We start from the raw sequence: 55,805 nt of genomic DNA on the forward strand, positions 1-55,805 counted from the left end.
TACTCGGTGCTGACCATGTCTTTCGGCCGCCTTACTCACGTGGGGGTAGGTCCGGCTGGGAGCGTACGACGCCGGGAGCGGCCGCGGCACGGGAAAGCGACGGTTGCACCAGGACCGGGGTAATTCCGGGACAACCATGTGGCAGTGTCGCGATACGGTCCCCTGTCCGTCTCGGAAGGGGCGGGGCGCCGGTGCGGCCGGTCTCAGGCCGACAGCGGCTCGTCGTCCGCCGCCGCCGCGACGTCGGGGTAGACGTCGAACAGCCGCCGTACGCCGAGCGCGCCGAGGACCCGGTTGACGTGCGAGCCGTCGACGGCGCCATGGGCCGGGAGGATCAGCCGCAGCCGGCCCTGGCAGGAGCGGATCAGACGGCGGGCGGCGATGAGCACGCCGACGCCGCTGGAGTCGCAGAAGAAGACGTCCGAGAGGTCGAGGACCAGGCTGTGGTGCCCCTCGGCCACCACGTCGTGCACCCGCTGGCGCAGCACCGGCGAGGTCATCAGGTCCAGTTCGCCCGATACCCCGAGCACGGCCCACTCACCTCGTTCGACGCCGGTCACCTTGAATGCCACGGCATGCCCTCCGCTCACCGGATCTCCCGGAACCGCCCGGAGCCGCCTGGACCCACCAGAAACGGAAGCAGTTCCTACGCTTCTTTTGGCGCGGCTGCCCACCGGCCGTTCCCGGAAACCCCGAGCGTCAAACGGCAGACGGTCCCCAAAGGACTTGTTTCGGTCACCTTCGATCCTGTTCGATCGGAGGTGGTCAGAGGTGCTCGGCGTGTGTCCACCACGTGGAGGTCGCATGAGGTACGGCGAAGGTCCACTACCACCTGCGGGCCCTCGGGGGGCACACATTGGCACAAAGGGGCGTGCAACGTCCCACGTGCCGACTACATTCGAGGTCACGGTGGAACCAGGCTGGGCACGGGCACAGGGAGGAGAAGGACACCGGATGGCCGACAAGGACGCGCCACTGCGCTGGGACCGCACGACGCAGCAGCGGCTCGCCCGCGGGGAGGCGGCCGCCCTCGGCGAGCTCTACGACCGGTTCGCGACCCTCGTGCACGGCCTCGCCCACCGCGTCCTCGGTGACGAACGGGCCGCCGACCGCATCACCCGCGAGGTCTTCGTCCACGTCTGGGAACACCCCGACACCTACGACCCCCGGCAGGGCCCCCTGCGGACCTGGGTGGCCGCACTGACCCACCGGCTCGCCGTGCAGCGGCTGCGCGCCACCGAGACCGCCGCGCTCACCCGGGACGGGACCGGCTCCCCGGAAGACTTCGCGGAGCAGCTGGAACGCACGGTGCGCCGCGCCTCGGCGGCCGCCCGCGCCGACTACATCGTCCACTCCATGCCCGCCCCGCTGCGCGCCGCCCTGGAACTGGCCTACGTCCAGCGCCGCGACTACCGGCAGACCGCCGTCGACCTCGGCGTCACCGAGGACGAGGCCCGCCGCCGGCTCCGCCTCGGCCTGCAACTGCTCTCCACCGCCCATGACGCGGTGCCGCCCGGCGCACCGCCCGGCCCCGGAGGTGCGGCGTGACGGGCTTCGAGGACCACGACGGCACCGGTGACGGCGAGGACGGCACGGGACCCGGCCGCGCCCCCGCTCCCCCGCCCCGCATACCGCTGCCCCGCGTCTCCGTCGAGGACAGCGGGCTGCCGCTGCCCGAACCGGACGAACTCCCGCCCCCGCCGCTGGAGCTGCCGCACGACGTCCTGAAGTCACTGCTCGGGGCGTGGGCGCTGGCCGCCTGCTCGGCCGCGGAGACGGCGGCCGTCGAGGCACACCTGGGCGAGTGCGGCCCGTGCGCGGAGGAGGCGCTGCGGCTGCGCGGGGCGGTGGGCCTGCTGCACCGGCCCGAGAGCCTCGACCTGGACCCCGGGCTGCGCACCCGCGTCCTGCGGAGCTGTCTGGACCGGCGTCCCCCGCTCGTCCCGGTACCGGACTGGGCGGCACCGTACGACGCCGAGACCGCGCGCCTGGACGCGCTGCTGCAGGACTTCGGGGACGCGGAGTGGCACGCCCCGGTACGGCTGCGGTGGTTCGCGCGGGACGCGGCGACGAGCCGCCGCACCACCGTCGCCGGGGTCATCGCGCACCTGCTGTCCGTCGACGGACTGGTGGCGGCGGCACTGGGCCTTCAGGACCCGCTGGCCGAGGCGGGCACCGCCGTGGACGCCGCCGCGGGCACCGCCGCGGGCACCGGGAGGCCGGCCGGGCCCGCCGCCCGCACCGAGACCTTCTGGCGCGCCTCCCGTTTCCCGCCCACCCGGGCCGTGCGGGCGCCGTGGCGCGAGCAGAGCCACCACCTGGTGCGGACGGTCTCCTTCACCGGCGGCGGTACCGGGGAACGCCCGGTGCCCTACGGCGACTTCACGCTGCCGCTGCACGACGCGATGCTGGACCGGGCCTTCGAGTGCTGGGTGCACGCCGAGGACATCGCGGAGGCCGTGGACTACCCCTACGGGCCGCCCGCGCCCCGCCATCTGCACGCCATGATCGACCTGGCGGCCCGCACGCTGCCCACCGTCCTGGCCGCCCGGCGCCGCGCGGGCCTGGCCGCCCCCGCCGCCACCCGGCACCTGGTCACGGCGGGCACACCGGGCCGCAGCCTGCGCCTGGAGATCGAGGGCTCGGGCGGCGGCGAGTGGCTGATCCCACTGGACTCCCCCGCCGCGCCGGTCTCCGCCGACCACGAGGTCGCCCATGTCGCCCTCGACGGCGTCGAGTTCTGCCGCCTCGCAGCGGGCCACGTGTCTCCGACGGAGGCGGCGGCGGGTCAGCTCGGCGACCGGGACGCCATCAGGGACGTCCTGTTCGCCGCGGCGTCATTGAGCCGGATGTAGCCGGGGGCCGCAAGGACGACGGGAATGGTCAGACAGGCCCTAGGCGAACACCACCGTGCGCCGCCCGTTCAGCAGGATCCGCCGCTCCGCATGCCACTTGACGGCCCGCGCCAGCGCCTGGCACTCCACGTCCCGGCCTACGGCGACGAGCTGGTCCGGTGTCACGTCGTGCCCGACGCGCTCGACCTCCTGCTCGATGATCGGTCCCTCGTCGAGGTCGGCGGTGACGTAGTGCGCGGTCGCCCCGATCAGCTTCACACCCCGGGCGTGCGCCTGGTGGTACGGCTTCGCGCCCTTGAAGCTCGGCAGGAAGGAGTGGTGGATGTTGATGATCCGCCCGCTGAGCGCCTTGCACAGGTCGTCGGAGAGGACCTGCATGTAGCGGGCCAGCACCACCAGTTCGACCTTCTCCTCGCGCACGATCTCCAGCAGCCGTGCCTCGGCCTCCGGCTTGGTGTCCTTCGTCACGGGGATGTGGTGGAAGGGGACGTGGTAGGACCCCACCAGCTCTTCGAAGTCGGTGTGGTTGGACACCACCGCCGCGATCTCCACCGGCAGCGCCCCGGTCCGCGCCCGGAAGAGCAGGTCGTTCAGGCAGTGCCCGAACCTGCTGACCATGAGGACGATGCGCATCTTCTCGTCGGCCCGGTTGATCTGCCATTCCATGTGGAAGGAGTCACCGATCGCCGTGAAGCTCGCCCGCAGCTTGTCCACCGTCACCGGGGCCTCCGCCGCGAAGTGGACCCGCATGAAGAACAGTCCCGTGTCGCGGTCGCCGAACTGCTGGCTGTCCTCGATGTTGCAGCCGGTCATGAACAGGTAGCTCGACACGGCGTGCACGATGCCCTGCTTGTCCGGGCAGGAGAGCGTGAGGACGTACTGGTCGGCGGGGGCCGCCACGGCTCGGGTGGACTGCTCGTTCATGCCCCACAGGGTCCCATACCCGCCCCGTCCGGCGGACGGCCGTCCGCCCACCGGACCCCGGTTACGCGGTCCTCGTCATGATCCGCAGCACCTCGAGGGTGCGCGGCGGCGCGTCCGGGTCCTCCCCGTCGCTCGCCGCCATCCGGACGTGCGCGTCCCGCGCCGCCCGCACGGCCTCCGGCCACCCGTGGTGGTCGAGATAGGCGGCCACCGGGGCGTCCGGTCCCACCTGGTGCATGATCCGCAGCACCCGCAGCACGGCCGTGTCGACCAGCGCCGCCTCCTGCGAGTCCCGGAAGATCGTCCCGACGTACTTCTCGGCCGACCAGTTGTCCAGCCAGGTGTCCTCGACCAGCCGGTACACGGCGTCGGTGACGTCGCCGTACCCGTCGACACCCGCCAGCCAGACGTCCCGCTGGAACACCGGATCGGAGAGCATGTGCAGCGCCGAGCGCACGTTGCTGCGCCAGCGCCACCACGGCATGTCGTTCAGGGGCATGCCGCCCATGGTGGACGAGCGGCGGCCGCGACGGGAAGTGTTCTCCGAACCTTGCACGGTCATCGATCGTACGTTCCCAGTCCACGTGTTCCCACCGGCCCCCGCAATTCACCCGCGCGTCACCGCCCGTTGACCGACGGTCACTTCCAGGTTAGCGCTGTGCCGGAATCGTGCGTGTCCATGACCGGCAGGCGACGCACCCGCAGCACCTTCCTCCGCTTCCTCCACCGGCCCGTGAGAGGCGCCGCGCTCTCCACCGGCGCACTGGCCGCGTGCGTGTCGCTGACCGCCGGATGCGGGGTCGTCCCCGGCGTCACGGGGGACTCCGGGGACGGCCCGGTCACGGTCATGACCTGGGCGCCGGACGGCACCGACGCCACCAACAAGCCGGGCATGCCCGCCATGGCCCGTGCCTACGCCCGCTGGATCAACGCGCGCGGCGGCATCGGCGGCCGCAAGCTGAAGGTCCTGACCTGCAACGACCACAACGACTCCATAGGCGCCGCGCGGTGCGCCCGGCGGGCGGCCAAGGAGGACGTGGTGGCGGTCGTCGGCTCCTACAGCCAGTTCGGCGACTCCTACTTCGCCCCGCTGGAGGGCGCCGGAATCCCCTACATCGGCGGCTACGGCGCGACGAACGAGGAGCTCACCCGCGCCTACTCCTACCCCGTCAACGGCGGCCAGCCTGCGCTGCTGGCCGGTCTCGGCAAGGCACTCGCCGGGAACTGCGGTCCGGTCGCCCTGGTCCGCCCCGACAGCATCGCCGGCGACGAACTGCCGGCCGTCCTGGACGCGGGCCTGAAGGCCGGCGGCCACGCGGAGGCGGACGACCTGCTCGCGGCCGAGGACGCCACCGAGTACGGCACCATGTCGGACCGGGCCCTGAAGGCGGCGACCGCCGACCCGGCGAAGAAGGGCTGCGTGGTGCCCGCGCTCGGCGACCGCAACGACACCTTCATGGACTCCTTCCGGCGCGCCCGCGAGGACCACCCGGCGGTGCGGACCGCGACCGTCATGGGCAGCGTCGACCAGACGACGATCAACGCGACGGGCGGCGCGTCGGGGCCGTACGAGGGGGCGTACATCACGGGCTGGTACCCGGTGGCCTCCGACCCGCGCTGGGACCGGATGAAGAAGGTGATCAACGAGGAGGCCTTCGGCGACAACCGCATCGACCCCGCGGACGCCGGGGTGCAGACCACCTGGATCGCCTACACCGTCCTGAAGGCCGTCCTGGAGCGGATCGGCACCGGCTCCGTCACCGCCGACACCGTGCGGCGCACCCTCGACCACGGCATCGCGGTGGGCACGGGCGGCCTCACGCCCACCCTGGAGTGGCCCCGGTCCGGCAAGCTCGCCGCCATCGGTCTGACCCGGCTGGTCAACGCCGACGTGACCCTCCAGGTGGTCCGGGACGGCCGGCTGGTCACGGCGGGCCGGAGCGGGACCGTCGACGTCACCGGGACGCTGGAGAAGGCGGACATCGGCTGACGCCCGCCCCCCCGGCGGGTCAGAGCTGGGTCGGCTGGCGCTGGGTGAGGCCGTACTTCTTCGCGATCGCGTTCCACAGCCCCGCGGCCTTGACCTTCTGCGCGCTGGCGGTGGTGCTGTCCCGGTTGCCCGCCAGGGTCTCGCCGGTGCCGCGGGCCTGGCCCCTCTTGCAGCCCTTGCGGCCCGAGACCTGGTCGGCCCACGCCGCGTAGTGGTTGTCGGCCGACGCCGAGGCCTGCCAGGCCTTGGTGAGCGCGCTCGTCAGCTCGGCGTTGCCCGGCAGTTGGTCCACGGACAGCTTCGACAGACGGGTGACCAGGCCGGTGCGCTGCTTGGCGGCGTCCCGCAGGTCGGAGGCGGCCTCGTCCAGGTTCTTGCAGGCCCGCACGTCGCCCACCGCGTTGATCACCGAGGCACGGCTGTCGCCGCTGTCGGCGAGCAGTTTGTCGAGGGCGACGGCCTGCCCGCGGGCGGGGTCACCGGCGGCGGACGAGGAGCCCCCGGTGGCGGGTGCCGACGCGGCGACGGTCTTGCCGTCGTCGTTGCCGCCACCGCCGCCGCCCCCGCCGAGCAGGGCACCCGCGCCGATGCCGAGCACGGCGATGCCGACGCCGACGGCCGCGATCAGCGGCACCTTCGACCGGCTACGGCCTCCCCGGCCGCCCTCGTCGCCCCCGCCCCCGGTCCCGCGGCGCCCGCCGCCCGGGCCCTGCGGGGTGTAGGCGGGCTGCGGTTCCTGGATGCGCGGCATCTGCTGCGTGGCCCCGGCGGGGCCGTCGCCGCCCGCGTCGCCGCGGAAGAGGTTGTCGAACTCGGCGGGCGGCTGCCGGTCCCCGCCGGGCGCGCCGGTGTACGGCGGGATGTACTGCGTGGCCTCGGCGTCCGGGTGCGGCGCGGCGGGCTGCGGTCGTGCCGCCCGGCCCAGGTACCGCGTCTCCTCGGCTCCCGTCTCGGGCGGCAGCGCGCCCTGGGCCACGGGCGGTATGTACTGGGTCGCGCCCTCGTCCACCGGCACCGGCGCGGATCCGGGGACGACCGGGGGCAGGTACTGGGTGGCGCCCTCGTCGGCCGGCGCGGATCCCGGGGCGACCGGCGGGAGGTACTGGGTGGCGCCCTCCGCGGCGTGGGGCACCGGGGCGCCCTGCCCGGCGGAGCCGTACCCCTCGCCGTACCCCTGGTGATGCGGTGCCTGGCCCCCGTAGGAGGGCGCGGGGGCGCCCTCCGGGGGAAGCGGGCCCACGCCCGCGGTGTCCGGGGCCTGGTGGGCCCACGCGGCGGGCTGCTCCGGTGGCGGCCACTCCTGGGCGGGCGCCTGGGGCCAGGGCCGGTCCTGCTGGGACGGCTGCTGCGGCTGCGGCTGCTGGAAGTGCTGCTGCTGGGGGTGCTGCTGCTGGGGGTGCTGCTGCTCGGGGCCCCACGGCCCGCCCCAGGACTGACCGGCCGGGGGCTGCGCCGCCGGGGCGGCCGGGTGCGGGACGGGCCCGCCCGTCATGCCCGGCAGCAGGGGTTCGCCACCGTCCGAGGGCAGCACGATGCCTTCGCGCGCGGGCCGCGCCGAGGGCTCCTCGCCCTGTCCACTCTGCGTCACCGGGACTCCTACGTTTGGGGGACCTTCGCAACGTCGGCTCACGCTACCGGGTCCCCTGAGCCTGGTGCCACGCAGCTCAGGGCCTGACCTGCCGCCCTGTGACGGCGGTAACAAACCCGCCCCGCGGCGCGCGGTCGCTGTGATCTCTCCCACGCGACCGGCCAGTTGGCCGGGCGTTCACGCGCCCGCGGGGTCTGCGTTCACGCGGCCTGCTGCAACTCCAGCCGCGCGCCGAACTCCCGCACCACCGCCTCCTCCCGGTACGGCTCCAGGCGCTGCTGGAAGTCCTCCAGGTACTCCGCGCCGCGGTTGGAGCGGAGCGTCTCCAGGAGTTCGACCGCCTTCATACCGGTGCTGCAGGCCTGTTCGACCTCACGCTGCTGCACCTGGGCCGTGGCGAGCAGCACATAGCCGATCGCCCGCCGCCGCGCCCGCGTCTCGGGGTGCCCGGCGAGGGACTCCTCGGCGTACCGGGCCGCCGCCTCGGCCTGTCCCAGGTCGCGGTGACAGTGCGCCAGTTCGTCGGCGAGGTAGGCCTCGTCGAAGTGCGCGATCCACGCCGGGTCGTCCCCGGAGTCGGCGTCGGCCCGGTCCATGGCCGCCACCGCCCGCCCGGACGCCTGCTGGGCGGCGCGCGCATCGCCCAGCAGGGCGTGCCCGCGTGCCTCCGCCGCGTGGAACATGGCCTCCGCGCGTGGAGTCACGCGACCGCGCGCCCCTTCCTGCGCCGCCCTCGCCAGCTGCGCGATCTCCCTCGGGTTCCCGAGCTGCGCGGCGAGGTGGCTCATGGAGGCCGCGAGGACGTAGCCGCCGTAGCCGCGGTCGCCCGCCGCCTGCGCCAGCCGCAGGGACTGGATGTAGTAGCGCTGGGCCAGCCCCGGCTGCCCGGTGTCCACCGCCATGTACCCGGCGAGTTCGGTCAGCCGGGCCACCGCGGCGAACAGGTCGCGGCCGACGGCCTCCCGGTAGGAGCCGGCGAGCAGCCCGGAGACGACGCTGTTGAGGTAGTGCACGACCACCGGGCGCACGTGCCCGCTGCCGTACTGGTGGTCCAGGTCGGTCAGCGCCTGGGTCATCGCGCCGACCGCCGCCACGTCGGACTGTCCCACCCGCGGACCCGCCGAGCGCGCCACCTGCGCGTCCGGCGCCGAGATCAGCCAGTCCCGACTGGGCTCGACCAGCGCGGAGGCGGCGACCGAGGAACCGGAGAGGAAGTCCCGGCGGCCCACGTCGCTGCGCCACAGCTCGCAGACCTGCTCGATGGCCCCCAGTACCGTCGGCGAGAACTGGAGGCCCACGCCGGAGGCGAGGTTCTTGCCGTTGGCCATGCCGATCTCGTCGATCGTGACCGTACGGCCGAGTTTGCGTCCGAGAGCCTCGGCGATGATGGCGGGCGCGCGTCCGCGCGGCTGCTGTCCGCGCAGCCAGCGGGCCACGGACGTCTTGTCGTACCGCAGGTCGAGGCCGTGCTCGGCGCCGCACATGTTGACCCGGCGGGCGAGCCCGGCGTTCGAGCACCCGGCTTCCTGGATGAGCGCCTGCAACCGTTCGTTCGGCTGCCGCGCGACGAGTGGCCTGGCGGCCATGGATACCCCCTGGCGAAGCGAAAAGATCCGGCCGAGAAGATCAATGCCCAGCGGAGATGACGAAAATGCGAGGCATGCGAGGATTGCCGGGGCGTTCGGGCAGCTGCGGCCCCATCCCTGGCTACCCACCCCAAGCCCCGCTTCCTCCCGCGCGCCCCCGCACATGCACCCATGCGCCCCAGCAGCGGAATCGGTGCTCCTCCCCCGCGCGCGGTCCGAGGACGGGGCCCGCCCGTAACCACAGGTGGGTGCGGGAGTTGAGTGGGGCGTGGAAGAAACGATCGCGGGTGCCCAAGCCAGTCCGACTGCCGGTCAGATTCCCCAGCAGCGCGGGGAATCACTGCTGGAGACCGCCGTTCGCTACGTCGAGGAGCGCCACTGGGAAGTGTTCCCCGGCTCCTGGCTGGAAGCCGTCGACGGGGGGCAGCGCTGCTCCTGCGGCGAGGCCGCCTGCCCTGCGCCCGGGGCGCATCCCGCACGGCCGGACTGGGTGACGCAGGCGACCGGGAGCGCGACCGTCGCGCGCCGGATGTGGCAGAAGCAGCCGACGGCGTCGATCCTGCTGCCGACCGGGCGGACGTTCGACACGCTGTCCGTCCCGGAGACCGCCGGGTTCCTCGCCCTCGCCCGGATGGAACGGATGGAGCTCACCCTCGGGCCGGTGGCCCACGCCCCCGACCGGCGGATGCACTTCTTCGTGCTCCCGGGGGCCCTGGTGAAGGTGCCGGAGCTGGTGCGCAGGCTCGGCTGGGCGCCGGGGGCGCTGGACCTGGTCGCGCTCGGCGAGGGGGGCTACGTCGCCGCGCCCCCGACCCGCTTCGGCTCGCGCGGCGCGGTCCAGTGGGCGCGCCGGCCCACCCACGCCAACCGGTGGCTGCCCGACGCGGAGCAGTTGATCTCGCCCCTGGCCTACGCCTGCGGACGCGACCGCTGACGCCGCACCCCCGTAGTGTTCTTGTAGGGCCGATGATGCAGAGGCAGGTGCGGTCGCCGTCCGTTTGCGGGGGCTGTGGAAGTGGTTCGGACAGCAGGTCGCCGTGGGCGGGATCGACCTGGAGCTGCCCGCGGGGCAGTTCATCGGACTGGTCGGGCCCAACGGGGCGGGGAAGACCACCACGCGCTCCATGGTGACCGGACTGCTGCGGCCCGACGAGGGGTCAGTGGAGGTCGTCGGGCACGACGTGTGGCGGGACCCGGTCGCCGTGAAGGCCCGGATCGGGGTGCTGCCCGAGGGCCTGCGGCTGTTCGAGCGGCTGTCGGGAGGGGAACTGCTCGGGTACGCGGGGCGGCTGCGGGGACTGCCGGGGGCCGAGGTGGACCGGCGGGCGGAGCAGTTGCTGGACGTGCCCGACCTGGCGGGCGCCCGGCACAGACTCGTCGTCGACTGCTCCACCGGCATGCGCGAGAAGATCGGGCTCGCCGCGGCGCTCCTCCACGACCCGGAAGTGCATCTCGATCTTCGGCGGCATGGTCGGCGCGGCCCTGCTGTGCGCGCCGGTCGTCGCGGTGACGATCTGGCTGAACGTCACCGCGCGCGGCGACGCGTGGACCCGGCTCCTGCTGCCGCTGGGCACCGCCTACGGCACGGGGATCACCTGGGCGGGCCTGCGCCTGGCGGCCCCCCGCACCGCGGCGAGGCTCCCGGAGATCCTCACCGCGGTGAGCAAGGGCTGACGGCAGCCCTCCGGCACGCGGTGCCCGCGCCCGCGTCCCGGGGGCGCGGGCGCTCAGGCCCCGAGCACACCGTCGAGGAACGGCTCGACAGCGCCCCGCCAGGCCTCCGGCTGGTCATGGTGGACGAGGTGACCCGCGTCCGCGACCTCCGCGTACCGCCCGCGCGGCAGCACACGGACCATCTCCTGCGCCTCCGCACGCCCCAGCTCCCCGTCGACCCCGCGCACGACCAGTGCGGGGCACCCGACCTGCGCGAGCTCCTCCCAGTGGGCGTCGTACACCCAGGCCTCGCGGGACGTGAGCATGTGGTCGAGCTCGAAGACGGGGCGCCAGCCGTCCGGCGTCTCGTGCATGACCTCCGCGTAGAACGCCCCGCGGCGCGGGTTCGGCCGCTCCACCCAGGGGTCGTCCTCACCGAACCACTTGCGTACGTCGGCGAGCGTGGCGAAGGGCACGGGCCAGGAGCTGAACCAGTCGGCCCACTCGCGCTGCGAGGCCCCGCCGAGCGCGGAGGCCCGCATGTCGCAGATGATCAGACCGCGCACCAGATCGGGGCGCTTGGCGGCGAGCTGCCAGGCGGTCAGCGCGCCCATGGCATGGCCGATGAGGACGGCGGGCGCGAGCCCGAGCTGCTCGACGGCGGCCTCGGCGTCCTCGGTGTACGCGTCGCGGGTGTAGGCGGCCGGTGAGGGCTTGTCGCTCTGGCCGTGGCCGCGCTGGTCCAGCGCGACGGCGCGATGCCGCTCGGAGAGCCAGCGGGCGGTGGAGGCCCAGTGCGAGGCGCGGCCCATCAGGCCGTGCAGTAACAGCACGCCGGGCCGCGTCCGGTCGGACTCCGCGGCGGCCGGGTCGCCCTTGGGAGGGTCCGCGAACTCCCAGGCGGCGAGCCGTACGCCGCCCGCTCCCGTCACATCGATGCGCCGTGCCATGGGTCTGGCCCCCCTAGCTCCGCTCGGACACCCGCACACTATCGAATAGCTATTCGAAAATTCCGTCCCGGCGGTCAACACCCCTCTAACGAGTGACACCTCGCAAGGAATGATCGCCGCCGCCCAGGGGATCTTCTTCTGCGGGGGGCGGACCGCTCGGGGAAACCGGTCCGCGGGGAATGACCCTGAGAGCTCGGGGCTCCGGGTCAGCACAGGGGAGGACAGGCCCCGGCGCGAGACAGCGCCGGGGCCATCCCCTTGTCCGCGGCCGCATCCTCCCCGCCCCCTCAGGTCATATGCCTCGCGGCACAGCCTGGCACGCGAAAGGTCCGCGCGCTGCCATTCGGCCCAGACCGCCTCGGCACCACCCGCCGGACCCGCCGCTTCCGGACGGACCGGCGCTCACCGGAGAACCGCCGCCCCCCGGCGAAGGACCACCGCGGATCAGCGCTTCGCCACGAACACGTGGGAGGCCACGTCCGCCTCCAGCTCGGCCGCCTCACCACCGCTGCCGACCAGCACCCCACCCGCCGCCTGGGTGACGCTCACCACCGAACCGGGCTGCACACCGGCCCGGCGCAGCGTGTACATCAGCTGCGCGTCCGTCTGGATGGGCTCGCCGATCCGCCGCACCACGACCGTCTTGCCGTCAGCGCCCGGCTCGAGGTCGGCCAGCGACACCATGCCCTCGTCCAGGAACGGATCGGCACCGTCCTTCTCCCCCAGCTCCTCCAGGCCCGGGATCGGGTTGCCGTACGGCGACTCCGTCGGGTGACGCAGCAGCTCCAGCACGCGGCGCTCCACGGCCTCGCTCATCACGTGCTCCCAGCGGCACGCCTCCGCGTGCACCTGCTCCCACTCCAGCCCGATCACGTCGACCAGCAGGCACTCCGCGAGCCGGTGCTTGCGCATCACCCGCGTGGCCAGCCGGCGCCCCTCGTCGGTCAGCTCCAGATGCCGGTCACTGGCCACCGACACCAGACCGTCGCGCTCCATCCGCGCCACCGTCTGGCTCACCGTCGGCCCACTCTGGTCGAGCCGCTCGGCGATCCGGGCGCGCATCGGGACCACGCCTTCCTCCTCGAGCTCGAGGATGGTGCGGAGATACATCTCCGTGGTGTCGATCAGTCCGGACATACGTGCCCCTCGATTGCTTCTGCCGGAAGCTCACCGCTCACCGGCGCGTGCGCTGGCCCTGGACTCAATTCTGACGCATACCACCGACAACCGTGCCGTGCCGCCGGAACCACGTCCCGCCGCGCACGCCCGCCCGGGGCCCGTTCCACGGCACCGCCCCGCCCGCCGTCCCCGTATTGACAGCACACTGGTCCAGACCGCACGGTGATCCGCGACACAGATGCCGCGAAGGGGCACCGCATGACCGACGGTACGCCGGCCGACCAGTTCCTGGACTCCGCCATCGCCCTGCTGCGCCGGGTCAGGGAGGAGGAACCCCGGGCCATCACCGCCGCCGGAGAACTCATCGCCGACACCGTCGAGGCGGGCGGCCGGCTGTTCGCCTTCGGCGCCGGCCACTCCTCGCTCGCCGCACAGGACGTCGTCTACCGCGCCGGCGGCCTCGCCCTGATGAACCTGCTCGCCGTCCCCGGGGTGGTGGGCGTGGACGTCGTCCCCGCGACCCTCGGCTCCGCCCTCGAACGCGTCGACGGCCTCGCCGCCGCCGTCCTCGGCACCTCGCCCCTGCGGGCCGGCGACACCCTCGTGATCGTCTCGCTCTCCGGCCGCAACGCCCTCCCCGTCGAGATGGCCCTCCACGCCCGCGCCCTCGGCGTCCACGTCATCGGCGTGACCTCGCTCGCCTACACCACCGGGACCACGTCCCGGCACACCTCCGGAACCTTCCTGAAGGACCACTGCGACATCGTCCTCGACTCCAAGATCGCGGTCGGTGACGCCGAGCTCACCCTCGACTCCGTCCCCGCCCCCTTCGCCCCCGCCTCCACCGTCGTCACCACCGCCCTCCTCCAGGCGGTCATGGCCACCGCGGCCACCACCCTCGCCGGCCGGGGCGTCGAACCCCCGCTGCTGCGCTCCGGCAACGTCGACGGCGGCCACGAGTGGAACAGCCGGGTCATGGAGCGGTACGGCGACCGGATCTTCTACCGGCACTGAGCGCGGCACCGGCACCGGGCGTGACGGACGGCGTTCACTTCTCCCCGGCCGCGCCCGTCAGCCCGGCCAGGTCCAGCGCCGCCGCGATCCGCACCGCCACGTCCTCCGCGTACGCCGCGTCCGACCGCTCGAAACGGCTCCGGCCACGCCCCCGCAGGAACGTCACCACGCCCAGCGTCCGCCCCCGGCTGCGCAACACCGCGCACAGCGCGTGCACGCTGTCGGCGGGCCACTGCCGGGCCAGCGCCCACTCCCGGCTCCGCTCGGCGGGCACCTCACCGGCATCCGTCCGCACCGTCCCGGCCCGCTCCGCGCACTGCAGCGCGGGATGCCCCTCCTCGTACCGCACGGGCAGCCCCGCCGCCCCCGCCGGCAGGCTCGGCCCCGGAGCCCCCGACGGCGTGGCCGCGAGCCGCACCAGCCGCACCGGCGCGGACGCCTCCGCCTCCGGAGCACCCGCGACCCGGTCGATCAGGGCGTGGTCGGCGAACCCGGCCAGCGCGAAGTCCAGATGAACCGTGGCCGCCTCCGCCGGGTCCTCGCACTCGGCCGCCGCGCGCGCCGCCCGGTGCAGCTGATTGCCGCGGAAGCGCAGCAGCGCCGCCTCCTGCTCACCCTGCTTGGCCTCGGTGACGTCCTGGAACATCCAGCTCACCCCGAGCGGCACCGGCTCTTCCGCCAGCGGCGACGCCAGCCGCAGGAACCAGCTGCGCCAGCACCTGCGCCGCTCGCCCTCCGCGGTCCGCACGCCCACCCACATCTCGGCGGGCGCCGGCGGCGCGCCCTCGGCCAGCACGTGCGTCAGCGCGCCCTCCAGCTCCTCCACCCCCTGCGAGAGCAGCTCCCCTATCGGCCGCCCCAGCACGGAGGTGCGCCCGATCCCCATCGCGCGCGCCGCGTGCGCGTTCACCACGGCCGGCCTGAGGTCGGCGTCGACCAGCACGACCCCCCACGAGGCGTCCTCGAACAGCGCCTCGCTCAACGCGATGGACCGCTCCAGATCGATCTGCGTGTGCACCTCGCTGAACGCGCAGTACACCCCCGCGGGCCTGCCGTCCGGCCCGCGCACGGCGGCCGACTGGGTCCGCACCAGGACCCGGCCGCCGTCCTTCGTCACCAGCGCGAACTCATGCACCTGCCGTCCCGGAGCCCGCATGGCCGACAGCAGCCGCCCCTCGACCTCCTCGGCGTCGGCGGTACGCACCGCCCAGCCCGCGAACCCCTTCCGGCCCACCGCCTCCGCGGCCGTCCAGCCCAGGATCCGCTCCGCCTCACGGTTCCAGTGCGTGACCACACCGTCCGCGTCGAAGGCGCACAGGGCCGCGTCCATCCCGTCCAGCAGGGCGGCGAGCAGATCGGATCCATCCCGCTCGGGCTCGCCGGGCCCCAGCTCATCGGTGGTCCCACTACGCCGGGAAGCACTCACCTGGACCCCCTGCAGGCTGCGTCCGCGGTTACGGCACGAAGGTTCGTTCACTCACCTTCATTCAACTCGAACGTGACGCAGCGCACACGTGGTTCTCACAAGATTGAAGGAATTGTTGTAGATCAACCGCGCCTACCGTGAGCCTGCCCAGCCCGAGGCAGGTCCACGCGTCGCCGTCCTCGGCACCGCCTCGGAAAAAAACGGTTGATCGGGCGCCGAGCGGTTCTTAGGGTGTGGAGCACACGAGAAGGGAGGTGGTTCGGCAGATGTATGACAACCGGACGCGTGAGGTGGCTGCGGGCTAGCGGCCCGTCACCCATGTGCGGTGCCGGACCGGCACGCGAGACGCGTGCAGCCGGCCAATCCCAAGCAGTCACCCGACCCGCGAGCTCGCCGGTACGTCCGGCCGGCTCCCCCGCCGTACGGCGGAGGACCCGAGCTCGCGGGTCGTCTGCGTTCCGGGCCCCCGGGGCCGTCAGGGACCGAGCCGCTCCACCCGCCAGCCGCCCTCCGGCCCGGCCACGTACCGCAAACGGTCGTGCAGGCGGTTCGCCCGGCCCTGCCAGAACTCCACCGACCGCGGCACGACGCGGAAACCGCCCCAGTTCGGCGGGACCGGCACCTGCTCGCCCTCGGGGTAGCGGGCGCTGAGCTCGGCGTAGGAGGCGTCCAGTCCGGCGCGGCCGGTGATCACCGAGGACTGGGCGCTGGCCCAGGCGCCGAGCTGGGAGCCGTGCGGGCGGGTGCGGAAGTAGGCGGCCGTCTCGTCGCGGCCGATGCGGTGGGCGGTGCCGGTGACGATGACCTGGCGGGCGATCGGGTGCCAGGGGAAGAGCAGGGAGACGTGCGGGTTCTGCGCGAGGTCGCGGGCCTTGCGGGAGTCGTAGTTGGTGAAGAACACGAAGCCGTGGGCGTCGTACTGCTTCATCAGGACCGTACGCGAACCGGGGCGGCCCGCGGCGTCCGCGGTGGAGACGACCATGGCGTTCGGCTCGTACAGCGTGCCCTGGAGGGTCGCCTGTGCCGCGTCCTCGAACCAGCGGGAGAACTGGTCCATCGGGTGCGGCGCCAGCTCGTGCTCGTCGAGGCCCTCCGCCCGGTACTGCTTGCGCATGGCGGCGGGGTCACGGAAGGTGTCACGGTCGGTCGCGTCACGGTCGTCCACGGGCTCATCCTGCCGTATCCCCCTGCCGTGCCTCCCGCCGTGCCGCGTGGCACTCAGTGCCGTACGGTCTCCCCAAAGGTGGCACTCACCGATATCGTTCGAGTGGGACCGTGGAACCGTGACGGCTCATGCGCCGCAGAGCTCACGCCGACCTCACGCACATCTCACAAGGAGCCGCCTGATGTCCGACTTCGTACCCGGGCTCGAAGGAGTCGTCGCGTTCGAGACGGAGATCGCCGAACCGGACAAGGAGGGCGGCGCCCTGCGGTACCGGGGCGTCGACATCGAGGATCTGGTCGGCCACGTCTCGTTCGGGAACGTCTGGGGGCTGCTGGTCGACGGCGCCTTCAACCCCGGCCTGCCGCCCGCCGAGCCCTTCCCCATCCCCGTGCACTCCGGCGACATCCGCGTCGACGTGCAGTCCGCGCTCGCCATGCTCGCCCCCGTGTGGGGCCTCAAGCCGCTCCTCGACATCGACGAGCAGCAGGCCCGCGACGACCTGGCCCGCGCCGCCGTGATGGCCCTGTCGTACGTCGCCCAGTCCGCACGCGGCCAGGGTCTGCCCATGGTGCCGCAGCGGGAGATCGACAAGGCGCACTCCGTCGTCGAACGGTTCATGATCCGCTGGCGCGGCGAGCCGGACCCCAAGCACGTCGCCGCCGTCGACGCCTACTGGACCTCGGCCGCCGAGCACGGCATGAACGCCTCCACCTTCACCGCCCGGGTCATCGCCTCCACCGGCGCCGACGTGGCCGCCGCCCTGTCCGGCGCGGTGGGCGCCATGTCGGGGCCGCTGCACGGCGGCGCCCCCTCCCGTGTGCTGCACATGATCGAGGAGATCGAGCGGACCGGGGACGCCGAGGCCTACGTCCGGCACGCCCTGGACCGCGGCGAGCGGCTGATGGGCTTCGGGCACCGGGTGTACCGGGCGGAGGACCCCCGCGCGCGCGTGCTGCGGCGCACCGCCCGCGAGCTGGGCGCGCCCCGCTTCGAGATCGCCGAAGCGCTGGAGAAGGCGGCCCTGGAGGAGCTGCACCACCGGCGCCCGGACCGGGTGCTGGCCACGAACGTGGAGTTCTGGGCGGCGATCATCCTGGACTTCGCCGAGGTCCCGGCGCACATGTTCACCTCGATGTTCACCTGTGCCCGCACGGCCGGCTGGTCGGCCCACATCCTCGAGCAGAAGCGCACGGGGCGGCTCGTGCGCCCCTCCGCGCGCTATGTGGGGCCGGGCTCGCGCGGCCCCCAGGAGATCGAGGGCTACGCGGCCATCGCGCACTGAGGCCGGGCAGCTCCGCGGGACGCCGTTCGGCGGCCGGCGGGGCGGCCGGGTCACCGGTGACGCCGGGCGCGGGCCGCGTGGTCAGCCCAGCGTCTCGTCCAGCACCTTCACCCACTGCGCCACGACCCGCTCCCGTCGCCCCCGGTCGTCGGTGAGGAGGTTGGCGAGGCCGAGGCCGCGGGCCATGTCGAGGAGGCCCTGGACGGTTTCCCGTGCTCCCGGGCGGGACTCGTCCGCGCCGAGCAGTTCCACGGCGATCCGGTGGGTCTCGCGTCCGACGCGGGCCTCGAGTTCCGTGACGCGGGGGCGGAGCTGGTCCTCGTCACAGGCGGCGACCCAGAGGTGCAGGGCGGCGCGGAAGAGGGGGCCGGTGTAGAGGCCGACGAGGGCGGAGACGACGGCGCGGCGGTCGGTGGGGCCGTCGGGGAAGAGGGCGCGCAGGGCGGTGGAGCGTTCCTCGGCGACGTATTCGACGGCGGCCGTGAAGAGGTCCTCGCGGGTGCGGAAGTGGTGCTGGGCGGCGCCTCGGGAGACTCCGGCGCGTTCGGCGACGGCGGCGACCGTGGAGCCGGCCCAGCCGTGTTCGGCGAGGCAGGCCACGGCGGCCTCCAGGAGCCGCTGCCGGGTGGCCCGGCTGCGGTCCTGTTTGGGGAGGCGTTCGTCGACGCGTTCGGCTTGTCGTTCGTCCGTGCTCACACTGCCCATGAGGGATCCCGTCGTTCCAGGAAGGCCGTCATCCCCTCGCGGGCCTGCGGGGAGGAGAACAGCCGGGCCGAGAGCGCGGTGAGGTCGGCCGCGTCCCGGTCGAAGGCTTCCAGCACCTTAGCCGTGAGCAGCTGTTTGGTCTCGGCCAGGCCCTGCGGCGAGGAGCGGCGCAGGCCGTCCAGGATGGGTTCCAGTACGGCGTCGACGTCGTCGCCGGCCGCGGTGAGCAGGCCGGTCCGTACGGCTTCGGCGGCGTCGAAGCGGGCGCCGGTGAGGTAGTGGCGGGCCAGTGCGCGCGGGTCCGTGCGGGGCAGGACGGTGAGGGAGATGACGGCCGGGGCGACTCCGATGCGTACTTCGGTGAAGGCGAAGTCGGACCGGGTCGACGCGACGGCGAGGTCGCAGGCGGCGAGCAGGCCGAGGCCGCCGGCGCGGACGTGCCCGGTGATCCGGGCGAGGACGGGTTTGCGCAGGGTGACGATCTGCCGGAGCAGGCCGACCAGGGCGTCGGGGTGGGGCGGGTCGCGCAGGTCGGCGCCCGCGCAGAAGGTGGAGCCGGTGTGGGTGAGGACGACGGCCCGTACGCCGGCGTCCCCGGCGCAGTCCGTGAGCGCGTCCGCGAGTTCGCCGACGAGCGCGGCGGACAGCGCGTTGCGGGTGTCCGCCGAGTCGAGGCTGAGCGTCTCGATCTCACGCGCGTGTGTGCGTCCGATCAGCGTCATGCTTCCTCACTGGCTTCGGAGGATCCGGAGGGTCCGGAGGATCCGGAGGGTCCCGGGCGTACGGGGAGTTCCCGCAGTTGCCGGCGGAGGATCTTGCCCGAGGCGGCCCGGGGGACTCCTTCGACGAAGGTGACGCGGCGGACGCGTTTGTAGGGGGCGACGCGTTCGGCGACGTGCATCATGACCTCGGCCTCGGTGAGACCGGTCGCGGTCGGCCGGCGGACGACGAAGGCGTGCGGGATCTCGTTGCCCTCGTCGTCGCGGGCGCCGACGACGGCGGCGTCCGCGATCTCGGGGTGGGTCAGGAGCAGGGCTTCCAGCTCGGCCGGGGCGACCTGGAAGCCCTTGTACTTGATGAGTTCCTTCACCCGGTCGACGACGAACAGCCAGCCGTCGGCGTCGACGCGACCGACGTCGCCGGTGTGCAGCCAGCCGTCGCGGTCGATCATCGCGGCGGTGGCGTCGGGCCGTCCCAGGTAGCCCTTCATGACCTGGGGTCCGCGGATGAGGATCTCGCCGGGTTCACCGGTACCGAGGTCCTTGCCGGGGTCATCGAGGGAGACGATCCGCATCTCGGTGCCGGCGATGAGCCTGCCGACGGTGCCGGGGGGCGCGTCCCGCATGGCGTCGAGGGGGACGACGTGGGTGCCGGGGGAGAGTTCCGTCATGCCGTAGGCCTGGCCGACCGGTGGCAGGCCGAGGCGCGCGGAGCAGGCGGCGGCGAGGTCGGCGTCCAGGGGTGCGGCGGCGCTGATGATGTACTTCAGCGACGACAGGTCGTAGTGGGCGACGGCCGGGTGCTTGGCCAGGGCGAGCACGATCGGCGGGGCCACGTAGAGGCCGGTGATGCGGTGGGTCTGGATGGCCGCGAGGAAGCTCTCGAGTGCGAAACGCGGCAGGACGACGACGGTGGCGCCCTTGCGCAGGGGTGCGTTCATCAGGGCGGTGAGCCCGTAGATGTGGAAGAAGGGCAGGACGGCGAGGATGCGGTCGCCGGGACCGGCGGGGACGGGCGGGTCGAGCTGGGCGAGGTTGGTGGCGATCTGCCGGTGGGTGAGCATCACGCCCTTGGGGGTGCCGGTGGTGCCGGAGGAGTAGGGCAGGGCGGCGATGTCCTCGGCGGGGTCGATGTCCACGGCCGGCTCGGGTGCGGTCGTGGCGAGCATGTCGATGAGGGAGCGGTGTCCGCTCGCGGTGTCACAGACGAATATCTCCGCTGTGCCGCCGGCGAGTTCGGCGGCCCGGCGGGCGGACTCCAGCAGCGGTGAGACGGTGACGATCCAGCGGGCGGCGGAGTCCCGCAGCTGCTTGGCGAACTCCTCCGGCGTGGCGAGCGGGTGCACGGTGGTGACGGTGGCACCCGCGCGCGTGGCGGCGTAGAAGGCGGTCGGGAAGGCGATGGTGTTGGGGCTGTGCAGGGCGAGGACGTCGCCCTTGCCTATCCCGGCGTCGGCGAGGGCGGCGGCCAGGCGGCGGTGGAAGCGGTCGAGTTGTTCGTAGGTGAGGGTGGTGCCGTCGGTGCCGTCGACGAGGGCGGGCAGGCCGCCGAACTCGGCGGCGTGGCCCAGGACGGCTTCGTGGATGGGCAGGTCTACGGCCGGGACGTCTGCGTACTCGCTGCGGAACACGGTTCCTCCTCGCGCGACGGTGTGCTGCGCCGTGGGTGCCGAAGACGGCCCAGGGGCGGTCTAGTACGACTTGGGCAGGCCCAGGGTCTGGTGGGAGACGTAGTTGAGAATCATCTCCCGGCTCACCGGGGCAATACGAGACACGCGTGCGGCCGTTATCAGCGAGGCGAGGCCGAATTCCCGGGTGAGGCCGTTCCCGCCGAGGGTGTGCACGGCCTGGTCGACGGCCTTCACGCAGGCTTCCGCGGCCGCGTACTTGGCCATGTTGGCGGCCTCGCCCGCGCCGATGTCGTCGCCGGTGTCGTAGAGGTGGGCGGCCTTCTGCATCATCAGGCGGGCCAGTTCGAGGTCGATGTGCGCCTGGGCGAGGGGGTGGGCGATGGCCTGGTGGGCGCCGATGGGGCTCTTCCAGACGGTGCGGTCGCGGGCGTACGCGACGGCGCGGGCGAGCGCGTAGCGGCCCATCCCGACGGCGAAGGCGGCGGTCATGATGCGTTCGGGGTTGAGCCCGGCGAACAGTTGCAGCAGCCCGGCGTCCTCGTCGCCGACGAGCGCTTCGGCGGGCAGCCGTACGTCGTCCAGGACCAGTTCGAACTGCTTCTCCGAGGCGGTCAGTTCCATGTCGATGGGCCGGCGGGTGAAGCCCTCGGTGTCGCGCGGGACGATGAACAGGCAGGGCTTGAGGCGGCCGGTGCGGGCGTCTTCCGTGCGGCCGACGATCAGGACGGCGTCCGCGATGTCGACGCCGGAGATGAACACCTTGCGGCCGGTGAGCAGCCAGGCGTCGCCGTCGCGGCGGGCGGTGGTGGTGATGCGGTGGGAGTTGGATCCGGCGTCGGGTTCGGTGATGCCGAAGGCCATCCTGCGGGTGCCGTCGGCGAGACCGGGCAGCCAGGTCCTCTTCTGCTCCTCGGTGCCGAAGCGGGCGATGACGGTCCCGCAGATGGCCGGGGAGACGACGAGCATGAGCAGGGGGCAGCCGCTGGCGCCCAGTTCCTCCAGGACGATGGCGAGTTCGGCGATGCCGCCGCCTCCGCCCCCGTACTCCTCGGGGAGGTTCACGCCGAGGTAGCCGAGCTTTCCGGCGTCGGCCCAGAGTTCGTCGGGGTGGCCGCCGCCGGCGACGACCCGGGTGACGTAGTCACGGCCGTAGCGCCGGCCGAGCGCGGACACCGCGGCCCGCAGGGCCTTGTGCTCCTCGGTTTCCAGGGTGGCATTCACTTGTCCTGAACCTCCTCCTGTACGACCTGTACGACCTGTACGACGGCGAGCAGGGTGCCGACCTCCACCTGTTGTCCGGGCACGGCGTGCAGGGACGTGAGGGTGCCGGTGGCCGGTGCCGCGATGCGGTGCTGCATCTTCATCGCCTCCAGCCAGACCAGGGGTTCTCCGGCCTGGACGGCAGCTCCCTCGGCCAGGCTCTCGGCGACGCGGACGACCGTGCCGGGCATGGGGGCGAGGAGGGAACCGGGGGCGTGGTGGGCGGTGGGGTCGGGGAAACGGGGCAGGGCGGTGAGGGCGGTGGCGCCCACGTGGATCCGGTCACCGCCGTAGCGGGCCACCTCGAACTTCCGCTGGACGCCGTCCACTTCGAGTACGACGAGCCGCGCGTCCGCGTGCACGACGCGGACCCCGTCCGCCGTCAGGCCGTGGCGTGTGTGCCGGTAGCGGACCTCGTGCTCCTCGCCGGCCATCAGGTAGCGCTTGGTCTGCGGCTGGGACGGCAGGTTGCGCCAGCCGCCGAAGCGGGAGCGGCCGTGGGCGTCGGCGAGGGCGGCGGCCAGGGGGGCGTACGGGTCGGGGACGGGCGGGGTGAGGCCGGTGAGGTGGCGGTCGTAGAAGCCGGTGTCCATGCGGCCCGTGGCGAACTCCTCGTGCCGCAGGGAGCGGGCGAGGAGGTCGCGGTTGGTGACCGGGCCGTGGATCTCCGCCCGGTCCAGGGCGCCGGCCAGGGCTCGGATCGCCTCCGCGCGGGTGGGGGCGTGGGCGACGACCTTGGCGAGCATCGGGTCGTAGTGGACGCCGATGGGGTCGCCGTCGGTGTAGCCGGTGTCGAGGCGGACGCCCTCGGGTACGGCGAGGCGGTGCAGGGTGCCGGTCTGCGGGGCCCAGTCGCGGGCGGGGTCCTCGGCGTAGAGACGGGCCTCGATCGCGTGGCCGTGCGCGCGGGGCGGCTCGGCGTCCAGGGTGTGACCCTCGGCGACGCGGATCTGCAGGGCGACGAGGTCGATGCCGAACACGACTTCGGTGACCGGGTGTTCGACCTGGAGGCGGGTGTTCATCTCCAGGAAGTGGGCCTTGCCGTCGGCGACCAGGAACTCGACGGTGCCCGCGCCGGCGTAGGAGACGGAGCGGGCGGCACGCACCGCCATCTGGTACAGCTCGTCGGTGAGCCGGGAGTCCAGCCCCGGGGCCGGGGCCTCCTCGACGACCTTCTGGTGGCGGCGCTGCAGGGAGCAGTCCCGCGTGCCGAGCGTCCACACCGTGCCGTGGCTGTCGGCGAGGACCTGCACCTCGACGTGCCGCCCGTTCTCCACGTACGGCTCGACGAAGACCTCACCGTCGCCGAAGGCGCTCGCCGCCTCCGCGCGCGCGGCGGCCAGTTCGGCGTCCAGGTCGGCGAGGTGCCGCACGATGCGCATGCCGCGTCCGCCGCCGCCCGCCGCGGCCTTCACCAGGACCGGCAGGTCGGCCTCGGTGACCTCGCCCAGCGGCGCGAGGCCCATGAGTTCCTTGGCGCGCGTCTTGGACGCCATCGCCTCGATGGCCTCGGGCGACGGTCCGATCCAGGTCAGGCCGGCGTCCAGGACGGCACGCGCGAAGCCGGCGTTCTCGGAGAGGAAGCCGTACCCCGGGTGCACGGCGTCGGCGCCCGCCGCCACGGCGGCCTTCACGATCAGGTCGCCGCGCAGGTACGTCTCGGCGGGCGCCGCGCCCGGCAGTCGTACGGCCGTGTCGGCCACGCGCGCGTGGAGGGCGCCCTCGTCGGCGTCCGAGTGCACGGCGACCGTCCGGATCCCCAGCTCACGGCAGGTACGGAAGACACGGCAGGCGATCTCGCCGCGGTTGGCGACGAGCACAGAAGTGATCACTGGTGGTCCCTCACATCCGGAAGACGCCGAACCCACCGCGCGCGCCCTCGTAGGCGGCCGTGTGGATCGCGGACAGGCACAGGCCGAGGACGGTGCGGGTGTCGCGGGGGTCGATGACGCCGTCGTCGTACAGCCGCCCGGACAGGAACATCGGCAGCGACTCGGACTCGATCTGCTGCTCCACCAGGGCGCGCAGCGCGGCGTCCGCGTCCTCGTCGTACGGCTGTCCCTTCGCGACGGCCGACTGGCGGGCGACGATCGACAGCACGCCCGCGAGCTGCTGCGGACCCATCACGGCCGACTTGGCGCTGGGCCAGGCGAACAGGAAGCGCGGGTCGTAGGCGCGTCCGCACATGCCGTAGTGCCCGGCGCCGTACGAGGCGCCCATGAGGACGGACAGGTGCGGGACCCGGGAGTTGCTGACCGCGTTGATCATCATCGCGCCGTGCTTGATGATCCCGCCCTGCTCGTACTCCCGGCCGACCATGTAGCCGGTGGTGTTGTGCAGGAAGAGCAGGGGGATGTCGCGCTGGTTGGCGAGCTGGATGAACTGGGCCGCCTTCTGCGACTCCGCGCTGAACAGGACGCCTTGCGCGTTGGCGAGGATGCCGACCGGGTAGCCGTGCAGGGAAGCCCAGCCGGTCGTCAGGCTCGTCCCGTACAGCGGCTTGAACTCGTCGAAGTCGGAGGCGTCGACGAGCCGGGCGACGACCTCGCGCGGGTCGAAGGGGGTCTTGAGGTCGCCGGGGACGATGCCGAGCAGTTCCTCGGGGTCGTACGTCGGCGGCTCGGCCGGCCCGGGGTCGGAGTGGGCCTTGCGGTGGCCCAGCCGGGCCACCACCCGCCGGGCCTGCCTGAGCGCGTCCCGTTCGTCGACGGCGAAGTAGTCGGCGAGGCCCGACACGCGCGCGTGCATCTCCGCGCCGCCCAGGGACTCGTCGTCGCTCTCCTCCCCGGTCGCCATCTTCACCAGCGGGGGCCCGCCGAGGAAGACCTTCGCCCGCTCCTTGACCATGATCACGTGGTCGGACATGCCCGGGATGTAGGCGCCGCCGGCGGTGGAGTTGCCGAAGACGACGGCGACGGTCGGGATCCCGGCGGCCGACAGCCGGGTCAGGTCCCGGAAGATGGCGCCGCCGGGGATGAAGATCTCCTTCTGGGAGGGCAGGTCCGCGCCCCCGGACTCGACCAGGCTGATGAAGGGCAGCCGGTTGGCGAGCGCGATGTCGTTGGCCCGCAGCGCCTTCTTCAGGCTCCACGGGTTGCTGGCGCCGCCGCGCACGGTGGGGTCGTTGGCGGTGATCAGGCACTCCACGCCCTCGACGACCCCGATGCCGGTGACGAGGGAGGCGCCGACGGCGTACTCGCTCCCCCAGGCCGCCAGCGGCGACAGCTCCAGGAACGGGGTGTCAGGGTCGAGGAGCAGCTCGATCCGCTCCCGGGCGAGCAGTTTGCCCCGCTCACGGTGGCGCCGGACGTACTTCTCGCCGCCGCCCGCGAGGGCCTTGGCGTGCTCGGCGTCCAGGTCGGCGAGCTTGGCGAGCATGGCCTCGCGGTTGGCCGTGTGCTCGGGGCTCTTGGTGTCCAGGGCGGATGCGATGACCGTCACAGGAGGGCCTCCGGGATGTCCAGGTGCCGGGAGCGCAGCCACTCGCCGAGCGCCTTGGCCTGCGGATCGAAACGGTGCTGCGCGGCGACCCCTTCGCCGAGGAGGCCCTCGACGACGAAGTTGAGCGCGCGCAGGCGGGGAAGCGGATGCCGGGCGACGGGCAGGTCACGGCTCTCGGGGACCAGCTCCCGGAACCGCTCGACCGTCAGGGTGTGCGCGAGCCACCGCCAGGCGTCGTCCGTCCGCACCCAGACCCCGACGTTGGCGTCGCCGCCCTTGTCCCCGCTGCGGGCTCCGGCGAGCAGGCCCAGCGGGGCGCGCCGGGTGGGGCCGGGCGGGAGGGGGGCGGGCAGGGGCGGCTCGGGTACGTCGTCGAGGACGAGGGTGTCGTGGGCGGGGGGCACGGGGATGCGGCGCCCGTCGTGCAGGACGGCCACCTGGCCGACGGCGTCCTGGGGGACGCGGGCGTCCTCGAACACCCCGTAGGGCGCGCCCTTCCCGGGTGGTGCGAGCACGTGGAAGCCGGGGTAGCTGGCGAGCGCCAGCTCGATCGCGGCCCCGCTGAGCGCCCGCCCCACGGTCTCCTGGTCGGGGTCGCGTACGACGAGCCGGAGCAGCGCGCTGGCCGTCTCCTCGGTGCCGGCGTCGGGGCGGTCGGTGCGGACGAGCTCCCACCGGACGCCCGCGGGCGGGGACGTGGCGAGCGCGTCGGTCATCTGGGCCCGCACCAGTTCGGCCTTCGCCTCGATGTCGAGTCCCGTGAGGACGAAGACGACCTCGTTGCGGAAGCCGCCGAGCCGGTTGCGGCCGACCTTGAGGGTCGGGGGCGGGGCCTCGCCGCGCACCCCCTCGACGCGGACGCGGTCGGGGCCGTCCTGGGTGAGCCGTACGGTGTCCAGCCGGGCGGTGACGTCGGGTCCGGCGTAGCGGGCGCCGCCGGTCTCGTACAGCAGTTGGGCGGTCACCGTGCCGACGTCGACGAACCCGCCGGTGCCGGGGTGCTTGGTGATGACGCAGCTGCCGTCCTCGTGGATCTCGGCGAGCGGGAAGCCGGGGCGGCGCAGGTCCTGCCGGCGGGGCCGGAAGAAGGCGTAGTTGCCGCCGGTCGCCTGCGCCCCGCATTCCAGGACGTGGCCGGCGACGACGGCGCCCGCGAGCCGGTCGTGGTCGGCCGGCCGCCAGCCGAAGTGGGCGGCGGCCGGCCCGGTGACGAGGGCCGCGTCGGTGACCCGCCCGGTGACGACGACGTCGGCGCCTTCGCGGAGGCAGGCGGCGATGCCGAACCCGCCGAGGTAGGCGTTGGCGGTGAGGCTGTCGGGAAAGCTCGCCTTGAGGTCGTCGCCCTCGACGTGGGCGACGCGGGCGGGGACGCCGAGGCGGCCGGCCAGCCGCCGTACGGCGTCGGCGAGTCCGGCGGGATTGAGGCCGCCCGCGTTGGTGACGATCCGGACGCCGCGTTCGTGGGCGAGACCGAGGCACTCCTCCATCTGGCGCAGGAACGTGCGGGCGTAGCCGGCGGCCGGGTCCTTGAGGCGGTCCCGGCCGAGGATGAGCATGGTCAGTTCGGCGAGGTAGTCGCCGGTGAGGACGTCGAGTTCGCCGCCGGTGAGCATCTCGCGCAGGGCGTCGAAGCGGTCGCCGTAGAAGCCGGAGGCGTTGCCTATGCGCAAGGTCACGCGGCGCCGCCCTTCGGCGCGCGGCCGGTGCCGGGCGGGCCCGCGAAGGCCTGGGCGACGTCCAGCCAGCGGTCGGCGTCGGGGCCGACGGCCCGGAGCGCCAGATCGGCGCGGTGCGCACGCTGGGTGACCAGGAGGCAGAAGTCGACGGCCGGGCCGGTGACGCGGTCGGTGGCGTCCTCGGGGCCGTACGTCCACAGCTCGCCGGACGGTGCGGTCAGTTCGACGCGGAACTCCTCGAACGGCGCGGGCAGTCCGTGCACCCCGAAGGCGAAGTCACGGGTGCGCACGCCGAGCCGCACCACGTGCCGGAGCCGGTCGGTGGGGGTGCGCGCCACGCCGAGCGCGTCGGCGACGTCCTGGCCGTGCGCCCAGGTCTCCATCAGCCGGGCGCTCGCCATGGACGCGGCCGACATGGGCGGCCCGTACCAGGGGAACCGTACGCCGGCGGGCGCGGCGCGCAGGGCGTCCGCCAGGGCCTTGCGCCCGTCCCGCCAGTCGGCGAGCAGCTGCGCGGGCTCCTTGGCGGCCCCTTCCTCCGCCCCGTTGTCGACGAAGTCCCCGGGTGCGGCCAGCGCCTTCTCGACCTCCCGGGCGAAGGCGTCCTGATCGGTGACGGCGAGCAGGGCGGAGTGGTCGGTCCAGGCGAGGTGAGCGATCTGGTGGGCGACGGTCCAGCCGGGGGCGGGCGTCTGGAGCGCCCACTGCTCTTTGCTCAACTCGGCTACGAGCAGGTCGAGTTCATTGCTCTCGGCACACAGATCGTCGATCACGGGCGTCGGGTCAGCCATGGGGGGAGCATGGCAGCGGGGGCAGAAACAATCAAGCATGCTTGCATGAATTCGTCCCCGCCGTGCCGCGAGGCGTTCGCCGCCTCAGGGTCCTGCCGTCACACGGCCTCGATCGGCGGGCAGGCGGGCGTCCACATCACCTCGCGCACGGCCGCGTCCACGCCCTCGAGGTCGGCCGGGCGACGTCGTCCTCCGCCGCGGCCGTGGCCACCGCGGCGGCGACCGCAGTGGAGGCGCCGCGCAGGTCCCTGACGGCCGGCTCCGTCCCCGTCAGGAGCGTGACGGACCCGGCGGACGCACGCCCGGCGCCTGCGCCGTTCAGGCGTCCGGCGCCACCACCGCGCGCCGCCCCGTCTGCGTCCGCACCGCGCCCATGCTCGCCGCGACCACCAGGGCGATGGCGACCGCCTGCGGGGCCGACAGGGCCTGGCCGAGGATCAGGAAGCCGGCCGTCGCGGCGATGGCCGGTTCCAGGCTCATGAGGACGGCGAAGGCGGAGGCGGGCAGGCGGCGCAGGGCGAGGAGTTCGAGGGTGTAGGGGAGGACGGAGGACAGGAGCGCGACCGCCGAGCCCAGGCCGACCGTCACCGGGTCCAGGAGCCTGCCGCCCGAGGCGACGACGCCCAGCGGCAGGAACAGCAGCGCCGCCACCGCCATGGCCAGCGCCAGCCCGTCCGCCTGGGGGAAGCGGCGGCCCGTACGGGCGCTGAAGACGATGTACGCCGCCCACATCGCCCCCGCGCCCAGCGCGAAGGCGGCGCCCGCCGGGTCGAGGGCGCCGAAGCCCCCGCCGCCCAGGAGGAAGACACCGAGGAGGGCCAGCCCGGCCCAGACCGCGTTGATCGCGCGGCGGGAGGCCAGGACGGAGAGGGCGAGGGGGCCGAGGACCTCGAGGGTGACGGCCGCGCCCAGCGGGATCCGGGCCACCGCCTCGTAGAAGAGGCCGTTCATCGCGCCCATCGTGACACCGAAGACGATCACCGTGCCCCAGTCGGTGCGCGAGTGGCCCCGCAACCGGGGGCGGCAGACCAGCAGCAGGACCAGCGCCGCCGCGAGCAGGCGCAGGGTCACCACGCCGAGCGCGCCGGCCCGGGGCATCAGGGTCACCGCGAGGGCGCCGCCGAACTGCACGGAGATGCCTCCGGCCAGCACCAGCCCGACCGGCCCGAGCGAACCGGACCGGCGGGGACCGCCGCCACCGCCCCCGGAGACGACCGGCGGGGACGACGGAGTGGTGGCGTGGGAGGTGTTCACAGGCGGTCCTGGCTGGTGCGGTCAGTGATCGTTCATCACGATGTACTTTCAGGTCCAGGGTAGTAGACCGCCTCGTCGCGGAACAGGGGGCGGCCGTCAGGGAAGGCGACGGGCACACCGGCGTGGGCGTCGTGGCCGTATCCGTGGCCGTATCCGTAGCCGTAGGCCTGCCCGTACGCGGGCCCGTACGCGGGCTGGGACGCGGGCTGGGACGCGGGATCGGGCCAGACCGCCGCGGCGGCGTACGCGTCGTGCGGGTGGGGCGCGTACCCGGGCGCGTCCGCGTGTCCCCGCGCCACGCCCTGCTCCACCGCTTCCTCCGCCACCTGCGCGAACGGCCCCTCCTGGGTGGCCGGCGACAGCGGCAACCGCAGCTCCCCGGTGTCCATCACCGCGTTGTTCTGCGACCGGTGCAGTCGGGCGTACGCCCCGCCCCGCGCGAGCAGTTCCTCGTGACGGCCCGTCTCCACGATGCGGCCCCGGTCCACGACCAGGATGCGGTCGGCGTCGGGAGCGAGGTTGAGGTCATGGGTGATCATGATCGTCGTACGGCCGCTCATCAGACGGCGCAGGGGCCTGACGACCCGGCGGGCCGCCATGGCGTCCAGGCCCGTCGTGGGCTCGTCCAGTACCAGGACCGGAGCGTCGCGCAGGATGGCGCGGGCGATCGCCAGGCGCTGGAGCTGGCCGCCGGAGAGGCGGGCGGAATGGGGGTCGACCCTGGTGTCGTAGCCGTCGGGGAGCCGGACGATGAAGTCGTGGGCGTCGGCCGCCCGCGCCGCCTCCTCGATCGCCTGCTCGCTGGCGCCGGGCCGGCCGCAGGCGATGTTCGCGCGGACGGTGTCGTGCAGGACCAGGGTCTCCTGGGGCAGCAGGGTGACGTACTCGCGCAGCCGGGCCAGCGGGAAGTCCCGCAGGGGCACGCCGTCGAGGAGCAGGTCGCCCACGTCCGGGTCGTAGAAGCGCAGCAGCAGCTTGGAGACCGTGGACTTGCCGGCGCCGCTCGGGCCGGTGATGATCACCAGCTCGCCGGGGCTGACCGTGAAGGAGACGTCCTTGAGGGCGGCGTTCTCCGTGCCGGGGTAGCCGAAGCACACGTTCCGCACCTCGACCGTGCCGTCGGGGCGGCCGGTCCGCGCGCCGCCGTGCCCGGGATCGGTGACCGCCGGCCGCACGTCCAGGATCTCGATGAGCCGCTCGGCGCCCGCCGTGGCCGCCGTCACGGTGAGGCCGAGCTGGGCCAGACCGCGCACCGGCGGGTACAGGTAGCCGAGGAAGGCGGCGAAGGCGAGGAGCTGGCCGAGGGTCATGCGGCCGGTGGATATCTCCCAGGCACCGATGCCGATCACGGCGAGCACGCAGACCGTCTCTATGACCTGCACCAGCTGCTCGTAGGCCTCGTTCAGCCGTGTCGAACGGACCGAGGCGTGGAACCAGGCGGTCGCCTCCTCGTCGAGGCGGCGGCGCTCCGCGTCCCGGCGGCCGTAGGCCTGGGTGAGCACGATGTTGCCGAGGGATTCCTCGACCACCGAGGTGATCGCGCCGTCGGCGACCCGGCCCTCGCGCGAGACGTCCTTGATGGCGCCGGAGAAGCGGCGGGCCGCGAGCCAGAAGAGGGGGGCGAGGACGAAGGTGGCGGCGGCCAGGTCCCAGCGCAGCCAGAACGCGGCGGCGGCGTAGAACAGGGCGGAGAAGGCGGCGGAGGCGGCGCCGACGAGACCCGACACGACCATCGTCTCGATCGCCTCGACGTCACTGGTCAGACGGGAGAGCAGGTCGCCCTGGCGGTGCCGCTGGAAGAAGTGCGGGGGCAGCTGCTGCACATGGTCGAAGACGTGCTCGCGCAGCCGCATCACGAAGCGCTCGGTCGCCCAGGCGGCGAGGGAGTTGCCCGCGTACGCGACGGCCGCGCCGACCGCGGCGATGCCCAGCCACTTGACCGCCGGGGACCAGAACGCGGCCAGCGACCCCTTTTCCAGGGCGTTGTCCGTGAGGTCGCCGAACAGCAGGATGGCCTCGGTCTCGGCCAGTGCGGCGAGCACGGTGCAGATCCAGACGACCACGAGCCAGCGGCGCAGGCCCCTGGTCAGCGGCCAGAAGCGACGAAATGCGGTACGGGCGGGAATCGTGGGCGTGTCCTCGTATTCGTACTCCTCGTCCTCATCCTCTTCCAGGTTCATCTACCGTCCCCTCTCCGCTTCTCTTCTCCGGAATTGCGGAACCAAGAAAAAGGGGCCGACGGCGCACCATCGACCCCTTTTCTTTTTTCACTCGGTCAGCCGGGCCGACCGGTCAGCCGGTTCAGCGGCCCTGGCCGGGCAGCGGCTTGGGAGCAGGCGCGGACCCGTGCTTCTTCTTGGGCTTCGGCTTCGGCGGGGGAGGCAGCTGCTTCGACTTCGGCTTCGGGGGCAGCGGGGCGAGCTTCTTGAGGCTCATTTCCGACTCCTTTGTGTAGCGCTGTACGTGAGGTGCTGAATTCCGCGTCCGGAACCCGACACCAGGAAACCTACACACTTCTCATGGGCCGGAACGGCAAAAATGGCAAAGGAGCGCTGTGAACTCTCTTGGAGAAGCTGAGAGTTGCTTGGTGAACCTGGGAGCCGCTTGGGGAAACCCGCGGTTTCTTTGAGGAACCTGAGAAACGCGCCTCCGACCGCCCCGCCCGGCTCCCCCTCGGGGCCCGTGATCCGTCATGCGCCCAGGATGCATCCGCTCACGCACAGTCACCCCGGGTTGTCCACATCCCCGCACGTACCGTCGTACAACCCCACAAGTTCACCGTGCGGCGGTCTCGTCTCATCCGACGGACATGTTTCCGTCCGGTTTGGCCCACCGGATACCCTCCGACTCGTGGCCGACATCCAGATTCCCGCTGACATCAAGCCCGCCGACGGACGTTTCGGCGCAGGCCCCTCCAAGGTGCGCACCGAGGCGCTGGACGCGCTCGCCGCGACCGGCAGCTCGCTGCTCGGCACCTCGCACCGCCAGGCCCCGGTCAAGAACCTCGTGGGTCAGGTCCGCGAAGGCATCAGCTCCCTGTTCTCCCTCCCGGAGGGCTACGAGGTCGTCCTCGGCAACGGCGGCTCCACCGCCTTCTGGGACATCGCCACCCACGGACTGATCGAGAACAAGTCCCAGCACCTCAGCTTCGGCGAGTTCTCCTCCAAGTTCGCCAAGGCGGCGGGGCTCGCCCCCTGGCTGGCCGAGCCCACCGTGATCGCCGCCGACCCCGGCAGCCACCCCGAGGCGCGGGCCGAGGCGGGCGTCGACGTCTACGCCTTCACCCACAACGAGACCTCCACCGGCGTCGCCATGCCGATCAAGCGCGTGACCGGTGCCGACGAGGGCGCGCTCGTCCTCGTGGACGCCACCTCCGGCGCCGGCGGCCTCCCGGTCGACATCGCCGAGACCGACGTCTACTACTTCGCCCCGCAGAAGTCCTTCGCCTCCGACGGCGGCCTGTGGATCGGCGTCTTCTCCCCCGCCGCCATCGAGCGCGCCGAGCGCGTCCACGCGTCCGGCCGCCACGTCCCGGAGTTCTTCTCGCTCCCCACGGCGATCGACAACTCCCGCAAGAACCAGACGTACAACACCCCGGCCCTCGCCACCCTCTTCCTGCTCAACCAGCAGCTGGAGTGGCTCAACGGCCAGGGCGGCCTGGCCTTCTCCACCGGCCGCACCAAGGACTCCTCGACCCGCCTGTACAGCTGGGCGGACGAGTCCAAGTACGCCACCCCGTTCGTCTCCGACCCGGTCAAGCGCTCCCAGGTCATCGGCACGATCGACTTCTCCGAGGAGATCGACGCGGCGGCCGTCGCCAAGGTGCTGCGCGCCAACGGCATCGTCGACACCGAGCCCTACCGCAAGCTCGGCCGCAACCAGCTGCGCATCGCGATGTTCCCGGCGATCGACCCGGCGGACGTCGAGGCGCTGACGAAGTGCGTCGACTACGTGATCGAGAAGCTGTGACCGCGACGCTGTGACCGACGAGCTGTAGTCGTCGAGCTGTAGTCGTCGAGCTGTGACCGACGAGCTGTAGTCGTCGACGGTACGTCGGTACGTACGACGAGGAGGGCGCCCGGTGACCACCGGGCGCCCTTTCTCATGGCGCCCTTCTCAGGTCGCTCCTGCTCATGCCGCCGTGCACGTCAGCGTGGGCACTCCCCCGCCACCGGGCGCGCCGCTGAAGCCGAAGCTCGCCGAAGCACCCGCGGCGACCGAGCCGTTGTGGTCGGCGTTGACGGCCGTGACCGCCGCGCCGGTCTGCGTGTACGACGCGTTCCACGCGCTGGTGACCTGCTGCGACCCGCTGAAGGTCCAGGTCACCTTCCAGCCGCTCAGCGCCGTGGTCCCGGTGTTGGTGACCTTCACCTCGGCGTTGAAGCCGCTGCCCCAGTCGCTGCTGACGGTATAGGTGGCGCCGCACGAGGCGCTGCCGCTCCCGCCTCCGCCACCGCCGTTTCCGCCGCCCGTCCCCGGGAACAGTGACGCCTTGACGCTCGCCAGGTAGCCGTCCTTCACGGTGTCGACGGTCGCCCAGTCGTCCTTGAGGATCCCGCCGGTGTCACCGGAGTCGGGGTTCCAGGACCAGAAGGTCCAGTGGAAGCTGTCGGCGCCGTACGTCGAGGTGGGCCGCAGGTAGCTCACCAGGGCGGCCAGCCACTTCTGGTCCACGGTCGACTGGAGGGTGGTCCCGAACTCTCCGACCCACACGGGGGCGATGTTCTGCTTGAAGACATAGCCCCAGTACTTGTCCCAGATGCCCGGCATGTTGGCGGGGAACGCGGGATCGCTGAACCAGCTCTGCTGGGCGACGCTGGTGGCGTAGTCGTGGGCGGAGTACACGACCCGGGCGGCCACGCTGAGCTGCACCGGGTACTGGGCGACGCCCATCAGGTTGCCGCCCCACCAGCCGGAGACGCCGTTGTACGTCTGCACGCCCTCGACGAAGATCAGCAGGTCCGGGTTGACGGAGAGGACGGCGTTGCCCCCGCGCTGGGCGGCGAGCCGCCAGTCGGTGGCCTGGTCGCCGCAGCCCCAGCAGGCGGGGTCGTGGGGTTCGTTGTGCAGGTCGATGCCGATGACGGTGTCCTGGCCCTTGTAGCGCGCCGCCAGGGACTTCAGATCGGCGATCCAGGTCGACTCGGGGACGCTCGAGGTGTACCAGAGCGCCGACTGGCCGCCGGCGTCGGGCCGGTGCCGGTCGAGGATGACCTTCAGACCGTCCTGCCCGGCGTACGCCACGATCTTGTCCATGACCTGGAGGGAGTTGAGCCCCTGGAGGTCGGCGTTCTTGCCGCTGGAGAAGTCGATGCTGTTGGGGACGGTGGAACTCTTGAAGATGTCGTCGCTGTAGGGCAGCCGGATCGTGTTGTAGCCCAGTGACTTCATCTGGTCGATCATGCTCTTGTAGTCGCGTGACCAGAGGCCGTGCACCACGTTGTTGCTGGTCTCGAAGCCGAACCAGTTGATCCCGGCGATCCGGACCGGCTGCCCGGCCGCGTCCAGGATCTGCCGGCCGCTGGTGTGCCAGTAGCCGGCTCCGGGGGCGGCGGCGCTGTCGGCATGTGCCGTCTGCACCCCGGCCAGGGGGATGAGGAGCGCCGCCGCGGCAGTGCACAGCGCCCTTCGCAAGCTGCGGAACATGTGCTGGGTCCTCTCGGAGGAGGCGCGGCCCCGGAACAGATGGGAGCGCTCCCATGCACCGCGCACCACCAGCAAACTGAGCCACCATGCTCACGTCAAGACATCGCGTCGCGGTCTGTTTCAGCCCCGCCGCCGCAGCCGCCTCAGCCCGAAGAGGGCGAGGACCCCCGCGGCGACGGCGACGGCGCCCGCCTTGAAGCCGTCGGTGGCACCGCCACCCTCCTCGCCCCCACCCCCGGACGCGGAACCCCCCTGGTCCGACGAGCCCTTGCCGGACGAGGCGCCGCCGGGCGCGTCCTGCGCCTGCACGGAGCTGCCGGCGCCCTCGCTGCCGTACATCAGCTTGGTCCCGTCGGGCGAGTAGCTCACGGACTCCCCCTGCCCCTGCAGGGGCACGTCCAGCCGCCCGCGCCGCTGGATCTTCCCGCCGTTCCAGTCGTAGTAGATGCCGCCGAAGTAGCCGCGCACGGCGAGCTGCCGGCCGTTGGGCGAGAAGGCGGCGTCCGTCGCCCACAGGTCGATGGTGGCGACGGGCTGGAAGATGTTGCTGCCGGAGGAGGAGAGCCGGGCCGGCCCTTCGTACAGGTGACCCCCGTCCTCCTTCTTGTCGATGATGTAGACCCGCCCGGTTTTGGGGTGGACGAGCAGCGACTCGGCGTCCCGGGGCCCGTTCTCGTACTTGACGACGTACTGCGTGGCCGGGACCGTCTGGTCCTTCAGCACCTTCGGCTCGGGCAGCTTGTAGATCCAGACGTACGGCCACTTGCCGCCGAGGTTGTCACCGATGTCCCCGACGTAGATCTGGTTCCCGGGCCCGATGGAGATCGCCTCCACGTCCCGCGGCGAGCCGATGCCCTTCAGGGTCACCGTGGCGACGGTCTTCCCGGTCCGGCTGTCCACGGCGTAGAGGTACGGGCCGTCGTCGCTGTCGTTGTGCGTCCAGTAGATCCCGGGGTGCAGGTGGGAGGCGGCCAGGCCGCTGGACTCGGTGATCCGCGAGTCCTTGATCGTGAACCCCTGGTCACCGGCACCGGCGGCGTCGGCGGAGGCGGGCACGGCGAACACACCCGTGAGCAGGACCCCGGCGAGCAGGGCGAGCGATCGGCGCATGGCTCCAAGCCTGCCATCCCGGCGGGCCGTTGAGGGACGGACGGCCGACCGGGGGGCGTACGGCGGGCGTGGTGGGCCTCACATCCCACCCGGTCCCGTGATCGTTCATCATGAGCGGATGCTCAGGTTCATGCCCGTCGGTGACTCCATGACGATCGGAAGCGCGGGCGACCACACGTGGCGCCACCGGCTGTGGCAGCACCTCCGCGCCACCCACGACGGCCCCTTCACCTTCGTCGGCCCGCGCGAGACGCTCTACGACACGACGACAAACGCCCCGACCTCGTACGCGTACGCCGACCCCGACTTCCCCCGCGCCCACCTGGCCGGCTGGGGCGAGGGCTGGGCCCACATGGTCCCGCTGGTCGGCGAGGCCGTGCGCGACTGCCGGGCGGACGTCCTGCTGGTCTCCCTGGGCCTGATCGACCTCGGTTTCTACACGAACGCCGAGCAGACGGCGGACAACGTCCGGGCGTTCGTGGCGAGCGCGCGGGAGGCGAACCCGCGGGTGCGGATGGTGCTGCTGCCGGTGATCCCGAACGTCCGGGCCGCGGCGGACGACACCTTCGCCGCGCAGGTGGCGCGCTTCAACGAGCTGCTGGAGAAGACGGTCGCGGACCTGGACGAAGCGGCGTCCCCGCTGCTCATGGCCGCGATCCCGGCGTCGTACGACTTCCACACCGACACCTACGACGGCACCCACCCGAACGAGAGCGGTGAGCGGAAGCTGGCGGGGGCGTTCGCGGAGGCGATGTGGCGGGAGTGGGGGGTGGGCGGGGCGTACGCCTCGTGACCCCCGGGGCCGCTCGTAGCCCCCTAGGGCCTGTCTGACCATTCCCGTCTGCCGCGCGACGCCCTGCACGCTCCCCAGAGGGGGTGCCCCCACTCGCCGCACCGGGCACACACCCAGGTACATCCCGTACGTGGGTGCATGCCCGGCACTCCCCCAGCCTTCGGCCGGGGGGACCCCCAGAGCGGGCCGGCCGGACGACCCCCACCACTCGGCACACCTTCCGGCAACCGCTTGCATAGAGCGCACTCCAAGCCGTTGGCTTGTGCCCCATGGAATACACGCAGCTCGGGCGTACCGGACTCAAGGTCAGCCGACTCGTCCTCGGCACCATGAACTTCGGCCCGCAGACGGAGGAAGCGGACAGCCACGCGATCATGGACGCGGCGCTGGACGCGGGCATCAACTTCTTCGACACCGCGAACGTCTACGGGTGGGGCGAGAACAAGGGCCGTACCGAATCGATCATCGGCAACTGGTTCGCCAAGGGCGGCGACCGGCGTGACAAGGTCGTCCTCGCCACCAAGGTCTACGGCAACATGGCCGCCGACGGCGAGGCCTGGCCCAACCACGACAAGCTCTCGGCGCTGAACATCCGGCGCGCGGTGGACGCCAGCCTGAAGCGGCTGCGGACCGACTACATCGACGTGTACCAGTTCCACCACGTCGACCGCAGCACGCCGTTCGAGGAGATCTGGCAGGCCATCGACGTCCTGGTACAGCAGGGCAAGATCCTGTACGTCGGTTCCTCCAACTTCCCCGGCTACAAGATCGCCCAGGCGAACGAGATCGCCGCCCGGCGGAACGGCACGATCGGGCTGGTCAGTGAGCAGTGCCTGTACAACCTCATCGAGCGCCGCGCCGAGATGGAGGTGATCCCGGCCGCGCAGGACTACGGGCTCGGGGTGATCCCCTGGTCGCCGCTGAACGGCGGGCTGCTGGGCGGGGTCATCAAGAGGGAGGTCGAGGGCGGACGCAGGGCGAACGGACGGTCCGCCGACGCCCTCGCCGATCCCGCCATCCGCGAGCAGGTCCAGGCCTACGAGGACCTCCTCGACAAGCACGGCCTCCAGCCGGGCGAGGTCGCGCTCGCGTGGCTGCTCACCCGGCCCGGGGTGACCGGTCCGATCGTGGGGCCGCGCACAGCCGAGCAGCTGGAGTCCGCCGTGCGGGCCGTCGAGCTGGAGCTGTCTCAGGAGGTGCTGACCGGGCTGGACGAGATCTTCCCGGGTCCGGGACCGTCGCCCGAGGCCTTCGCCTGGTAGCAGGCCCGGCATGCGGCGCGGCGGCGGCGGTCCGAGGCCGCCGGTCACGGCACGCCGACGACGGCCTGCCGGTCAACGGTCCACGGTCTACTTTCCGACCGCCGCCGCCACCGCCACCGCCACGAACATCAGCACGAGCGCACAGGCCATGATCCGGTTACGGGTTTTCGGGTCCACGGGTCCGAGCCTAACCGGCCGCACCGGTGCCCCCGCCCAGGGCCTGTCCGACCCTTCCCGTCGTCGCCCGGAGGGCGGCCGCGCGGCGTCAGGTCGTGCTCTGGGGGTCCCCCCCGGCCGGAGGCTGGGGGGAGTGCCGGGCATGCACCCACGTACGGATGTACCTGGGTGTGTGCCCGGTGCGGCGAGTGGGGGCACCCCCTCTGGGGGAGCGTGCAGGGCGTCGCGCGGCAGACGGGAATGGTCAGACAGGCCCTAGTGCCCAGCGCTCGACGGCCTCGTACCGGGGCTGCTCCCCGGGCACCCCGGACCTCGGCAGGTGGCTGCGGACCAGCACCAGCTCGCCGACGGTCCAGGTGCGGCCGGCGAAGCCGGCGAGCGTCTCGACGTGTGCCCGTACGTCCACCGCGCTCCGGCTGCGGGCCACGGTCAGGTGGGCCTTGTAGCGCCGGTGCTCCCCCATCGCCACCCCCGCCTTCCGGGCCGCCGCCTCCGAGCGCTCGGCCAGCAGGCGCAGGTTCGGCAGGCCGCCCTCGGCGCCCGCCCAGAGCGCCCTGCCGTGCCCGAACTGGCCGCCGCCCCGCAGCGCCAGCGGGAAGGAGGTCGTGCGGACGGCCGCCTGCTCCAGGCGGGCCGCCAGGTCCGGCACGACCTCTTCCTCGACCTCGCCGTAGAAGGCGAGGGTGAAGTGCCAGCCGGGGCGGCCCGTCCAGCGCAGGCCGCCGGCGCCGGGCAGCTTCCGCAGCTCGTCGACCACGGCGGCGAGTTCGGTGACGGCTTGCTCCGGGGGCAGCACGGCGGCGAACAGTCTCATACCCACCAGGGTGACACCAGGGGGCGGAACAGCGCCCTCAGGCATCGCGCCGCCCCGGTCCCCTCCTCAGGCCGCGGTCGCCAGCCGCTCCCGCTCGCGCGGTACGAACCGGACCCGCGGGTGGCCGTGGTGCCAGCCCACCGACAGGCGCAGGCCGCCGATGCGGGCCAGGACCAGGCCGACGGTGACGGCGGCGGCGGCCGAGACGACGCCGCCGAGGGCGAAGCCGATGCGGGCGCCGTAGGTGTCGGTGACCCAGCCGACGACCGGGGCGCCCAGCGGCGTACCGCCCATGAAGACCATCATGAACAGGGCCATCACCCGGCCGCGCATGGCCGGGTCGGTGGCCATCTGGACGGCGGTGTTCGCGGTGACGTTGACCGTCAGGCCGAAGATCCCGATCGGGACCATGAGCAGCGCGAACAGCCAGTACGAAGGGGCCAGCGCGGCCACGGTCTCCAGTGCGCCGAAGGCCGCGGCGGCCGCGATCAGCACCCGCAGCCGGGCCGTGCCGCGCCGGGCGGCGAGCAGGGCGCCGACCAGGGAGCCGACCGCCATGAGGGTGTTGAAGAGGCTGTAGGCGCCGGCGCCGGAATGGAACACGTCGTCGGCGTAGGCGGAGAGCCAGACGGGGAAGTTGAAGCCGAAGGTGCCGATGAAGCCGACCAGGACGATCGGCCAGACGAGGTCCGGGCGGCCGGCGACATAGCGCAGGCCCTCGCGGAGCTGGCCCTTCCCCCTCGGCGTCCGCTCGACGACGTGCAGCTCTCGGGCGCGCATCAGCAGCAGACCGGCGATGGGCGCGACGAACGAGAGGCCGTTGAAGAGGAAGGCCCAGCCGGTGCCGACACCGGTGATCATGACGCCCGCGACGGCGGGGCCGACCAGCCGGGCGGACTGGAAGTTGGCCGAGTTCAGGCTGACCGCGTTCTGCAGCTGCTCGGGGCCGACCATCTCGGAGACGAAGGACTGGCGGGCCGGGTTGTCGACGACCGTGGCGAGGCCGACGGCGAAGGCGGCGAGGTAGACGTGCCAGACCTGGACGTGGCCGGTGAGGGTGAGCGCGGCGAGCGCCAGGCCGGTGAGGGCCATCGACGCCTGGGTGACCAGCAGTGCGGGGCGCTTGGGCAGGCGGTCGACGAGGACGCCGCCGTACAGGCCGAAGAGCAGCATCGGCAGGAACTGCAGGGCCGTGGTGATGCCGACGGCCGCGGAGGAGCCGGTGAGGCTGAGGACGAGCCAGTCCTGGGCGATGCGCTGCATCCAGGTGCCGGTGTTGGAGACGACCTGGCCGAGGAAGAAGAGGCGGTAGTTCCGGATCTTCAGCGAGCTGAACATCGAGGATCTGCGCCGGGGCGCGGGCGGGGAGTCGTGGGTGGTCGGCGCGGGGGCGGAAGCTGCTCCGGGTCCCGAACTCAACAGGGTTCGCCTCCTTGCGAGGGGTACGGGGTGCCGGGTACCGGCCGCACTCGGCGGTGGGGCCCGGTACTCAGAGGTGTGCGAGTTTCTCCAGCACGGGGGCGGCGGCGCGCAGCTTGGCCCACTCGTCCTCGTCGAGGCCGTCGACCAGGCCGGCCAGGAAGGCGTTGCGCTTGCGACGGCTCTCCTCGAGCATCGTCTCGGCCTGTTCGGTCTTGGTGACGACCTTCTGGCGCCGGTCCTCGGGGTGCGGTTCCAGGCGGACCAGTTCCTTGGCCTCGAGCAGGGCCACGATGCGGGTCATCGAGGGCGGCTGCACGTGCTCCTTGCGGGCGAGTTCGCCCGGGGTGGCGCTGCCGCAGTTGGAAAGGGTGCCCAGCACCGACATCTCGGTGGGGCTGAGCGACTCGTCGACGCGCTGGTGCTTGAGGCGACGGGAGAGTCGCATCACGGCGGAGCGCAGTGCGTTCACGGCGGCAGCGTCGTCGCCATGGGTTAGGTCCGGCATGTTCTTTAGCGTAACTCATTACTCTCGCTAAAGACCACCGGGGGCGCGAACTGACGCCGTGACGCTGGCCACTGCAAGCCAATATCACTCATTCGGGTGATCCTGGTGCGGAACGTGACGTAACGCGCCGAAGGGCGCGGGGACCCTCGTCCACATGGGGACCAGTGTGCTCAGCCTGCGCATAGACCACGAGCTGCTCGAACGGCTCCGTCAGCACGCCGCCAGAAGAGGAATGAGCGTCCAGGACTATGTGGTCCGGACGCTCATTCGGAACGACTTCGACGAGCGGTTCCAGACCGCTGTCGAGGAGACGGAGAGGTTCTACGGGGTCACGTGACCGATGGGGGCACGTGACCGATGGGGGCACGTGCCCCGGGGGCGGGCGGCGGGAAGGCCGCTCAGGTGAGGCCGAGGGCCGGCATCAGGTAGTAGAAGGCGAAGACGGCGGAGACGACGTACATCGGTACGGGGATCTCCCGGCCGCGGCCGGCCGCCAGGCGCAGTACCACGAAGGTGATGAAGCCCATGCCGATGCCGTTGGTGATGGAGTAGGTGAACGGCATCATCACCATCGTCACGAAGGCCGGCATGGCGAGGGTGTAGTCGGTCCAGTCGATCTCCCTGACGGAGCCGGCCAGGATCAGGAAGCCGACCGCGATCAGCGCCGGGGTGGCCGCCTGGGACGGGACCATCGTGGCGACCGGGGTCAGGAACAGGGAGACGGCGAACAGCGCGCCGGTGACGATGTTGGCGAAGCCGGTGCGGGCGCCCTCGCCGACACCGGCGGTGGACTCCACGAAGCAGGTGGTGGCCGAGGAGGAGCTGGCGCCACCGGCGGCGACGGCGATGCCGTCCACGAACAGCACCTTGTTGATGCCGGGCATCTGGCCCTGCGCGTCCGTGAGCTTGGCCTCGTCGCTGACGCCCATGATCGTGCCCATGGCGTCGAAGAAGCAGGACAGCAGCACGGTGAAGACGAACAGGACGCCGGTCAGCACGCCGACCTTGCCGAAGCCGCCGAAGAGGCTGACCTGGCCGATGAGCCCGAAGTCGGGGGTGGCGAGCGGGTTGCCCGGCCACTTCGGGGTGGTGAGGCCCCAGCTGGGCACGTGCGCGACCGTGTCGACGACCAGGCCCAGCACGGTCATCGACACGATGGAGATCAGGATCGCCCCGGAGACCTTGCGCACGATCAGCGCGAGGGTGAGCAGGGTGCCCAGGATGAAGACCAGCACCGGCCAGCCGTTGAGGTGACCGTCGCCGCCGAGCTGGAGCGGGACGGTGGTCTGGGCGACGTCCGGGATACGGCTGACGAAGCCGGAGTCGACGAGGCCGATCAACATGATGAACAGGCCGATACCGATGGAGATCGCCTTGCGCAGGCTGTAGGGCACCGCGTTCATCACGCGCTCGCGCAGGCCGGTGGCGACGAGCAGCATGACGACGAACCCGGCGAGGACGACCATGCCCATCGCGTCCGGCCAGGACATGCGGGGCGCGAGCTGGAGGGCGACGACCGAGTTGACGCCGAGACCGGCCGCGAGGGCGATCGGCACGTTGCCGATGACGCCCATGAGCAGGGTCGTGAAGGCGGCGGTGACGGCGGTGGCCGTGACCAGCTGCCCGTGGTCGAGCTGATGGCCGTACACGTCCTTCGCGCTGCCGAGGATGATCGGGTTCAGCACGATGATGTACGCCATCGCGAAGAAGGTGGCGAAACCGCCGCGGACCTCGCGCGGCAGCGTGCTGCCGCGCTCCGAGATCCTGAAGAAGCGGTCGAGCGCGCCGTGGGCGGGCGCGTTGCCCGACTGCTCCGGGGCAGGGGCCGAGGTGGACATGCGTGACCTTTCCTTCACCGGCGGGCATTCCCCTGGCCCGATTGGTGGTTCCTACGAACATAAGCTGCCAGACACAAACTGTTTCAGTATGAACATATAACCCGGTTGGCGCTATCTCCGCGCGTAGACCTGATCGCCTCGTAAGCTGTGCGCATGGAGAAGTGGACCCCCAAGCACGAGGCCCCGGAGCCGCTGGAAGGCCCCGTGGTCGCCACGGTCACCGGCGGCACGATCGTCTGGTTCGTCCTCTTCCTCGCCCAGCTCCCTTTCTACGGCTGGTACGCCGACCATGGCCATGCCTGGTGGATCTGGACCTGTCTGGCCGGGGGCGGACTCGGGCTCATCGGGGTGTGGTACGTGCGGCGGCGCGACGCGGCGATCAAGCGGGCGGCGGAGGTTCCCCCACCCGCCCGTCCTTGACGCCCGGGGCTCCGCCCCGGACCCCGGCGGAGACTGCGCTGCCTGCACCCGGGTGTGAGGGGAGTCAGTCGGGGATGTCGGGAGTGAAGCGGTAGCCGATACCGGGCTCGGTGATGAGGTAGCGGGGCTTGGAGGGCTCGGGTTCGAGCTTGCGGCGGAGGTTGGCGAGGTGTACCCGCAGGTAGGTGGTCTGATGCCGTTGGAGAACGCCAGCCGGTCCCCGCGGGTGTACAGCCGCCGGGGCAGGTAGCGGTGCTCGGCCAGGATCGCCGACAGCAGCGGGAAACCGTTGAAGGCGGTGTTGGCCGCCAGGATGAGGATCAGTGCGGTCGCGGCCTGGATGTAGAAGAACATCACCGAATGGGTGCCGCCGAACACCGCTGGAACACCGCTGCGGCTGTCTGCGCGATCACCGTGCGCTGCGAGCCGGTCGCACGGTTTCCGGGGAAACCGACCAGCTGGCGGGCGTCGTGGGGAACCCGGGGGCAGCCGGGGCTGCGTACCCGTACCGTCGGAGACATGACGCACATCGACGCGGCCGATGCCCGACTGCGCATGTCGGCCGGGGCCGGCGGGCTGACCCGGGCCGAGGTGGCCGAACGCACCGCGCGCGGTGAGGTCAACGACGTCCCCGTGCGCAGCAGCCGGTCCCTCGGCGAGATCGTCCGCGCGAACGTCTTCACCCGCTTCAACGCCATCATCGGCGTGCTCTGGCTGGTCATGCTGTTCGTCGCGCCGATCCAGGACAGCTTCTTCGGGTTCGTCATCCTCGCCAACACCGGCATCGGCATCCTCCAGGAGTGGCGCGCGAAGCAGACGCTGGACTCGCTGGCCGTCATCGGCGAGGTCAGACCGACCGTGCGCCGTGACGGCGTCTCGACCGAGGTGCGGACGTCCGAGATCGTGCTCGGCGATCTCATCGAGATCGGGCCCGGCGACAGGGTCGTCGTGGACGGCGAGTGCGTCGAGGCCGACGGCCTGGAGATCGACGAGTCGCTCCTCACCGGCGAGGCCGACCCCGTCGTCAAGGCGCCCGGCGACCACGTCATGTCCGGCAGTTTCGTCGTCGCGGGCGGCGGCGCCTTCCGGGCGACGAAGGTCGGCCGCGAGGCCTACGCCGCGCAGCTCGCCGAGGAGGCCTCCCGCTTCACGCTGGTCCACTCCGAGCTGCGCTCCGGCATCTCGACCATCCTCAAGTACGTCACCTGGATGATGCTCCCGACCGCCGTCGGCCTCGTCATCAGCCAGCTCGTGGCCGAGCGGCACGCGTTGAAGGACTCGGTCGCCCGGACCGTCGGCGGCATCGTCCCGATGGTCCCGGAGGGCCTGGTGCTCCTCACCTCGGTCGCCTTCGCGATCGGCGTCATCCGGCTCGGCCGCAAGCAGTGCCTCGTGCAGGAGCTCCCCGCCATCGAGGGCCTCGCCCGCGTGGACACCGTCTGCCTGGACAAGACGGGCACGCTCACCGAGGGCGGCATGGACGTCACGGAGCTGCGTGCCCTCGACGGGTACGACGAGGACTACGTACGGCGGGTGCTCGGTGCGCTCGGCGAGTCCGACCCGCGTCCCAACGCCTCGCTCCGCGCGATCATCGACGCCTACCCGGACAGCGAGGAGTGGCGCTGCGTGGAGTCGCTGCCCTTCTCCTCCGTCCGCAAGTACAGCGGCGCCAGGTTCAGCGAGGGCGACGGCGAGACCAGCGCCTGGCTGCTCGGCGCGCCCGATGTGCTGCTGCCGGCCGGCGATCCGGCGCTGGCCGAGACCGAGCGGCTCAACGAGCAGGGGCTGCGCGTGCTGCTGCTGGCCCGCGCGGCCCGGGACGACCTGGACGCCCCCGATGTCACCGCGGAGGCCTCGCCCGCCGCCCTCGTCGTACTGGAGCAGCGGCTGCGGCCCGATGCCGCCGACACCCTGCGCTACTTCGCCGACCAGGACGTCCGCGCCAAGGTCATCTCGGGTGACAACGCGGTCTCGGTGGGCGCCGTCGCCGCCAAGCTCGGGCTCGACGGCACGGCGGTCGACGCGCGCCGGCTGCCCGCCGAGCGGCAGGAGATGGCGCACGCGCTGGACGGGGCGACCGTCTTCGGCCGGGTCACCCCGCAGCAGAAGCGGGAGATGGTCGGCGCGCTCCAGTCGAACGGGCACACGGTCGCGATGACCGGCGACGGCGTGAACGACGTACTGGCCCTGAAGGACGCCGACATCGGCGTGTCGATGGGATCGGGCTCCGAGGCGACCCGCGCGGTGGCGCAGATCGTGCTGCTGGACAACAGCTTCGCCACGCTGCCGTCGGTGGTCGCGGAGGGCCGGCGGGTCATCGGGAACATCACCCGGGTCGCGTCCCTGTTCCTGGTCAAGACGGTCTACTCGGTGCTGCTGGCCGTCCTGGTGGTGTGCTGGGGCGTCCAGTACCCCTTCCTCCCGCGGCACCTGACCCTGCTGTCCACCCTCACCATCGGTGTCCCGGCCTTCTTCCTCGCCCTCGCGCCGAACAAGGAGCGCGCCCGCCCGCACTTCGTACGGCGTGTGATGCGGTACGCGGTGCCGGGCGGATTGGTGGCGGGGGTGGCGACCTTCGTGATGTACCTCGTCGCCCGGCACCACTACACCGGCGCCGGCTCCCTGGAGGCGGAGACCAGCGCGGCCACCCTGACCCTCTTCCTGATCTCCATGTGGGTCCTGGCGATCATCGCCCGCCCCTACACCTGGTGGCGGGTGGCCCTGGTGGTCTCGATGGGCGTGGCGTTCGTCTGCGTCCTGGTCGTTCCCGCGCTGCAGACCTTCTTCGCCCTCAGGCTGGTGGGCCTCACGATGCCCTGGACGGCGGTCGCCGTCTCGGCGGTGGCGGCGGTCGCCCTGGAGTTCCTGTGGAAGTGGGTCGACCGCCGCTTTCCTGCCTAGTCCTGCTGGTCCTGCCTGGTCCTGCCTGGTCCTGCCGCTTGCCGCTTGCCGCTTGCCGCTTGCCGCTTGCCGCTTGCCGCTTACTGCACGTCGACGTAGTCACCCGCGGCGTTGACCGCCGGGGTGGTCGAGGTGCCCGCGAAGCTGTACCGGAAGTAGCCGTCGGCCGACGCGGTGGTCGTGGTCTTCAGGCTGCCCGTGGAGTCCGTCTTGACGGTCTTCAGCGTGGTGTAGGTGCTGGAGCCCTTCTTGCGGAACTGGAGCGTGACGGACTGGTTGGTGTAGCCGTGGTACTTGTGGTCCTCCCAGTTGGCACGGGTGAGCTTGCCGGTGACCGTGATGGTCTTGCCCTTCTTCACCGGCTCCGGCGAGGCGTTGACCGTCAGCTTCGAGTAGCGCTGCACCAGGGTGGTGCCGAGGCCGAACTGGGCGGCGGTGTCCTCGGTGGTGTAGTTGAGGGCCAGGGCGCCGCCGTGCCAGGTGCCGGCGTCCGAGTTCCACAGCTCCTCGTCGTCCGGGCCCGGGTAGATGTCGATGTTGCCCTTGCAGTCGGCGGTGGTCGCCGAGGTCGCGGTGCAGGTCGCCGGGTCGTCGCCGAAGAGCACGTTGTCCGGGGCGTCGGAGGAGCCCTTGTAGAGGAAGGGGCCGTTGGCGAAGTCCTCGGAGGTGATGTCGACGTCGGCGCCGTGGGTCAGCGTGTAGGTGACCGTGGTGGCGACGTGGTTGGTGGTGCCGACCTTGATCGCCTTGGCGACCTTGAAGTTCGAGAAGGTGACGTCCAGGTCCGCGGCCGTGGTGGCGGTGAACGCCGTCTTGCCGGAAGCGGCGTGCGAGACGGCGGCGGCGGCCTCCGCGCGGTAGGAGGAGGCGTCGGCGTGCGCGGTCGGCACGGCGAAGGCGGAGAGGGCCAGGGCGCCGGAGGCGGCGGCCACGGTGGCACGAATACGCATGTGCGTTCCCCAAGTGGAGAAAGGTGGGCACGGGGCCCAAGTGATCATGGAGTCTGTTGACTCGGTGATCAGACCCGCGCCCACTCCCACTGGTTGTACGCGAGATGGCGAGAATCGATAGTTTTTTGGCTTGTATTGCAAGCCGATGAGCAGATCCGGAAGGTCCGGCCCGCCTACATGACCCGGCCCGGGCGCGCACCGAAGCACACCCGGGCCGAGACCGTCCTGCCTGCCTGCTCGGTGCGGGGTTACTGCACGTCGATGTAGTCACCCGTGGCGCTGACCGCCGGGGTGGTCGAGGTGCCCGCGAAGCTGTAGCGGTAGTAGCCGTCGGCCGACGCGGTGGTCGTGGTCTTCAGGTTGCCCTTGGAGTCCGTCTTGACGGTCTTCAGCGTGGTGTAGGTGCTGGAGCCCTTCTTGCGGAACTGGAGCTTCACCGGCTGGGAGGCATAGCCCCCGTACGTGCCGGTCTCCCAGTTGGCGCGGGTGAGCTTGCCGGTGACCGTGATGGTCTTGCCCTTCTTCACCGGCTCCGGCGCGGCGTTGGCCGTCAGCTTGGACAGGCGCTGGACCTGGAAGGTCTTGGCGTTGTCCTTCTGGACGTGGTCGGCGTCCTTGCCGGTGGCGATCGCCCACACCTTCCAGCTGCCGGCCAGCTTGTTGAGGGAGGCGTTGTAGCCCGGGTCGATGGTGTAGCTCGCCTTGCAGTTCGAGGTCGTGGCGTTGACCTTGGTGCAGGTGGAGCGGTAGTCGTCGGTGTTCGCGACGGCACCGCTGTCGGAGTCGTCGATGTTCGCGCCGTGGTACAGGATCGCCTCGGCCCAGTTCACGCCCGAGTCGTCGGTGACGGTGAAGGAGACGGTGAAGGTCTTGCTCCCGGTCGCGCTGACGACGACGGCCTTGCCGCCGTTCACCACGACGTTGGAGATCTTCGTGTCCCCCTGGACCTCGTCCGCCTGGGCAGCCGGCACCGCGAAGGCGGACAGCGCCAGGGCACCGGAGACGACGGCCACAGCGGCTCGAATACGCATGCGTTCCCCTGCATGGAGTGGGCCCCGGCGACGGCCGCGCTGCGCGGTCCCCGTCACTCGAGAGGCCCGAGTGGTCTGTGGAGCCTGTTGGCTCTACAGACCAGACGTGTGACGCGTGGGAATGGTTGTACGAGATTCGAAAAGAGTGTGGGCGTTCCGCGAACCCTCAGTCGAACCAGCGGTCCCGGGCCAGTTCCTCCGTGCGTGAGGGGTCCTCCAGGAGCGCCGCGACCTCGAAGCGGCGCGGCCACTGGCCGGCGGCCCAGGCGAGGCCGGCGGCGACGCCCTCGAGGGTGGCGGCGTGCAGGACGCCGTCGCCGGTCAGGCGCCAGTCGATCTCCACGCCGTCCACCACGAGTTCGTCGTGCTCGACGTAGGTGTCCGGGGTGCGCGGTCCCAGCAGCACCCGCACCGGCTCGGGTACGTCGTGCTCGGCGCCCTCGGAGTCCACCTCCCCGGTCACCGATTCGCTCAGCCGCCGCACCTGGAACAGCTCGGCCAGCTCGGCGGCCCGCGTGGGCCGTACCGGCAGCAGCGGGACGCCCGTGGTGAAGGGCAGCAGGTCGGGCGAGTCGACGACGACGGCGGCGCCGGCGTCCACCACCTCCACCCGTCCGTCGACGACGGCCCGCAGCTCGTCGGGCAGGGTGACCTGTTCGGGGTCGAGGTCGGCCAGCGCGCTGTACAGGCCGTGCAGCTGGGCGGGCGTGACCGGTCGCTCCGGGTCGGCGAGGCGGTCGAGCAGTTCGGCGGCGCCGCCGGGCTCGTCGAGCAGGGCGGCGACGGACGTGCGCACGCCGAGGGCCTTGAGGACCTGCTCGTCCCCGAAGCCGGTGGCGTCCGCCTCCTCGTACAGGCCGCGCAGCAGCGAGTCGCCGCCGGCCGCGAGCAGACCGGCCGGGCGGCGGCCGTCGAGGACCGGGTGCCCGCGCAGCCACCACGCCGTGTACGGCCGCACGACCTCGTGGGTGCCGTCCGGGAGCAGGATCCGCACCGGCTGGACGAGCGCGTCGCGCAGCGGCGGGCGGGCGAGCAGGGCGAGCGCCTGCGGCCACTGGTCGTCGTCGACCAGGTCGAGGTCGCGGACGGCGACGAGTTCGGTGGCGACCGGGGGGACGGGGGTGTCGGGGAAGCGGTCGAGGATGTCCTCGCACCACACGTCGACGGCGTCCAGCAGGCCGGCGTCGTCCGGTTCGGCGAAGTCGCCCTCGCGGGGCTCAAGTTCGTCCGGGTCGAGGACGACGTCCGTGGCCCGTACGAGGGCGAAGTCGGCCAGCACGCCGCAGGCGGCCAGCGGCTGCTCGCCCCACTTCTCCGCCAACTCAACTTCCACGGCAGCGAGTTCGCCCTCGCGGATGACCTGGGCGAAGGGGCTGCCCGGGAGGACGAGTTCGCCGGCGGGGGCGAGTTCACCGTCCTCGTCGGGCAGGGCGAGGGCGCCCAGCCACGGCTCGTCGCCGGGCGCGAGACCCGCGTCGCGGACCAGGGCGAGGACGGCGTCGGCCAGCTCCTCAGCGTCGAGACCGTCCTCCTCCCAGCCCATCGTTCCCTCGTCGTCCAGGGAGGCGGCGACGGCGGCCCGTACCTGCGGGGTGGTCAGGACGGCACGCGGGGTCGCGGGCAGCGCGCCGAGCTTCTCCAGCAGCGGGTGGGCGGCGTCCGGGTGGGCGACCTTCAGGCCGAGCCGGCCCAGCACCTCCGGGTCGACGGCGACCGCGTCCGGGGTGGGCAGCAGGACCTGGCGGGGGCCGATGGTCGTCCGGCCTCCCCCGGTGCCGAAAGCCTGGGAGGTGCCCCCGGCGAGGGGCACGGGCAGCCCGGAGAGCCGGTCGGGGTCGACGCCGGCCAGGCTGTCGTACAGCCGCCACCACCACGCGGGGGACTTCTCCAGACCGGCCAGCCGGTCGATGGCGTCGGCGAGCGGGAGGCGGGCGACGCCCAGCGTGCGCAGCTCGACGCGGCGTTCCAGGCCGGCGGGCAGGAGCGTGGGCAGCACCTCGGCGAGGACCCGGACGGTGTCGGCGCCGGCGCCCTCGACGATCTCCGCGTCCCGGGGGCGCAGGGACTCCGGGAGTGCGGCGGCGACCTCGTGATCCGCGCTGCCCGCGCCCTCGGCGGAGTGCTTCGGGGGCGCGGCCGGGGGCAGGAAGGGCGTGCGCGGGAGACGGTCGATGATCGCCTGGCGCAGGGCGCCGTCGAGCTCGCCCTTGCCGAGCGGGCCGGGCACGAGGTCGATGATGCCCTCGGTCACCGGGCGCCAGCCGGCCAGGAGTTCCACATACGCGTCCGCCGCGCGCTGCACCAGGAAGTCGGTCAGCGGGCCGGGGGCCGCGTGCCGGCGGGTGGTGTCCAGCGGGAAGGAGGCGATGAGCAGGGCGGGCACGCCGAGGGGCTCGTCGCTCGGGGTGGGGGCGTGCAGGACGGGCGTGGTGCGGGGACGGGCCGGGGTGCCGTCGGGGTCGGGCACGGCCCAGGTGACCGACCAGTGCGGGCGCAGCCGCTCCTCGACCGGGCGGTCGGCGAGCAGGTCCGGGGTGAGGGGACCGTGCGCGGCGGCCGTGCGCCAGCGGGTCGTGCCGTCCCGGGAGTCCGTGACGACCGTGTGCGTGCCCTCCGTGCGGCGGCGCAAGGTGCGGGGGGTGTCGTCGCCGATCTCGACGACCACTTCCTCCAGGCCGGGCAGGGCGAGGAGCAGCGCGTCGTCGACGGCGTGCAGGAGGCGCTCGGCGAGGTCGGCGGCGGCCGCGTCGCGCAGCGGCAGGATGACGACGGTGTCGTACGGGTCCGGGGCACTGCCCTCGGCGGCGAACGGCAGGCGCAGCAGCGGTACGTGTCCGTCCCGGCGGCGGATCTCGTCACCCAGGCCGGGGCTGTGGCGGGCGGTGTCCACGGCGAGTTCCCGGGCCTCGGGGAGGGACCAGCGGATGCCGCCGTGCCGGCCGACGACCGCGGGCTCGTCGGTGACGGCGAGCACGGCGGCGAAGCCGACGCCGAAGCGGCCGACCGTGGACCGGCCCTCCTCCGCCTCGCGTTTGGCGGAGGCGCGGAGGGTGGAGAGCGACTCGACGCCGGCCGCGTCCAGGGGGGCGCCGGTGTTGGCGGCGACCAGCACGCCGTCGCGGAGGGTGAGGCGGAGACGGCCGGGCACGTGGGCGCGGGCCGCGGCGTCGGCGGCGTTCTGGGCCAGCTCGACGACCAGACGGTCCCGGTAGCCGCCGAGGACCAGGTCCTCCTCGGCGTTGGCGTCCTCGCGGAAGCGAGCCGGGCTGGTGGCCCAGGCGTCGAGAACCCCGCGGCGGAGGCGGGCGGTACCGAAGGGGTCGGCGCCCTCGGTCGCGGGCCGCACGAACTTGCTCACGTTCACCTCTTCATCGTCGCCGTGACGACGAAGGTACCGCTCGGCGAGGCCGGCGTGCGGTGTGCCCCGTGGGAGGCCGACGGTCGATAGGACATTGATGGCGATATATGCAAACGACCCGTGGGAGGCCTCATGTCCAGGACGCCGGTCGACATCGACGACGACACGCCGGCCTTCGCCCAGCGACAGCTCGGTACGAAGCCCCAACGGGAAACCATCGACCGCGCGCTGACCACAGGGTCCGCGATCAGTGCCGACGACCGGGCACGGGCCCTGCGCCGGCTCCAGGAGGACGCTGCCGCCTTCCGGGACTTCGACGCCCTCGCGGAACGGGAACGGGCAGGTCTGTGAGCCATCTTGCCGACACCTCCGCGGTGTGGCGGCTCTCGCGCGGGCAGCTCGGCTCCCCATGGCCCGACCGCACGGCCCGAGGACTGGTCGCCCTCCGTCGCCAGGTCCCGCTGCACCTCCACGATCTTCGACCAGGGGTCTTCGAGCGCGGGTACCCGGCTGAAGGTCTGGCTGAGCACGGTGAAGAAGGGCTCGTGGTCCCGGCCGGATCGAAGGCCGGGCATCAGCTCGGCCTCGACGGGAGGGCACCGGGGTGGAACGCGGAGCGGCTGACGGGGCGCGAGGCCGCCGAAGCCCTCCCTGTGCACGGCCGGGCCCATGAGGGGATCGACCCGAGGGGCGGCGACATCATCGTCCCGGGCGGCATGTTCACGTACCGGGTCGTCGTCCGCAGCGAGCGGGTCCACGTGGTGCAGATCACCTGCCCGGGGTGCTGAGCCGCCCGCACGGCGGGGCGGCTCGCCGGGCCCGCCGTGACTTACGAGTGCCCCAGCTCCGCCGTCTCCTCGTCCCCCGTCACCGGTACCGAACCGGAATCCGGCGCCGGGCGCAGCGGGAAGGGGTCCACTCTCGTCTCGTCGATCACCGGAGGTGCCGGCTGGGGCGCCTTGGGCATGACCGCGGCCTCGGAGTGGCCGCCGCAGCCGTAGGCCAGGGAGACCACACGGCCGTCGGCCGGGGAGAACTCGTTGGCGCACACGCCGAAGGCCTGGCCGAGGGAGCCGCCGACGGGGACCAGGAAGCCGCAGCTGGCGCAGGAGGCGGGGGCCGCCTGGGCCATGGGGGTCTTGGCGCCGAAGGCCTCGTCCCAGCGGTCGGCGGCGATGTGCAGACCGTAGCGGGACAGGACCCGGGCGCGGCGCAGGCCCAGTTCCTCCGCCACCGCGGCGATCGTGCCGCGGGCGGGGACCACCGGCTGTGCGGCGGGGGCGCCGGGGGTGACCTCGGCGTCCTCGGCCTCGGCGAGTTCCGCCATCTCCTCGGAGACCGGGGAGTTCGACGGCAGCTGCTCCTCGCCGGTGTAGCCGGGCTCGAGGCGGAGGTCCTCCGCCTCGGTGGGCAGCAGGTCGCCGGGGCCCATGTCGCCGGGGCGCAGGCGTTCGCTCCACGGCACCCACTCGGGGGCGAGGAGGGCGTCGGGGCCGGGGAGGAGGACCACCTCGTCGAGCGTCACGATCTTCGCGCGGGACGCGCGGGCCACGGTGGCCGCCCAGCGCCAGCCCCGGTACCCGAGCTCCTTGCACTCGAAGAAGTGCGTGACGACGCGGTCGCCCTCGACGACCAGGCCCACGTGCTCGCCGACGACGCCTGGCGCGGCCGCCTCCTCGGCTGCGGCACGGGCGAGGTCGATTGCCTCGGCGCACAGGCGGTCGGGGGTGCGGCTTCGCGTGGTCGCTGCGCTCACAGGTATCGCTTCTCTCCTACGCCGTCTCACGGGTGCACCGGCTGAAGGCGGTGGAACGGACGGAGCGGACCTGTGGGCCGCATCGACGTCCGCGTCCGATCGCGCTCGGGCGCACCTCTGCCATCCATTCTGCGGGATGGCTGAGATACGCACGCTACCCGGTCACCGGCGCTGGGCCTACACCGACGGAGTGGTTCGCCGCTTCCCGGCGGTGTTCCGAGGAGCGTCGGCGGCTGTTTCCGGCCTGTCCGCCCGACTCGCTCGGCTGCAAACCGCACTATCGACGCCCGTCTCGGGGCACTATGAACGGCGTGGCAGCCACGAGGCCGCCCCAGGGCGTCACCGGAACCGGTGGCACCGGGGGGAGTAGTCGAGGTGGCGGTGCGGGCCCGGTGCGCGGGGCCGCCCGCGCGATCGGTCGTGCCCTGCACTTCCCCGTGACCGGCACCGCCCGCGGCATCCGCAGGGCGACGCACGCGCACGGCGCCGGCGAGTCCGGCCTCGGCAAGCTGATCGAGCTGCACGCGGTCAACGGCGCGGGCGACGTCATGATCACCGTCGCGCTCGCCTCGACGGTGTTCTTCTCGGTGCCCACCGACGAGGCCCGGGGGCGTGTCGCGCTCTACCTGGCCATCACCATGGCCCCGTTCACGGTCCTCGCGCCGGTGATCGGCCCGCTCCTCGACAAGCTGCCGCACGGCCGCCGGGCGGCGATGGCCGGCACCATGCTCGCCCGGGCCCTGCTCGCGCTGATCATCTCGGGGGCCGCGGCCAGCGGCAGCCTGGAGCTGTATCCGGCGGCGCTCGGGGTGCTGGTCGCGTCCAAGGCGTACGGGGTCGTGCGCAGCGCCGTGGTGCCCCGGCTGCTGCCGCCCAAGTTCTCGCTGGTGAAGGCGAACTCGCGGGTGACCCTGGGCGGGCTGCTGGCCACGGGTGTCGCCGCGCCCGCCGGGGCGGGACTCCAGGCCATCGGCTCCCCCTGGCCGCTCTACGGCGCCTTCGTGATCTTCATGGCCGGATCGTTCCTGTCCTTCTCGCTGCCCGCGAAGGTCGACTCGGCCAAGGGCGAGGACATCGCGCTGCTCGCCGCCGACGAACGCCATCTGCACGGCCCGCACCGGGAGGAACGGCTCAAGCGGCCGGGGCTGCGCACGGTCGGGCCGGCCGTCACCCACGCGCTCGGCGCCAACGCCGCCCTGCGCTGCCTGACCGGCTTCCTGATCTTCTTCCTCGCCTTCCTGCTGCGTGAGCACCCGCTGACCGGCGAGAGCGCGGCGGTGTCGATGGGGATAGTGGGCGTGGCCGCCGGCACGGGCAACGCGCTGGGTACGGCGGTCGGGGCGTGGCTCAGGTCCCGGGCGCCGGAGATCATCATCGTGACGGTGGTGGCGGTGGTGCTCGGAGCGGCGGTCGTCGCGGCGGTGTTCTTCGGCGCGTTCCTGGTGGCCTGCCTGGCCGCGGTCGCCGGGTTCGCGCAGGCGCTGGCCAAGCTGAGCCTGGACGCGCTGATCCAGCGGGACGTGCCGGAGCTGGTGCGCACCTCGGCGTTCGCCCGGTCGGAGACGCTGCTGCAGATGGCCTGGGTGTTCGGCGGGGCGGTGGGCATCGTGATGCCGCTCAACGGCACGCTGGGGCTCGCGGTGGGCGCCGCCTTCGTCGCCGCGGGCTGGCTGGCCACGGTGCGCGGTCTGCTGGGCTCGGCACGGCACGGCGGACGGGGGCGACCGCGAGTGGCGTAACGAACCGGGCACGCCGTACCCCGCGTGGGGAGCGGCGTGGAGGCGCCAGATAGCCTTCGGGCATGACCACGCTGCACTCCGTTGTTGTGCGACGCCGCGCCGTCGCCGCCGCCGGCGCCGTTTCCGCCGGACTGCTTCTGTTGTCGGCCTGCGACAAGCCGACGCCGATGTCGACGATCACCGTCGGCACCAGCTCGGTGAGTTCCGAGGCCACCTGCTACAACGACGGCGACGCCCTCGACACGGCGTCGCTGACGAAGTGCCTGAAGGACACCGGCATCAAGTCGATCAAGGTGGACCCGGACGAGACGGTGCGGTTCGGCGTCGACCCGGAGATCGCGGACAGCGGCTGGACGATCCTGATGAACGGCCAGCCCCTGACCGACTCCAGCAAGAAGACGTACCGCACCATCCCGGGCAGCGTGTTCTTCAACGCCCAGTACGGCGCCCAGGGCAACTCGACCCTGGTGTCCGTCAAGGAGGGCGACAAGACGGTGAAGGGCCTGTGGTCCTTCAAGCTGAAGAAGGACTCCTGACCACGTCGTCCACAGCCGGCCTCCGGATCCTGGTGGCCACCGCGGTACCCGCCGAACGGGACGCGGTGGCCCGGGCGTTTCCCGGTGCCGACGTCGTCGCCGCCGGGGTGGGCCCCGCGCTCGCCGCCGCCTCCACCGCGACCGCCCTCACCACCGCCGCGCTGCGCGGCACCCCCTACGGCCTGGTCGTCTCCGCCGGGATCGCCGGCGGCTTCCTGCCCGCAGCGCCCCTCGGCTCCCTCGTCGTCGCCGACGAGATCACCGTCGCGGACCTGGGCGCCGAGACACCGGAGGGGTTTGTTCCGGTCACCGGGCTGGGCTTCGGGACCGTCACCCACCGTCCGCCAGAATCACTCGTACGAGAGGTGACCAGGACGGCCGGCGCGCTCGCCGGAACCGTCCTCACCGTCTCGACCGTGACCGGAACCGCGGCCCGCGCCGCCGAGCTGCGCACCCGCCACCCCCGTGCCCTCGCCGAGGCCATGGAGGGCTTCGGGGTCGCCGAGGCGGCCGCCGCG

The 55,805-nt window shown here is 72.5% G+C and carries 48 protein-coding genes and 4 pseudogenes (2 of these 52 running past the window's edge); 19 read left to right on the forward strand and 33 right to left on the reverse strand.

The genetic code is table 11. From position 1 onward, the window contains the following. A protein-coding gene (locus ABZX30_RS01765) for an EF-hand domain-containing protein (RefSeq protein WP_355927507.1) crosses the window boundary here: on the reverse strand, positions 1 to 17 show its beginning. The gene continues 496 nt to the left of window position 1, outside the view; only the first 17 of its 513 coding nucleotides appear in the window; its start codon is at positions 15 to 17; the stop codon falls past the left edge of the window. 186 nt (positions 18 to 203) lie between these two features. After that, on the reverse strand, positions 204 to 572 hold the full coding sequence (locus ABZX30_RS01770; RefSeq protein WP_355927509.1) for an STAS domain-containing protein: 369 nt from the start codon (positions 570 to 572) through the stop codon (positions 204 to 206). A 382-nt stretch (positions 573 to 954) separates the two neighbouring features. On the opposite strand from ABZX30_RS01770, the gene ABZX30_RS01775 reads away from it, so the two are divergent. Together ABZX30_RS01775 and ABZX30_RS01780 are read left to right on the forward strand one after the other, a co-directional pair. Continuing rightward, positions 955 to 1,548: a sigma-70 family RNA polymerase sigma factor gene (locus ABZX30_RS01775; protein WP_355927511.1), complete on the forward strand. Its 594-nt coding sequence runs from the start codon at positions 955 to 957 to the stop codon at positions 1,546 to 1,548. A gap of 80 nt (positions 1,549 to 1,628) precedes the next feature. Next, positions 1,629 to 2,855, forward strand: a complete 1,227-nt coding sequence (locus tag ABZX30_RS01780; RefSeq protein WP_355927921.1) for a maleylpyruvate isomerase N-terminal domain-containing protein — start codon at positions 1,629 to 1,631, stop codon at positions 2,853 to 2,855. Between the two features lie 39 nt (positions 2,856 to 2,894). Here the strand turns inward: ABZX30_RS01780 and purU are convergent, their stop codons facing one another. Further along, the gene (gene purU, locus ABZX30_RS01785) at positions 2,895 to 3,779 is read right to left on the reverse strand and encodes a formyltetrahydrofolate deformylase (protein WP_355927513.1); all 885 of its coding nucleotides are present in this window, start codon (positions 3,777 to 3,779) and stop codon (positions 2,895 to 2,897) included. Positions 3,780 to 3,840: 61 nt separating this feature from the next. Beyond that, a complete protein-coding gene (locus ABZX30_RS01790) occupies positions 3,841 to 4,341 on the reverse strand; it encodes a hypothetical protein (RefSeq protein WP_355927515.1) in 501 nt (166 codons plus the stop codon). A 117-nt stretch (positions 4,342 to 4,458) separates the two neighbouring features. Here ABZX30_RS01790 and ABZX30_RS01795 point away from each other — a divergent pair, with 117 nt between their 5' ends. Beyond that, positions 4,459 to 5,769, forward strand: coding sequence for an ABC transporter substrate-binding protein (locus ABZX30_RS01795; RefSeq protein WP_355927517.1), 1,311 nt, complete (start codon positions 4,459 to 4,461; stop codon positions 5,767 to 5,769). Positions 5,770 to 5,788: 19 nt separating this feature from the next. On the opposite strand, the gene ABZX30_RS01800 is transcribed toward ABZX30_RS01795, so the two are convergent. Continuing rightward, complete coding sequence (locus ABZX30_RS01800) at positions 5,789 to 7,357, reverse strand: hypothetical protein (protein WP_355927520.1); 1,569 nt, start codon at positions 7,355 to 7,357, stop codon at positions 5,789 to 5,791. A gap of 200 nt (positions 7,358 to 7,557) precedes the next feature. Continuing rightward, on the reverse strand, positions 7,558 to 8,943 hold the full coding sequence (locus ABZX30_RS01805) for a transcriptional regulator (RefSeq protein WP_355927523.1): 1,386 nt from the start codon (positions 8,941 to 8,943) through the stop codon (positions 7,558 to 7,560). Positions 8,944 to 9,211: 268 nt separating this feature from the next. Here ABZX30_RS01805 and ABZX30_RS01810 point away from each other — a divergent pair, with 268 nt between their 5' ends. The 3 genes and pseudogenes from ABZX30_RS01810 to ABZX30_RS01820 all read left to right on the forward strand — a co-directional run. After that, complete coding sequence (locus ABZX30_RS01810; protein ID WP_355927525.1) at positions 9,212 to 9,877, forward strand: bifunctional DNA primase/polymerase; 666 nt, start codon at positions 9,212 to 9,214, stop codon at positions 9,875 to 9,877. Between the two features lie 64 nt (positions 9,878 to 9,941). Further along, positions 9,942 to 10,391 (forward strand): annotated as a pseudogene (locus ABZX30_RS01815) (ABC transporter ATP-binding protein); the annotation flags it as partial. A 1-nt stretch (position 10,392) separates the two neighbouring features. Then, positions 10,393 to 10,617: pseudogene (locus tag ABZX30_RS01820) on the forward strand (transporter); the annotation flags it as partial. 53 nt (positions 10,618 to 10,670) lie between these two features. Here ABZX30_RS01820 and ABZX30_RS01825 read toward each other — a convergent pair. Together ABZX30_RS01825 and ABZX30_RS01830 are read right to left on the reverse strand one after the other, a co-directional pair. Beyond that, a complete protein-coding gene (locus ABZX30_RS01825) occupies positions 10,671 to 11,546 on the reverse strand; it encodes an alpha/beta hydrolase (RefSeq protein WP_355927527.1) in 876 nt (291 codons plus the stop codon). A gap of 444 nt (positions 11,547 to 11,990) precedes the next feature. Beyond that, the gene (locus tag ABZX30_RS01830; protein ID WP_355927530.1) at positions 11,991 to 12,683 is read right to left on the reverse strand and encodes a metal-dependent transcriptional regulator; all 693 of its coding nucleotides are present in this window, start codon (positions 12,681 to 12,683) and stop codon (positions 11,991 to 11,993) included. Positions 12,684 to 12,923: 240 nt separating this feature from the next. On the opposite strand from ABZX30_RS01830, the gene ABZX30_RS01835 reads away from it, so the two are divergent. Beyond that, a complete protein-coding gene (locus tag ABZX30_RS01835) occupies positions 12,924 to 13,679 on the forward strand; it encodes an SIS domain-containing protein (protein WP_355927531.1) in 756 nt (251 codons plus the stop codon). Positions 13,680 to 13,713: 34 nt separating this feature from the next. Here ABZX30_RS01835 and ABZX30_RS01840 read toward each other — a convergent pair whose 3' ends face one another. Both ABZX30_RS01840 and pdxH read right to left on the reverse strand, forming a co-directional pair. Next, on the reverse strand, positions 13,714 to 15,105 hold the full coding sequence (locus ABZX30_RS01840; RefSeq protein ID WP_355927534.1) for a PAS domain-containing protein: 1,392 nt from the start codon (positions 15,103 to 15,105) through the stop codon (positions 13,714 to 13,716). Positions 15,106 to 15,580: 475 nt separating this feature from the next. Next, positions 15,581 to 16,219: a pyridoxamine 5'-phosphate oxidase gene (pdxH, locus tag ABZX30_RS01845; RefSeq protein ID WP_355927923.1), complete on the reverse strand. Its 639-nt coding sequence runs from the start codon at positions 16,217 to 16,219 to the stop codon at positions 15,581 to 15,583. A 232-nt stretch (positions 16,220 to 16,451) separates the two neighbouring features. On the opposite strand from pdxH, the gene ABZX30_RS01850 reads away from it, so the two are divergent. Then, positions 16,452 to 17,552, forward strand: coding sequence for a citrate synthase 2 (locus tag ABZX30_RS01850; RefSeq protein WP_355927537.1), 1,101 nt, complete (start codon positions 16,452 to 16,454; stop codon positions 17,550 to 17,552). 81 nt (positions 17,553 to 17,633) lie between these two features. Here the strand turns inward: ABZX30_RS01850 and ABZX30_RS01855 are convergent, their stop codons facing one another. The 11 genes from ABZX30_RS01855 to ABZX30_RS01905 form a co-directional block, all read right to left on the reverse strand. Then, entirely contained in the window at positions 17,634 to 18,257 is a 624-nt protein-coding gene (locus ABZX30_RS01855; RefSeq protein ID WP_355927540.1) for a TetR/AcrR family transcriptional regulator, read from the reverse strand. Next, the gene (locus ABZX30_RS01860; RefSeq protein ID WP_355927543.1) at positions 18,245 to 18,979 is read right to left on the reverse strand and encodes an enoyl-CoA hydratase family protein; all 735 of its coding nucleotides are present in this window, start codon (positions 18,977 to 18,979) and stop codon (positions 18,245 to 18,247) included. The genes ABZX30_RS01855 and ABZX30_RS01860 overlap by 13 nt, the downstream gene beginning before the upstream one ends. Further along, positions 18,976 to 20,607: a 4-coumarate--CoA ligase family protein gene (locus tag ABZX30_RS01865; RefSeq protein WP_355927546.1), complete on the reverse strand. Its 1,632-nt coding sequence runs from the start codon at positions 20,605 to 20,607 to the stop codon at positions 18,976 to 18,978. Before ABZX30_RS01865 ends, ABZX30_RS01860 begins: the two co-directional genes overlap by 4 nt. A 60-nt stretch (positions 20,608 to 20,667) precedes the next feature. Beyond that, positions 20,668 to 21,828, reverse strand: coding sequence for an acyl-CoA dehydrogenase family protein (locus ABZX30_RS01870; RefSeq protein ID WP_355927549.1), 1,161 nt, complete (start codon positions 21,826 to 21,828; stop codon positions 20,668 to 20,670). After that, complete coding sequence (locus tag ABZX30_RS01875; RefSeq protein ID WP_355927550.1) at positions 21,825 to 23,699, reverse strand: biotin carboxylase N-terminal domain-containing protein; 1,875 nt, start codon at positions 23,697 to 23,699, stop codon at positions 21,825 to 21,827. Before ABZX30_RS01875 ends, ABZX30_RS01870 begins: the two co-directional genes overlap by 4 nt. Before the next feature lie 10 nt (positions 23,700 to 23,709). After that, complete coding sequence (locus ABZX30_RS01880; protein ID WP_355927553.1) at positions 23,710 to 25,308, reverse strand: carboxyl transferase domain-containing protein; 1,599 nt, start codon at positions 25,306 to 25,308, stop codon at positions 23,710 to 23,712. Beyond that, the gene (locus ABZX30_RS01885) at positions 25,305 to 26,984 is read right to left on the reverse strand and encodes an acyclic terpene utilization AtuA family protein (protein ID WP_355927556.1); all 1,680 of its coding nucleotides are present in this window, start codon (positions 26,982 to 26,984) and stop codon (positions 25,305 to 25,307) included. The genes ABZX30_RS01880 and ABZX30_RS01885 overlap by 4 nt, the downstream gene beginning before the upstream one ends. After that, complete coding sequence (locus ABZX30_RS01890) at positions 26,981 to 27,775, reverse strand: TIGR03084 family metal-binding protein (protein ID WP_355927557.1); 795 nt, start codon at positions 27,773 to 27,775, stop codon at positions 26,981 to 26,983. The genes ABZX30_RS01885 and ABZX30_RS01890 overlap by 4 nt, the downstream gene beginning before the upstream one ends. Positions 27,776 to 28,093: 318 nt before the next feature. Next, complete coding sequence (locus ABZX30_RS01895) at positions 28,094 to 29,029, reverse strand: EamA family transporter (RefSeq protein WP_355927559.1); 936 nt, start codon at positions 29,027 to 29,029, stop codon at positions 28,094 to 28,096. 35 nt (positions 29,030 to 29,064) lie between these two features. Further along, complete coding sequence (locus tag ABZX30_RS01900) at positions 29,065 to 31,209, reverse strand: ABC transporter ATP-binding protein (RefSeq protein ID WP_355927561.1); 2,145 nt, start codon at positions 31,207 to 31,209, stop codon at positions 29,065 to 29,067. A 121-nt stretch (positions 31,210 to 31,330) separates the two neighbouring features. Further along, a complete protein-coding gene (locus ABZX30_RS01905; RefSeq protein WP_355927563.1) occupies positions 31,331 to 31,465 on the reverse strand; it encodes a hypothetical protein in 135 nt (44 codons plus the stop codon). 414 nt (positions 31,466 to 31,879) lie between these two features. Here ABZX30_RS01905 and serC point away from each other — a divergent pair, with 414 nt between their 5' ends. Beyond that, positions 31,880 to 32,998 carry a phosphoserine transaminase gene (gene serC / locus ABZX30_RS01910; protein ID WP_355927565.1) on the forward strand — a complete coding sequence of 373 codons (1,119 nt, stop codon included), beginning with the start codon at positions 31,880 to 31,882 and terminating at the stop codon, positions 32,996 to 32,998. Positions 32,999 to 33,160: 162 nt separating this feature from the next. Here the strand turns inward: serC and ABZX30_RS01915 are convergent, their stop codons facing one another. Next, entirely contained in the window at positions 33,161 to 34,675 is a 1,515-nt protein-coding gene (locus tag ABZX30_RS01915; protein WP_355927568.1) for a cellulase family glycosylhydrolase, read from the reverse strand. Between the two features lie 120 nt (positions 34,676 to 34,795). Continuing rightward, positions 34,796 to 35,785: a WD40 repeat domain-containing protein gene (locus tag ABZX30_RS01920; protein ID WP_355927571.1), complete on the reverse strand. Its 990-nt coding sequence runs from the start codon at positions 35,783 to 35,785 to the stop codon at positions 34,796 to 34,798. A gap of 118 nt (positions 35,786 to 35,903) precedes the next feature. Between ABZX30_RS01920 and ABZX30_RS01925 the strand changes: the two genes are divergently transcribed. Both ABZX30_RS01925 and ABZX30_RS01930 read left to right on the forward strand, forming a co-directional pair. Then, positions 35,904 to 36,578 carry a GDSL-type esterase/lipase family protein gene (locus tag ABZX30_RS01925; protein ID WP_355927574.1) on the forward strand — a complete coding sequence of 225 codons (675 nt, stop codon included), beginning with the start codon at positions 35,904 to 35,906 and terminating at the stop codon, positions 36,576 to 36,578. 269 nt (positions 36,579 to 36,847) lie between these two features. Further along, positions 36,848 to 37,840, forward strand: a complete 993-nt coding sequence (locus ABZX30_RS01930) for an aldo/keto reductase (protein ID WP_355927577.1) — start codon at positions 36,848 to 36,850, stop codon at positions 37,838 to 37,840. Between the two features lie 421 nt (positions 37,841 to 38,261). Here ABZX30_RS01930 and thpR read toward each other — a convergent pair whose 3' ends face one another. The 3 genes from thpR to ABZX30_RS01945 all read right to left on the reverse strand — a co-directional run bounded on the left by thpR (position 38,262) and on the right by ABZX30_RS01945 (position 40,758). After that, entirely contained in the window at positions 38,262 to 38,831 is a 570-nt protein-coding gene (gene thpR / locus ABZX30_RS01935; protein ID WP_355927580.1) for an RNA 2',3'-cyclic phosphodiesterase, read from the reverse strand. 66 nt (positions 38,832 to 38,897) lie between these two features. Then, a complete protein-coding gene (locus tag ABZX30_RS01940; protein WP_355927582.1) occupies positions 38,898 to 40,250 on the reverse strand; it encodes an MFS transporter in 1,353 nt (450 codons plus the stop codon). A 70-nt stretch (positions 40,251 to 40,320) separates the two neighbouring features. Then, a complete protein-coding gene (locus ABZX30_RS01945) occupies positions 40,321 to 40,758 on the reverse strand; it encodes a MarR family transcriptional regulator (RefSeq protein ID WP_355927584.1) in 438 nt (145 codons plus the stop codon). 154 nt (positions 40,759 to 40,912) lie between these two features. Between ABZX30_RS01945 and ABZX30_RS01950 the strand changes: the two genes are divergently transcribed. After that, on the forward strand, positions 40,913 to 41,095 hold the full coding sequence (locus tag ABZX30_RS01950) for a ribbon-helix-helix protein, CopG family (RefSeq protein ID WP_355927587.1): 183 nt from the start codon (positions 40,913 to 40,915) through the stop codon (positions 41,093 to 41,095). 61 nt (positions 41,096 to 41,156) lie between these two features. Here the strand turns inward: ABZX30_RS01950 and ABZX30_RS01955 are convergent, their stop codons facing one another. Further along, entirely contained in the window at positions 41,157 to 42,596 is a 1,440-nt protein-coding gene (locus ABZX30_RS01955) for an NCS2 family permease (RefSeq protein WP_355927589.1), read from the reverse strand. Between the two features lie 153 nt (positions 42,597 to 42,749). Here ABZX30_RS01955 and ABZX30_RS01960 point away from each other — a divergent pair, with 153 nt between their 5' ends. Next, entirely contained in the window at positions 42,750 to 43,016 is a 267-nt protein-coding gene (locus ABZX30_RS01960) for a DUF2530 domain-containing protein (RefSeq protein WP_355927592.1), read from the forward strand. A 64-nt stretch (positions 43,017 to 43,080) separates the two neighbouring features. Here ABZX30_RS01960 and ABZX30_RS01965 read toward each other — a convergent pair. Beyond that, positions 43,081 to 43,209: pseudogene (locus tag ABZX30_RS01965) on the reverse strand (winged helix-turn-helix domain-containing protein); the annotation flags it as partial. Continuing rightward, positions 43,209 to 43,441, reverse strand: a pseudogene (locus ABZX30_RS01970) (DNA-binding protein); the annotation flags it as partial. The pseudogenes ABZX30_RS01965 and ABZX30_RS01970, both read right to left, overlap by 1 nt. A 94-nt stretch (positions 43,442 to 43,535) precedes the next feature. Between ABZX30_RS01970 and ABZX30_RS01975 the strand changes: the two are divergent. Further along, positions 43,536 to 45,917 (forward strand): HAD-IC family P-type ATPase, encoded by a 2,382-nt coding sequence (locus ABZX30_RS01975; protein ID WP_355927593.1) that lies wholly within the window; start codon positions 43,536 to 43,538, stop codon positions 45,915 to 45,917. 80 nt (positions 45,918 to 45,997) lie between these two features. On the opposite strand, the gene ABZX30_RS01980 is transcribed toward ABZX30_RS01975, so the two are convergent. The 3 genes from ABZX30_RS01980 to ABZX30_RS01990 all read right to left on the reverse strand — a co-directional run bounded on the left by ABZX30_RS01980 (position 45,998) and on the right by ABZX30_RS01990 (position 51,256). Further along, a complete protein-coding gene (locus ABZX30_RS01980) occupies positions 45,998 to 46,867 on the reverse strand; it encodes a hypothetical protein (RefSeq protein ID WP_355927595.1) in 870 nt (289 codons plus the stop codon). Positions 46,868 to 47,115: 248 nt separating this feature from the next. Continuing rightward, positions 47,116 to 47,898: a calcium-binding protein gene (locus ABZX30_RS01985; RefSeq protein ID WP_355927598.1), complete on the reverse strand. Its 783-nt coding sequence runs from the start codon at positions 47,896 to 47,898 to the stop codon at positions 47,116 to 47,118. Positions 47,899 to 48,064: 166 nt separating this feature from the next. Next, on the reverse strand, positions 48,065 to 51,256 hold the full coding sequence (locus tag ABZX30_RS01990; RefSeq protein WP_355927600.1) for a molecular chaperone Hsp90: 3,192 nt from the start codon (positions 51,254 to 51,256) through the stop codon (positions 48,065 to 48,067). 132 nt (positions 51,257 to 51,388) lie between these two features. Here ABZX30_RS01990 and ABZX30_RS01995 point away from each other — a divergent pair, with 132 nt between their 5' ends. Continuing rightward, complete coding sequence (locus ABZX30_RS01995; RefSeq protein WP_355927603.1) at positions 51,389 to 51,607, forward strand: DUF2191 domain-containing protein; 219 nt, start codon at positions 51,389 to 51,391, stop codon at positions 51,605 to 51,607. Then, complete coding sequence (locus tag ABZX30_RS02000; protein WP_355927605.1) at positions 51,604 to 52,044, forward strand: hypothetical protein; 441 nt, start codon at positions 51,604 to 51,606, stop codon at positions 52,042 to 52,044. The genes ABZX30_RS01995 and ABZX30_RS02000 overlap by 4 nt, the downstream gene beginning before the upstream one ends. A gap of 41 nt (positions 52,045 to 52,085) precedes the next feature. Here ABZX30_RS02000 and ABZX30_RS02005 read toward each other — a convergent pair whose 3' ends face one another. Then, the gene (locus ABZX30_RS02005) at positions 52,086 to 53,012 is read right to left on the reverse strand and encodes a DUF3027 domain-containing protein (protein WP_355927608.1); all 927 of its coding nucleotides are present in this window, start codon (positions 53,010 to 53,012) and stop codon (positions 52,086 to 52,088) included. A gap of 311 nt (positions 53,013 to 53,323) precedes the next feature. On the opposite strand from ABZX30_RS02005, the gene ABZX30_RS02010 reads away from it, so the two are divergent. The 3 genes from ABZX30_RS02010 to ABZX30_RS02020 form a co-directional block, all read left to right on the forward strand. After that, positions 53,324 to 54,751 (forward strand): MFS transporter, encoded by a 1,428-nt coding sequence (locus ABZX30_RS02010; RefSeq protein ID WP_355927611.1) that lies wholly within the window; start codon positions 53,324 to 53,326, stop codon positions 54,749 to 54,751. A gap of 62 nt (positions 54,752 to 54,813) precedes the next feature. After that, positions 54,814 to 55,287 carry a DUF2771 domain-containing protein gene (locus ABZX30_RS02015; RefSeq protein WP_355927613.1) on the forward strand — a complete coding sequence of 158 codons (474 nt, stop codon included), beginning with the start codon at positions 54,814 to 54,816 and terminating at the stop codon, positions 55,285 to 55,287. Continuing rightward, positions 55,257 to 55,805, forward strand: the 5' portion of a protein-coding gene (locus ABZX30_RS02020) for a futalosine hydrolase (protein ID WP_355927616.1). Its footprint extends 150 nt past the window's final position; 549 of the gene's 699 nt are visible here — the first part of the coding sequence; it begins with the start codon at positions 55,257 to 55,259; the stop codon falls past the right edge of the window. The genes ABZX30_RS02015 and ABZX30_RS02020 overlap by 31 nt, the downstream gene beginning before the upstream one ends.

Source organism: Streptomyces sp. NPDC004542, assembly GCF_040610035.1.
Taxonomy (GTDB): Bacteria; Actinomycetota; Actinomycetes; order Streptomycetales; family Streptomycetaceae; genus Streptomyces.

What these genes read in the sequence shown, in the direction of transcription:
- ABZX30_RS01825 (WP_355927527.1), bottom strand. Translation starts at nt 11,546, where the DNA reads ATGGCACGGCGCATCGATGTGACGGGAGCGGGCGGCGTACGGCTCGCC.
- ABZX30_RS02015 (WP_355927613.1), top strand. Translation starts at nt 54,814, where the DNA reads ATGACCACGCTGCACTCCGTTGTTGTGCGACGCCGCGCCGTCGCCGCC.
- ABZX30_RS01860 (WP_355927543.1), bottom strand. Translation starts at nt 18,979, where the DNA reads ATGACGCTGATCGGACGCACACACGCGCGTGAGATCGAGACGCTCAGC.
- ABZX30_RS01830 (WP_355927530.1), bottom strand. Translation starts at nt 12,683, where the DNA reads ATGTCCGGACTGATCGACACCACGGAGATGTATCTCCGCACCATCCTC.
- ABZX30_RS01850 (WP_355927537.1), top strand. Translation starts at nt 16,452, where the DNA reads ATGTCCGACTTCGTACCCGGGCTCGAAGGAGTCGTCGCGTTCGAGACG.
- ABZX30_RS01855 (WP_355927540.1), bottom strand. Translation starts at nt 18,257, where the DNA reads ATGGGCAGTGTGAGCACGGACGAACGACAAGCCGAACGCGTCGACGAA.
- ABZX30_RS01975 (WP_355927593.1), top strand. Translation starts at nt 43,536, where the DNA reads ATGACGCACATCGACGCGGCCGATGCCCGACTGCGCATGTCGGCCGGG.
- ABZX30_RS01930 (WP_355927577.1), top strand. Translation starts at nt 36,848, where the DNA reads ATGGAATACACGCAGCTCGGGCGTACCGGACTCAAGGTCAGCCGACTC.
- thpR (WP_355927580.1), bottom strand. Translation starts at nt 38,831, where the DNA reads ATGAGACTGTTCGCCGCCGTGCTGCCCCCGGAGCAAGCCGTCACCGAA.
- ABZX30_RS01795 (WP_355927517.1), top strand. Translation starts at nt 4,459, where the DNA reads ATGACCGGCAGGCGACGCACCCGCAGCACCTTCCTCCGCTTCCTCCAC.
- ABZX30_RS01890 (WP_355927557.1), bottom strand. Translation starts at nt 27,775, where the DNA reads ATGGCTGACCCGACGCCCGTGATCGACGATCTGTGTGCCGAGAGCAAT.
- ABZX30_RS01950 (WP_355927587.1), top strand. Translation starts at nt 40,913, where the DNA reads ATGGGGACCAGTGTGCTCAGCCTGCGCATAGACCACGAGCTGCTCGAA.
- ABZX30_RS01900 (WP_355927561.1), bottom strand. Translation starts at nt 31,209, where the DNA reads ATGAACCTGGAAGAGGATGAGGACGAGGAGTACGAATACGAGGACACG.
- pdxH (WP_355927923.1), bottom strand. Translation starts at nt 16,219, where the DNA reads ATGCGCAAGCAGTACCGGGCGGAGGGCCTCGACGAGCACGAGCTGGCG.
- ABZX30_RS01945 (WP_355927584.1), bottom strand. Translation starts at nt 40,758, where the DNA reads ATGCCGGACCTAACCCATGGCGACGACGCTGCCGCCGTGAACGCACTG.
- ABZX30_RS01925 (WP_355927574.1), top strand. Translation starts at nt 35,904, where the DNA reads ATGCTCAGGTTCATGCCCGTCGGTGACTCCATGACGATCGGAAGCGCG.
- ABZX30_RS01955 (WP_355927589.1), bottom strand. Translation starts at nt 42,596, where the DNA reads ATGTCCACCTCGGCCCCTGCCCCGGAGCAGTCGGGCAACGCGCCCGCC.
- purU (WP_355927513.1), bottom strand. Translation starts at nt 3,779, where the DNA reads ATGAACGAGCAGTCCACCCGAGCCGTGGCGGCCCCCGCCGACCAGTAC.
- ABZX30_RS01920 (WP_355927571.1), bottom strand. Translation starts at nt 35,785, where the DNA reads ATGCGCCGATCGCTCGCCCTGCTCGCCGGGGTCCTGCTCACGGGTGTG.
- ABZX30_RS01805 (WP_355927523.1), bottom strand. Translation starts at nt 8,943, where the DNA reads ATGGCCGCCAGGCCACTCGTCGCGCGGCAGCCGAACGAACGGTTGCAG.
- ABZX30_RS01775 (WP_355927511.1), top strand. Translation starts at nt 955, where the DNA reads ATGGCCGACAAGGACGCGCCACTGCGCTGGGACCGCACGACGCAGCAG.
- ABZX30_RS01960 (WP_355927592.1), top strand. Translation starts at nt 42,750, where the DNA reads ATGGAGAAGTGGACCCCCAAGCACGAGGCCCCGGAGCCGCTGGAAGGC.
- ABZX30_RS01980 (WP_355927595.1), bottom strand. Translation starts at nt 46,867, where the DNA reads ATGCGTATTCGTGCCACCGTGGCCGCCGCCTCCGGCGCCCTGGCCCTC.
- ABZX30_RS01995 (WP_355927603.1), top strand. Translation starts at nt 51,389, where the DNA reads ATGTCCAGGACGCCGGTCGACATCGACGACGACACGCCGGCCTTCGCC.
- ABZX30_RS01790 (WP_355927515.1), bottom strand. Translation starts at nt 4,341, where the DNA reads ATGACCGTGCAAGGTTCGGAGAACACTTCCCGTCGCGGCCGCCGCTCG.
- ABZX30_RS01835 (WP_355927531.1), top strand. Translation starts at nt 12,924, where the DNA reads ATGACCGACGGTACGCCGGCCGACCAGTTCCTGGACTCCGCCATCGCC.
- ABZX30_RS01915 (WP_355927568.1), bottom strand. Translation starts at nt 34,675, where the DNA reads ATGTTCCGCAGCTTGCGAAGGGCGCTGTGCACTGCCGCGGCGGCGCTC.
- ABZX30_RS01985 (WP_355927598.1), bottom strand. Translation starts at nt 47,898, where the DNA reads ATGCGTATTCGAGCCGCTGTGGCCGTCGTCTCCGGTGCCCTGGCGCTG.
- ABZX30_RS01905 (WP_355927563.1), bottom strand. Translation starts at nt 31,465, where the DNA reads ATGAGCCTCAAGAAGCTCGCCCCGCTGCCCCCGAAGCCGAAGTCGAAG.